This is a genomic window from Rhodoferax sp., assembly GCF_044236835.1.
In the GTDB taxonomy this organism is placed as follows: domain Bacteria; phylum Pseudomonadota; class Gammaproteobacteria; order Burkholderiales; family Burkholderiaceae_C; genus Allorhodoferax.
On sequence record NZ_JBIIGC010000014.1, the window covers coordinates 57,462 to 105,481 of the forward strand.

46 protein-coding genes and 1 tRNA gene (1 of these 47 only partly in view) are annotated in these 48,020 nt (G+C 60.2%); 17 read left to right on the top strand and 30 right to left on the bottom strand.

Features of this window, described 5'->3' with window-relative positions; translation table 11 throughout:
* The 19 genes from carB to rpsB all read right to left on the bottom strand — a co-directional run.
* Positions 1 to 1,468 carry the beginning of a carbamoyl-phosphate synthase large subunit gene (carB, locus tag ACILRC_RS10960; RefSeq protein WP_395669409.1) on the bottom strand. Its footprint begins 1,808 nt before the window's first position, so only the first 1,468 of its 3,276 coding nucleotides appear in the window; it begins with the start codon at positions 1,466 to 1,468; its stop codon lies beyond the left edge, outside the window.
* An 8-nt stretch (positions 1,469 to 1,476) separates the two neighbouring features.
* The gene (leuE, locus tag ACILRC_RS10965; protein WP_395669410.1) at positions 1,477 to 2,133 is read right to left on the bottom strand and encodes a leucine efflux protein LeuE; all 657 of its coding nucleotides are present in this window, start codon (positions 2,131 to 2,133) and stop codon (positions 1,477 to 1,479) included.
* The gene (gene carA, locus ACILRC_RS10970) at positions 2,130 to 3,296 is read right to left on the bottom strand and encodes a glutamine-hydrolyzing carbamoyl-phosphate synthase small subunit (RefSeq protein WP_395669411.1); all 1,167 of its coding nucleotides are present in this window, start codon (positions 3,294 to 3,296) and stop codon (positions 2,130 to 2,132) included. Before carA ends, leuE begins: the two co-directional genes overlap by 4 nt.
* 161 nt (positions 3,297 to 3,457) lie before the next feature.
* Positions 3,458 to 4,240, bottom strand: coding sequence for a TrmH family RNA methyltransferase (locus ACILRC_RS10975; protein ID WP_395669412.1), 783 nt, complete (start codon positions 4,238 to 4,240; stop codon positions 3,458 to 3,460).
* Positions 4,241 to 4,243: 3 nt separating this feature from the next.
* Positions 4,244 to 4,876: a ribonuclease HII gene (rnhB, locus tag ACILRC_RS10980; protein ID WP_395669413.1), complete on the bottom strand. Its 633-nt coding sequence runs from the start codon at positions 4,874 to 4,876 to the stop codon at positions 4,244 to 4,246.
* Entirely contained in the window at positions 4,848 to 5,981 is a 1,134-nt protein-coding gene (gene lpxB, locus ACILRC_RS10985) for a lipid-A-disaccharide synthase (RefSeq protein WP_395669455.1), read from the bottom strand. Before lpxB ends, rnhB begins: the two co-directional genes overlap by 29 nt.
* 47 nt (positions 5,982 to 6,028) lie before the next feature.
* The gene (lpxA, locus tag ACILRC_RS10990; RefSeq protein WP_395669414.1) at positions 6,029 to 6,823 is read right to left on the bottom strand and encodes an acyl-ACP--UDP-N-acetylglucosamine O-acyltransferase; all 795 of its coding nucleotides are present in this window, start codon (positions 6,821 to 6,823) and stop codon (positions 6,029 to 6,031) included.
* Between the two features lie 9 nt (positions 6,824 to 6,832).
* Positions 6,833 to 7,273, bottom strand: a complete 441-nt coding sequence (fabZ, locus tag ACILRC_RS10995; RefSeq protein WP_395669415.1) for a 3-hydroxyacyl-ACP dehydratase FabZ — start codon at positions 7,271 to 7,273, stop codon at positions 6,833 to 6,835.
* On the bottom strand, positions 7,270 to 8,244 hold the full coding sequence (lpxD, locus tag ACILRC_RS11000; protein ID WP_395669416.1) for a UDP-3-O-(3-hydroxymyristoyl)glucosamine N-acyltransferase: 975 nt from the start codon (positions 8,242 to 8,244) through the stop codon (positions 7,270 to 7,272). The genes fabZ and lpxD overlap by 4 nt, the downstream gene beginning before the upstream one ends.
* A gap of 23 nt (positions 8,245 to 8,267) precedes the next feature.
* Positions 8,268 to 8,777, bottom strand: a complete 510-nt coding sequence (locus ACILRC_RS11005) for an OmpH family outer membrane protein (protein WP_395669417.1) — start codon at positions 8,775 to 8,777, stop codon at positions 8,268 to 8,270.
* Positions 8,777 to 11,074, bottom strand: coding sequence for an outer membrane protein assembly factor BamA (bamA, locus tag ACILRC_RS11010; protein WP_395669418.1), 2,298 nt, complete (start codon positions 11,072 to 11,074; stop codon positions 8,777 to 8,779). Before bamA ends, ACILRC_RS11005 begins: the two co-directional genes overlap by 1 nt.
* 44 nt (positions 11,075 to 11,118) lie before the next feature.
* Entirely contained in the window at positions 11,119 to 12,480 is a 1,362-nt protein-coding gene (gene rseP / locus ACILRC_RS11015) for an RIP metalloprotease RseP (RefSeq protein ID WP_395669419.1), read from the bottom strand.
* 24 nt (positions 12,481 to 12,504) lie between these two features.
* Positions 12,505 to 13,692: a 1-deoxy-D-xylulose-5-phosphate reductoisomerase gene (gene dxr / locus ACILRC_RS11020; RefSeq protein ID WP_395669420.1), complete on the bottom strand. Its 1,188-nt coding sequence runs from the start codon at positions 13,690 to 13,692 to the stop codon at positions 12,505 to 12,507.
* Complete coding sequence (locus ACILRC_RS11025; RefSeq protein WP_395669421.1) at positions 13,689 to 14,543, bottom strand: phosphatidate cytidylyltransferase; 855 nt, start codon at positions 14,541 to 14,543, stop codon at positions 13,689 to 13,691. Before ACILRC_RS11025 ends, dxr begins: the two co-directional genes overlap by 4 nt.
* Positions 14,544 to 14,554: 11 nt before the next feature.
* Entirely contained in the window at positions 14,555 to 15,295 is a 741-nt protein-coding gene (uppS, locus tag ACILRC_RS11030; protein ID WP_395669422.1) for a polyprenyl diphosphate synthase, read from the bottom strand.
* 16 nt (positions 15,296 to 15,311) lie between these two features.
* Positions 15,312 to 15,872: a ribosome recycling factor gene (frr, locus tag ACILRC_RS11035; RefSeq protein WP_395669423.1), complete on the bottom strand. Its 561-nt coding sequence runs from the start codon at positions 15,870 to 15,872 to the stop codon at positions 15,312 to 15,314.
* A 50-nt stretch (positions 15,873 to 15,922) separates the two neighbouring features.
* Positions 15,923 to 16,645 (bottom strand): UMP kinase, encoded by a 723-nt coding sequence (pyrH, locus tag ACILRC_RS11040; protein ID WP_395669424.1) that lies wholly within the window; start codon positions 16,643 to 16,645, stop codon positions 15,923 to 15,925.
* 61 nt (positions 16,646 to 16,706) lie between these two features.
* Positions 16,707 to 17,630, bottom strand: coding sequence for a translation elongation factor Ts (tsf, locus tag ACILRC_RS11045; RefSeq protein WP_395669425.1), 924 nt, complete (start codon positions 17,628 to 17,630; stop codon positions 16,707 to 16,709).
* Between the two features lie 77 nt (positions 17,631 to 17,707).
* Positions 17,708 to 18,460, bottom strand: coding sequence for a 30S ribosomal protein S2 (gene rpsB, locus ACILRC_RS11050; protein WP_395669426.1), 753 nt, complete (start codon positions 18,458 to 18,460; stop codon positions 17,708 to 17,710).
* Positions 18,461 to 18,733: 273 nt separating this feature from the next.
* Between rpsB and ACILRC_RS11055 the strand changes: the two genes are divergently transcribed.
* The gene (locus ACILRC_RS11055) at positions 18,734 to 19,993 is read left to right on the top strand and encodes an NAD(P)/FAD-dependent oxidoreductase (RefSeq protein ID WP_395669427.1); all 1,260 of its coding nucleotides are present in this window, start codon (positions 18,734 to 18,736) and stop codon (positions 19,991 to 19,993) included.
* Between the two features lie 156 nt (positions 19,994 to 20,149).
* Here ACILRC_RS11055 and rnr read toward each other — a convergent pair whose 3' ends face one another.
* A complete protein-coding gene (rnr, locus tag ACILRC_RS11060) occupies positions 20,150 to 22,405 on the bottom strand; it encodes a ribonuclease R (RefSeq protein ID WP_395669428.1) in 2,256 nt (751 codons plus the stop codon).
* Between the two features lie 32 nt (positions 22,406 to 22,437).
* On the opposite strand from rnr, the gene ACILRC_RS11065 reads away from it, so the two are divergent.
* A tRNA-Leu gene (locus tag ACILRC_RS11065) sits at positions 22,438 to 22,522 on the top strand.
* Positions 22,523 to 22,611: 89 nt separating this feature from the next.
* On the opposite strand, the gene rimO is transcribed toward ACILRC_RS11065, so the two are convergent.
* The 4 genes from rimO to ACILRC_RS11085 all read right to left on the bottom strand — a co-directional run bounded on the left by rimO (position 22,612) and on the right by ACILRC_RS11085 (position 26,304).
* Positions 22,612 to 24,015: a 30S ribosomal protein S12 methylthiotransferase RimO gene (gene rimO / locus ACILRC_RS11070; protein ID WP_395669429.1), complete on the bottom strand. Its 1,404-nt coding sequence runs from the start codon at positions 24,013 to 24,015 to the stop codon at positions 22,612 to 22,614.
* A 42-nt stretch (positions 24,016 to 24,057) separates the two neighbouring features.
* Complete coding sequence (gene phaR, locus ACILRC_RS11075; RefSeq protein ID WP_395669430.1) at positions 24,058 to 24,507, bottom strand: polyhydroxyalkanoate synthesis repressor PhaR; 450 nt, start codon at positions 24,505 to 24,507, stop codon at positions 24,058 to 24,060.
* Positions 24,508 to 24,598: 91 nt separating this feature from the next.
* Positions 24,599 to 25,177 carry an HD domain-containing protein gene (locus ACILRC_RS11080; protein WP_395669431.1) on the bottom strand — a complete coding sequence of 193 codons (579 nt, stop codon included), beginning with the start codon at positions 25,175 to 25,177 and terminating at the stop codon, positions 24,599 to 24,601.
* Between the two features lie 23 nt (positions 25,178 to 25,200).
* Entirely contained in the window at positions 25,201 to 26,304 is a 1,104-nt protein-coding gene (locus ACILRC_RS11085; protein ID WP_395669432.1) for a TauD/TfdA family dioxygenase, read from the bottom strand.
* 127 nt (positions 26,305 to 26,431) lie between these two features.
* Here ACILRC_RS11085 and ACILRC_RS11090 point away from each other — a divergent pair, with 127 nt between their 5' ends.
* Positions 26,432 to 27,337, top strand: a complete 906-nt coding sequence (locus ACILRC_RS11090; RefSeq protein ID WP_395669433.1) for a LysR substrate-binding domain-containing protein — start codon at positions 26,432 to 26,434, stop codon at positions 27,335 to 27,337.
* On the top strand, positions 27,338 to 27,751 hold the full coding sequence (locus tag ACILRC_RS11095) for a GFA family protein (RefSeq protein WP_395669434.1): 414 nt from the start codon (positions 27,338 to 27,340) through the stop codon (positions 27,749 to 27,751). It abuts the gene before it with no gap.
* A 401-nt stretch (positions 27,752 to 28,152) separates the two neighbouring features.
* On the opposite strand, the gene ACILRC_RS11100 is transcribed toward ACILRC_RS11095, so the two are convergent.
* Positions 28,153 to 28,692: a hypothetical protein gene (locus tag ACILRC_RS11100; RefSeq protein WP_395669435.1), complete on the bottom strand. Its 540-nt coding sequence runs from the start codon at positions 28,690 to 28,692 to the stop codon at positions 28,153 to 28,155.
* Between the two features lie 633 nt (positions 28,693 to 29,325).
* Between ACILRC_RS11100 and ACILRC_RS11105 the strand changes: the two genes are divergently transcribed.
* A complete protein-coding gene (locus tag ACILRC_RS11105) occupies positions 29,326 to 30,303 on the top strand; it encodes a glycerophosphodiester phosphodiesterase (RefSeq protein WP_395669436.1) in 978 nt (325 codons plus the stop codon).
* A 13-nt stretch (positions 30,304 to 30,316) separates the two neighbouring features.
* On the opposite strand, the gene ACILRC_RS11110 is transcribed toward ACILRC_RS11105, so the two are convergent.
* From ACILRC_RS11110 to ACILRC_RS11120, 3 genes are read right to left on the bottom strand one after another with little or no spacing between them, the layout of a single operon-like run.
* The gene (locus ACILRC_RS11110; protein ID WP_395669437.1) at positions 30,317 to 30,793 is read right to left on the bottom strand and encodes a DUF6152 family protein; all 477 of its coding nucleotides are present in this window, start codon (positions 30,791 to 30,793) and stop codon (positions 30,317 to 30,319) included.
* Between the two features lie 53 nt (positions 30,794 to 30,846).
* Entirely contained in the window at positions 30,847 to 31,293 is a 447-nt protein-coding gene (locus ACILRC_RS11115; protein WP_395669438.1) for a hypothetical protein, read from the bottom strand.
* A 20-nt stretch (positions 31,294 to 31,313) separates the two neighbouring features.
* Entirely contained in the window at positions 31,314 to 31,886 is a 573-nt protein-coding gene (locus tag ACILRC_RS11120) for an SOUL family heme-binding protein (protein WP_395669439.1), read from the bottom strand.
* 201 nt (positions 31,887 to 32,087) lie between these two features.
* Between ACILRC_RS11120 and ACILRC_RS11125 the strand changes: the two genes are divergently transcribed.
* On the top strand, positions 32,088 to 32,618 hold the full coding sequence (locus ACILRC_RS11125; protein ID WP_395669440.1) for a uracil-DNA glycosylase: 531 nt from the start codon (positions 32,088 to 32,090) through the stop codon (positions 32,616 to 32,618).
* A gap of 51 nt (positions 32,619 to 32,669) precedes the next feature.
* On the opposite strand, the gene ACILRC_RS11130 is transcribed toward ACILRC_RS11125, so the two are convergent.
* Together ACILRC_RS11130 and ACILRC_RS11135 are read right to left on the bottom strand one after the other, a co-directional pair.
* The gene (locus ACILRC_RS11130) at positions 32,670 to 33,164 is read right to left on the bottom strand and encodes a low molecular weight protein-tyrosine-phosphatase (protein WP_395669441.1); all 495 of its coding nucleotides are present in this window, start codon (positions 33,162 to 33,164) and stop codon (positions 32,670 to 32,672) included.
* Positions 33,161 to 33,832 (bottom strand): SOS response-associated peptidase, encoded by a 672-nt coding sequence (locus tag ACILRC_RS11135; RefSeq protein ID WP_395669442.1) that lies wholly within the window; start codon positions 33,830 to 33,832, stop codon positions 33,161 to 33,163. The genes ACILRC_RS11130 and ACILRC_RS11135 overlap by 4 nt, the downstream gene beginning before the upstream one ends.
* A 66-nt stretch (positions 33,833 to 33,898) precedes the next feature.
* On the opposite strand from ACILRC_RS11135, the gene ACILRC_RS11140 reads away from it, so the two are divergent.
* The 11 genes from ACILRC_RS11140 to ACILRC_RS11190 all read left to right on the top strand — a co-directional run bounded on the left by ACILRC_RS11140 (position 33,899) and on the right by ACILRC_RS11190 (position 47,917).
* Entirely contained in the window at positions 33,899 to 34,339 is a 441-nt protein-coding gene (locus tag ACILRC_RS11140; protein ID WP_395669443.1) for a LexA family protein, read from the top strand.
* Positions 34,340 to 34,351: 12 nt separating this feature from the next.
* Positions 34,352 to 35,662 carry a Y-family DNA polymerase gene (locus ACILRC_RS11145; protein WP_395669444.1) on the top strand — a complete coding sequence of 437 codons (1,311 nt, stop codon included), beginning with the start codon at positions 34,352 to 34,354 and terminating at the stop codon, positions 35,660 to 35,662.
* A gap of 38 nt (positions 35,663 to 35,700) precedes the next feature.
* Complete coding sequence (locus ACILRC_RS11150; protein ID WP_395669445.1) at positions 35,701 to 36,423, top strand: hypothetical protein; 723 nt, start codon at positions 35,701 to 35,703, stop codon at positions 36,421 to 36,423.
* Between the two features lie 342 nt (positions 36,424 to 36,765).
* Positions 36,766 to 37,437, top strand: a complete 672-nt coding sequence (locus tag ACILRC_RS11155) for a hypothetical protein (protein ID WP_395669446.1) — start codon at positions 36,766 to 36,768, stop codon at positions 37,435 to 37,437.
* A complete protein-coding gene (locus ACILRC_RS11160; RefSeq protein ID WP_395669447.1) occupies positions 37,434 to 38,024 on the top strand; it encodes a hypothetical protein in 591 nt (196 codons plus the stop codon). The genes ACILRC_RS11155 and ACILRC_RS11160 overlap by 4 nt, the downstream gene beginning before the upstream one ends.
* On the top strand, positions 38,021 to 39,562 hold the full coding sequence (locus ACILRC_RS11165; protein ID WP_395669448.1) for a hypothetical protein: 1,542 nt from the start codon (positions 38,021 to 38,023) through the stop codon (positions 39,560 to 39,562). Before ACILRC_RS11160 ends, ACILRC_RS11165 begins: the two co-directional genes overlap by 4 nt.
* A gap of 840 nt (positions 39,563 to 40,402) precedes the next feature.
* On the top strand, positions 40,403 to 42,847 hold the full coding sequence (locus ACILRC_RS11170) for an N-6 DNA methylase (protein ID WP_395669449.1): 2,445 nt from the start codon (positions 40,403 to 40,405) through the stop codon (positions 42,845 to 42,847).
* Entirely contained in the window at positions 42,838 to 44,103 is a 1,266-nt protein-coding gene (locus ACILRC_RS11175) for a restriction endonuclease subunit S (protein ID WP_395669450.1), read from the top strand. The genes ACILRC_RS11170 and ACILRC_RS11175 overlap by 10 nt, the downstream gene beginning before the upstream one ends.
* On the top strand, positions 44,100 to 44,459 hold the full coding sequence (locus ACILRC_RS11180) for a DUF262 domain-containing protein (RefSeq protein ID WP_395669451.1): 360 nt from the start codon (positions 44,100 to 44,102) through the stop codon (positions 44,457 to 44,459). Before ACILRC_RS11175 ends, ACILRC_RS11180 begins: the two co-directional genes overlap by 4 nt.
* A 33-nt stretch (positions 44,460 to 44,492) precedes the next feature.
* Positions 44,493 to 45,905: a hypothetical protein gene (locus ACILRC_RS11185; protein WP_395669452.1), complete on the top strand. Its 1,413-nt coding sequence runs from the start codon at positions 44,493 to 44,495 to the stop codon at positions 45,903 to 45,905.
* 146 nt (positions 45,906 to 46,051) lie between these two features.
* Positions 46,052 to 47,917 carry a type I restriction endonuclease subunit R gene (locus tag ACILRC_RS11190; protein WP_395669453.1) on the top strand — a complete coding sequence of 622 codons (1,866 nt, stop codon included), beginning with the start codon at positions 46,052 to 46,054 and terminating at the stop codon, positions 47,915 to 47,917.
* Positions 47,918 to 48,020 lie beyond the last annotated feature (103 nt).

Sequence of the window (48,020 nt, forward strand, 5' to 3'; positions counted from 1 at the left end):
GTGCGCTGCCACTGGCAGGTTGGGGCAGGCGCTCAATCTCCAATTCGATCTTGACGATCTGCTCGATCTGCACCAAAAACCAACGATCGATTTTGGTTAGCGCAAACACCTCGTCCACGCCCATGCCTTGGGCAAAAGCGTCGCCCACGTACCAGATGCGCTCGGGGCCAGGTTCGCCCAGCTCCTTTTCGAGGACCTCGCGGTCCTGGGTTTTTTCGTTCATGCCGTCCACACCCACTTCCAGTCCGCGCAAGGCTTTCTGGAACGACTCCTGGAAGGTGCGGCCCATGGCCATGACCTCGCCCACGGACTTCATCTGGGTGGTCAGGCGGCTGTCGGCGGTGGGAAACTTCTCGAAGGCGAAGCGCGGAATCTTGGTCACCACGTAGTCGATGCTGGGTTCAAACGAGGCCGGTGTGGCACCACCCGTGATGTCGTTACGCAACTCGTCGAGTGTGAAGCCCACGGCCAGCTTCGCCGCCACTTTGGCAATCGGGAAACCCGTGGCCTTGGACGCCAACGCCGACGAGCGAGAAACGCGGGGGTTCATCTCGATCACGACCATGCGTCCATCGGCCGGGTTGATTGCAAACTGCACATTGGAGCCGCCGGTGTCCACCCCAATTTCGCGCAGCACCGCAAGCGATGCGTTGCGCAAGATTTGGTACTCCTTGTCGGTCAGCGTCTGCGCCGGAGCTACGGTGATCGAGTCGCCGGTGTGCACCCCCATGGGGTCCAGGTTTTCGATGGAACAGACGATGATGCAGTTGTCCGCCTTGTCGCGCACCACCTCCATCTCGTATTCCTTCCACCCCAAAAGCGACTCTTCGATCAGCAGCTCATTGGTGGGCGAGGCCTCCAGACCGCGTTTGCAGATGGTCTCGAATTCCTCGGCGTTGTAGGCGATGCCGCCGCCGGTGCCACCCAAGGTGAAACTGGGACGAATGACCGTGGGAAAACCCACCGTTTTTTGCACGCTCCACGCCTCGTCCATACTGTGGGCGATGCCTGAGCGCGCTGAACCCAAACCGATGTGGGTCATCGCGTCTTTGAACTTCAAGCGGTCCTCTGCCTTGTCAATGGCCTGTGGAGTCGCGCCGATAAGTTCAACAGCTTTGCCGGTGGCTTGGCCGGTGTATTTATCCAGCACACCGTGGCGCCACAAATCAAGCGCGCAGTTCAGTGCGGTTTGTCCACCCATCGTGGGAAGAATTGCATCCGGGCGTTCCCTGGCAATGATTTTTTCTACCGTTTGCCACGTGATGGGTTCGATGTAGGTTACGTCCGCAGTGGCCGGGTCGGTCATGATCGTTGCGGGGTTGCTGTTGATCAGAATGACCTTGTAACCCTCTTCGCGCAAGGCCTTGCAGGCCTGCACGCCCGAGTAGTCGAACTCGCAAGCTTGGCCGATGATGATGGGGCCAGCGCCGATGATGAGAATGCTTTGGATGTCAGTGCGTTTGGGCATGTTTCTACCTAGTTCAGACTTGCAGTGGCGAGGCGCGCTCCAAACCAAAGGAAGAGCGCGCCCACTGCGCTTGAAAGACCCGCCGTGAGGCGTCTGCGGGCGCGAAAGGCATCGGCCAATCGTGCACCCAAAAAAATCAACGCTGAAAGGTACAGCGCGCTAAAGACCATGATGATGGCGCTCAAAATCAAAAACGGAACCGCTGGCGTGGCGTAGCTGGGATCGATGAACTGCACAAAAAACGACAGCAGAAACAATATCGCCTTCGGGTTGAGCAGACTGATCACCAAGGCGCGCTGGAACGGTCGTTGCAAGTTGGCAGGCGTTTGCGCAACATCAGGCTCACTGCTCTGGGGTTTACGCCACTGGCGGGCCGCAGCCCACACCAGGTTAAGCCCAACCCACGACAGGTAGGCTGCCCCTGCGTACTTCACCACCCAAAAAAGTGCCGGGTTTGAGCGCAGCAGACTGGCCGCACCGAGTGCAGTAAAGGCCAGTAACACGGTGTCGCCGACAAACACGCCGCATGCGCCTTGGTAACCCGCACGTACACCGCGCGCCGTGGCCACCGAGAGCACGTAAAGCGAGTTGGGGCCGGGCAGCAAGATGATGCCGATGGCCCCGATCACATAGGTCCAGATGTCCGTGACGCCGTAAAAGCTCATGCACGCTGCGCCATGGACGCGACAAAGCGGTCAAACAGGTAGCCAATGTCCTGCGGCCCAGGGGAGGCTTCCGGGTGACCCTGGAAACAGAACGCTGGCCGGTCGGTGCGCTCCAAGCCCTGCAAGGTGTTATCAAACAGACTGACATGGGTTGCCCGCAGCGTGGAGGGCAATGAGCCCGCATCCACCGCAAAGCCGTGGTTTTGGCTGGTGATGGAGACCCGGCCCGTGGCCAAGTCTTTGACGGGGTGGTTGGCACCGTGGTGGCCGAACTTCATCTTGAAGGTTTTGGCACCCGAAGCCAGCGCCATGATCTGGTGGCCCAGGCAAATGCCAAAGGTGGGGATGCCTGCATCGATGAGCGTGCGCGCGGCATCGATCGCATAGTCGCAGGGCTCGGGGTCGCCCGGACCGTTACTCAGAAAAATGCCGTCGGCACCGTAGGACATTGCCTGCGCAGCCGAGGTCTGCGCTGGCACCACCGTGACTTTGCATCCACGCTGCGCCAACATGCGCAAGATGTTCTTCTTGATGCCAAAGTCGTACGCCAGCACATGCCAGCGCGGTGCGGTTTGCTGACCGTAACCCTGGCCCAGCACCCACTCCGACTCGCTCCACACATAAGGTGCACGCGCAGAGACCACCTGGGCCAAGTCCAGGCCGGCCATGGCAGGCGCGGCCTTGGCGGCCGCTACCGCTTTGTCGAGCACCGCACTGGTGATCGACTCGCCACTGGAGAGCGCCACGATGCAGCCGTTCTGGGCACCGTGGGTGCGAAGCTGTCGGGTCAACTGGCGGGTGTCAATGTTGGCAATCGCTACAGTTTTTTGGTCCACCAGATAGGAATGCAGCGCTTGGCTGGAACGAAAGTTGGAGGCGACCAAGGGTAGGTCTTTGATGATCAGTCCGGCGGCCTGCACCTTGTCGGACTCCACGTCTTCGATGTTGGTGCCGTAACTGCCGATGTGGGGGTAAGTGAGCGTGACGATTTGCTGGCAGTAGCTGGGGTCTGTGAGAATTTCCTGGTAGCCGGTCATGGAGGTGTTGAACACCACCTCACCGACGGTGGAGCCGGCAGCCCCGATGGAATTTCCGATGTAGACCGTGCCGTCTGCAAGCGCCAAAACGGCGGGAGGGTAGGCTCCCTTGAGAGACAAAAGCACTGGGTTCTCCGAATGGGTTACGGTTCGCCCAATCGCGCTCTGGACTGGCTCCAGGTGCTTTGCTTTTGAGGGGGAAAGGTCAGAGCTGCGCTTGGGACGGCTGATTTCTGGAAAGCCCCGCAGTATAGCCGAGGGCCAGCTGCCAACTGGCTTAGGCAGGCTCAGCGCGAGCGCAGTCGCAGGCTGCTGGCGTGCAGACAAATCGCCGCCGCCGCAGCCACATTGAGCGACTCTTCTCCACCGGGCTGACCGATGCGCACCTGCACCGAAGCGCGTGCAGCCAAAGCGGGCGCAACGCCCTGCCCTTCGTGCCCCAGCACCCACGCGCAAGGTTGGGCAAGGGCTACATCTTGGATCAAATCACCCTGGTGCACCGTGGTAACCAACAAGGGCACGCGCAGTGCGTCCAAGTCGCTTAGGGACAGGCCCTCGTGCAATTCCAAGCCAAAGTGGGCACCCATCCCGGCGCGCAACACCTTGGGGCTCCACAGCGCAGCGGTGCCTTGGAGCGCCAGCACCTGGCGAAAACCAAATGCGCTGGCGCTGCGCAAAATGGAGCCCACATTGCCGGCATCCTGCACGCGGTCAAGGATGATGGTGGCCACGTCTGGCGCAATGGCGCCGGGCTGCGGTAGCCCAACCAAGAAGCCGCACTGCGCTGGCGACTCCAAAACACTGATCTCTCGAAACAAGGCATCCGGGAGTACCACGGTGCGCTCGGCGGCGCGCGCCCAAGCCAGGGGTGCGGCAGGCCAATACGACTCAGAGAACACAGCGCACTGCGGCTGCACGCCACGGGCCAGGGCGGCAGTGCAAAGGTGCTCGCCCTCCAACCACACGCGCGCGGACTTGCGGTACGCCGTGTTGTCTTGCGCGAGTTTTCGCAAGTCCTTGAGAAACGCGTTGTCGCGCGAGCGAATGACCGTCGGCTCCAAAGCAGTCATGGCTTACCCAAGAACCTGCGCGACCGGGCTGAACGAGCGCCGATGCTCGGGGCAGGCGCCGTGCTTGCGCAGCGCATCCAGGTGTTCGGCTGTGCCATAGCCCTTGTGGGCGGCAAAGCCGTACTGGGGAAAGCGCTGGTCCAAGTCCGCACACCAACGGTCGCGGGTGACCTTGGCCACGATGGAGGCCGCTGAAATCGCCGGCACCGTTGCATCGCCTCGCACAACCGCCTCTGCAAGCACGCCCAAGACAGGCAATCGGTTACCGTCCACCAACACTTTGGCCGGTAACAGGCGCAGACCTTCCACCGCGCGGCGCATGGCCAGAAGCGTGGCCTGCAAGATGTTCAACCGATCAATCTCTTCGACGCTGGCCTGGGCCACCGAGCAGCACAGCGCTTTGGAGCGTATCTCGTCGTACAAAGCGTCGCGCCGCAAGGGTGAGAGCTTTTTGGAATCGTTGAGTCCGCTGATGGGGTGCAGGTCGTCCAAAATGACGGCGGCGGCTACCACCGGCCCCGCCAGCGGGCCACGGCCAGCCTCATCGACACCGGCAAGCAGGCCAGGAACGTGCCAGACAAAGCTGGCTTGGCGGACCACGGACGGCTCAAGCTTGGAGTACTTTCTGGATGGCATCGGTGGCTATTGTCGCGGTGTCGCGCTGCAGGGATTGGTGCAGCTGCGTGAAACGGGTTTGCAGATTGACCAGACGCTGCGGTGCGCGCGCAGGCGCATCCAGCCACTGCAGCACGGCATCGGCCAGCGCGTGCGGCGACGCTGCGTCTTGCAACAGCTCGGGCACCACAAATTCACGACACAAAATGTTGGGCAAGCCCACCCAAGGTTGCAGACGCTTGCGGCGCATCAACTGCCACGACAGGCTGCCCATGTGGTAAGCGATGACCATGGGGCGCTTGTACAGGGCTGCCTCCAGCGTGGCGGTGCCGCTGGCAATCAAGGTCACGTCACAGGCCGCCAGTACCGTGTGGGATTGCCCGGCCACGATCTGCAGCCGCTGCACGCCCCCAATGTCGGAAGCGATCGACTGAATCCGCTCCAACAAACCCGGCGCAGCGGGCACCACAAAGCGGACTAGCGGCCGCACCTTGGCAATACGGCGTGCCGCTTCAAAAAAGCGCGGCGCCAAATGCGTGATCTCCGAGACCCGGCTGCCGGGCAAGAGGGCGACGACTTCGTCCTGCAAGTCCAGCCCCAGCGCGCGACGCGCCTGTGCACGGTCAGGCTGCATCGGGATGACGTTGGCCAGTGGGTGACCCACATAGGTGGATGCAATACCGTGGGCTGCGAGTAACTCGGGCTCGAACGGAAAAATGCACAGCACATGGTCCACACAGCGGCGAATCTTTAGCAAACGCTCGGCACGCCAGGCCCACACCGAGGGGCAGACAAAGTGCACGGTCTTGACGCCTTGGGCCTTAAGCCCAGCCTCCAGATCGAGGTTGAAATCGGGCGCGTCGATACCGATAAACAGGTCGGGCCGCTGTGCCAACAGGCGCTGCTGAAGTTGCTTGCGAATGCCCACGATTTCGCGGTAGCGCAACAACACATCCCAGCCGAAACCATGTACCGAGAGCTTGTGGTGCGGCCACCAAGCGGTAAAGCCGTGCGCCTGCATCTGCGGCCCGCCAATGCCGTGCGCACGAAGTTGTGGCCAGCGCGCCTGGAGCCCAGCCAACAGCAAACCGGCCAACAGATCACCCGAGGCCTCACCGGCCACCATCGCGATCGTGGGTGGCGCAGAGCGAGTGTCCAACGCCATGCAGCGGCTCAGCGAACAATGCCGCGCTGCGGCGATGTCTGGTCGAGGAAGGACCGCATCAACTCCGCGTCAGCCGCAAGCTCTGGCTCGCTGCTGCCCAGCTCGGCGATGCGCCCTTTGGCAGCTTCCAGCGTCAGGTCGTCGCGGTACAACAGCTTGTGCATCGCCTTCACTGCGCTGATGCGCGTCGGCGAAAAGCCACGCCGACGCAAACCCTCGTAATTCATGGACCGCGCCTGCGCCGGTTGGCCTTGGCACATCACGAAAGGGGGCACATCGGCAAACAGCAGCGAGCACATGGCCGTCATGCTGTGCGCACCGATCCGCACAAACTGGTGCACTACGGTGAAGCCACCCAGAATCACCCAATCGCCCACATGCACATGGCCCGCGAGCTGTGAGTTATTGGCAAAAATGGTGTGGTCGCCGACTATGCAGTCGTGCGCCAAGTGGACATAGGCCATCAACCAGTTGTCGTTGCCCACCCGGGTTACGCCGGTGTCGCCGGGAGAGCCGATGTTGAAGGTGCAAAACTCGCGGATGGTGTTGCGGTCACCGATGACCAGCTCACACGGCTCACCGGCGTACTTCTTGTCTTGCGGAATCGCCCCCAGAGAGCTGAACTGGAAGATACGGTTGTCTCGCCCGATGGTGGTGTGGCCTTCGATTACACAGTGGGGTCCCACCGTGGTGCCTGCGCCGATGCGCACATGCGGACCGATCACGGTGTAGGGTCCTACCGTCACTGAACTGTCAATTTGGGCGGCGGCGTCAACCACCGCAGTGGGGTGAATGGCCGTCACATTGCCCCCTTAGGCAATCGCGCGCATGGCGCAGGTCAGCTCCGCCTCGACCGCCAGATCTTCGCCCACCAGCGCGGCCGCTTTGAACTTGAAAATCCCGGCCTTCATGCGCAGCAGCTCCACCTGCAGCACCAACTGGTCGCCGGGCTCAACCGGGCGCTTGAAACGCGCGCCTTCGATGCCGGCGAAGTAATACACCATTTGGTCGTTGGGCGTAGCGTCGAGCGCATCGAACGCAAGCAGTGCCGCGGCCTGGGCCAAGGCTTCCAGCATCAAGACACCCGGCATCACCGGGCGGTGGGGAAAGTGACCGACGAAAAATGGCTCGTTGATGGTGACATTCTTGAGCGCAGTGATGCGCTTGCCCTTCTCCAACGCTGTGACCCGGTCCACCAGCAAAAACGGGAACCGGTGCGGCAGTTGCTTGAGAATTTTGTGGATGTCCATCATCGCTTTGCTTCTTTCTCCAGGGTCTTGATTCGGTCACGCAAGCGGTGCAATTGCTTGAGCGTGGCGGCATTGCGCTCCCAGGCGCTGTTTTCTTCCATGGGAAAGACGCCAGTGTAGTGGCCAGGTTGCAGCACCGACTTGGTGACAACCGTGGACGCAGATATGTGCACGCCAGGTGCCAAGGTCAAGTGGCCCAACACCACGGCGCCACCGCCCACGGTGCAATTCGCACCAATGGTGGCGCTGCCAGCCACCCCCACACAACCCGCCAGTGCAGTGTTACGTCCGATCCGCACGTTGTGGCCAATTTGGATCAGGTTGTCGAGCTTGACGCCATCTTCGATCACGGTGTCCTGCAAAGCGCCACGGTCTATGCAGGTGTTAGCGCCAATCTCTACGTCGTTACCGATCCGCACGCTACCCAGTTGCTCAATTTTTTCCCAGCGCTCGCCGTCGGGCGCAAAGCCAAATCCGTCCGCGCCAATGACGACGCCCGGATGCACCAAGCAGCGCTGACCAATGACACAGTTTTCGCCCACCGTGACGCGGGACTTCAGTACGGTGTCCGCGCCTATCTGCGCACCCGCCTCGACCACACACAAGGCGCCGATGGCCGCGCTCGCGTGAACCTGCGCGCGCGGATCGATCACCGCACTCGCATGCACCAATGGCGCTTCAAAACGTGGTAAGTGCTTGCGCCACAACTGGGTTACGCGCGCAAAGTAGAGGTAGGGATTGGTCGTGACGATGCAGGCGCCACGCTCTTGGGCAAGCTCTCTGTCTTGTGGCCCCACGATGACGCACGATGCGGCACTGGATGCCAACTGTGCGCGGTACCTTGGATGGCTTAAAAAACTCAACGCACCGAATCCAGCGTGCTCCAAGGGGGACAGTTTTGTGATGACCATCCCCGGTTCGCCATGCAACTCACCGCCCAATGCGCCAACGATATGTGCCAGCTCCATTTGCATGGCCGGTTCCAAAGCGTGCCGACTTACTTGGACGCGCCGTTGAGGACTTTCAGCACCTTGTCGGTGATGTCATGCTTCCCGTTGCTGTAAACCACTTCCTGGATGACCAAGTCGTATTTCTCTGCGTCCGCCACTTGCTTGACCGCCTTGTCGATCGTGCCCAGCACGTTTTGCAGTTCCTCGTTGCGCCGCGCGGCAAAATCCTCTTGGAACTCTCGCTGTTTGCGCTGGAACTCGCGGCTTTGGTCGGCGAACTCGCGCTGGCGCGCAACTCGCTGGCTCTCGTTGAGCGTGGGGCCTTCGCGATCGAGCCGCTCACCGAGTCCCTTCAGCGCCAACTGCATGTCGCCAAGGTCCTTTTGGCGCTTGGAGAACTCTTGTCCCAGCTTCGCTGTCGCCGCCTTTGCGGGCACAGACTCGGAGGTCATGCGCTGAACATTGACAATGGCAATTCTGGACTCTTGCGCGAACACAGCGCCTGCCAGCAGCGCCACTGCTAGACCCAAGCCCCAACGCAGGTGAAGTTTCTTCATCAGAAGGACGTTCCAATTTGAAATTGCAAAGACTGTAGTTTATCGCCTTGGAACTGGGTAATGGGTCGGGCCACCGCCAAGCGCAAGGGTCCGACAGGTGAAACCCAACTCAAGCCCACGCCGTAAGAAGTGCGCATTGCACCAAACTGAATTGGCTCGCCTGGGCCGAACACGCTGCCCGCGTCGATGAAGCCATACCAGCGCAACGTGCGGTCATTGCCAGCGCCAGGTATGGGGGACAACACCTCCGCATTGAAGGTGAATTTCTTTGAGCCGCCGGTGGCGGTCAGGCCAGCCTGGCGCTGCGCCTCGGTGGTCAAAGACCCTTGCTCGAACCCGCGCACCGAACCCAAGCCGCCCGAGTAATAGTTCTTGAACACCGGATAGGTCAAGCCGTTGGTACCCTTGCCCACCGACAACTCGCTGTTAAGGGCCAGCGTAGTACGTTTGGACAGCGGAAAGTACTGCTGAAACTGGGCGGTGCCGCGCACGTAGCGCAAATCACCTCCCACGCTCCATTCGCCGTTGCCGCGAAGCACCCGACCGCTGCTGGGCACGAGCGCACTGTCGCGGGTGTCACGCGCCCACCCCAAAGACAGGGGCACCGCGTCAGTCACACTGCCAAAATCATTGGCAAAATCTTGGAACACTTGAGGCAAAAACGTGCCGGTCACTACCTCTGTGCGGTCGACGCCAACCCCAAAAAACACCGTATCAATGTCGGTGAACGGTACGCCGTAGCGCAAGCCGGCACCAGTGGTAACAATCGAGTAGCTGTCGATGTCGGCACGCGATCTGGAAGTGCGCTGGTACAGGTCGATGGTGCGAGAAATGCCGTCTTCGGTGATGTAAGGGTTGGTGGTGTTTAAGACCAGCGTTCTGTTGTACTTGGTGGTGTCGACTTCAACGCCCAGAGAGCTACCGGAACCAAAAGCATTGTCTTGCCGAAAACCGAAGGTCACACCCAAACCGTCGCCACTTGAAAAGCCCGCTCCCAAAGTCAAACTGCCAGTGGGCTTCTCGGCCACGGTGATGGTGATATCCACCTGATCGGGAGATCCTGGGACCTCTTGGGTGTCCAGCGAGACCTCCTTGAAGTAGCCAAGGCGGTCGACCCGATTGCGGGATTGTCGGATCTTGTCGCCGTCGTACCACGCCGCCTCAAGTTGGCGGAACTCCCGGCGAATGACTTCGTCACGGGTTCGGTCGTTGCCAGCGACGTTGATGCGCCGCACATAAGCACGCCGCGAGGGGTCACCCACCAGCGTGATTTCTACCCGGTTGGTGGTGCGGTCAATTTCGGTGCGGGCGTCCACGCGGGCGAATGCAAAGCCAAAATTTCCGTAATAGTCGGTAAAGGCCTTGGTGGTCTGGGCCACCTGGTCAACGTTGTAGGCTTCCCCGGCCTTGATGGCGATAAGCGACTGAAATTCCGCCTCTTTGTCCAAGTAGTTCCCGTCCAGCTTGATCTTTGACACCACGAAGCGTTCACCCTCAGTCACATTGATGGTGATGCCAATGCTTTGCTTGTCGGCTGCGATGGCCACCTGGGTCGACTCGACCTTGAATTCGAGGTAACCACGGGTCAGGTAATAGGAGCGCAGTGTCTCGATGTCTGCGTTCAACTTAGGCCTTGAATAGCGGTTGGACTTGGTATACCAACTCAGCCAGCTTCCGGTGTTGAGGTCAAACAGACCCAACAAGGTCGACTCTGGGAACGCCTTGGCCCCCACAATACGAATGTCGGTGATGGTCGCAGGCTCACCCTCGCTCACCGCAAAGCTCAAATTGACTCGATTGCGCTCAACCGGCGTGACCGTGGTAACTACCTCAGCTGCATACATGCTGCGGTTGATGTACTGGCGTTTGACCTCCTGCTCGGCACGGTCCACCAACGCTTTATCGTACGGGCGGCCATCGGCCAATCCGATGTCCTTCAGGGCTTTGATCAAAACGTCCTTGTCGAACTCTCGGGTTCCAGAGAACTCCACATCAGCCACAACCGGACGCTCATCTACAACCACAATCAAAGCACCGTCCTTGACATCAATGCGCACATCCTTGAACAAGCCCAATGCAAACAGCGAGCGGATCGAGGCGGCAGCCTTGTCGTCACTGTAGGTGTCACCGATGCGCACCGGAATGGACGCGAAGATGGTGCCAGCCTCGACGCGCTGCAGGCCTTCCACTCGGATATCGCGCACCACAAATGGTTCCAAAGCAAGCGCGAGCTGACTGAAGAAAACCGCCACGAGGGCGACCAAGATATGGCGTTGCTTAGAGAGGGTATGGAACATATTGGGTGTGCAGGTGGTGGGCAACTCGCTGGCAACCGGGGTCGCTAGAACATCAAACGGTGAATGTCGTTGAACAAGGCCACTGACATCATCACCATCAATACGGCCAGGCCCAGACGTTGTAAACGAGACAGCCAAGCCTCGGATACCTCTCGGCCAGTCAGGCCCTCCCAAAGATAATACATCAGGTGTCCGCCATCTAACATGGGGAGCGGGAGCAGGTTCAACACCCCCAAGCTGACACTGATCAAGGCCAAAAACACCAGGTACTGGGTCAGGCCCAGTGCAGCCGAGCGGCCCGCGTAATCTGCGATGGTGATTGGACCACTGAGGTTCTTGATGGACGCCTCGCCAACGAGCATTTTCCCCATCATTCCAAGCGTCAGGGCCGATACCTCCCACGTTTTTTCGATCGCCTTGACCATGCCGTCCAGCGGGCCCGAACGCACCACCACAGTGGCCGGACGATCACCCACGATAGCCCCAATGCGGCCGATGTTCTCGCCCTCATCGGAGTCGCGCCGTGGGGTGACCACAATCAGGAGCTCTTGGCTGTCGCGCCACACAATCCAAGACTGCGCAGACGGCGCAGCCAACCGGCCCGACTCACGAATCAGCGCCCGCAACTGGGCTGCATCCACGATGGGTCGACGGTCTACCTGGAGCACCAAGTCACCCTCGATCAGGCCCGCCTCCTCTGCGGCACTGCCGGATCGGACATTGCCGACCCGTGCCGGCGAATACGGGCCCGTGATGCCAATGGCTTTGAACATGCTGGCGTCGGCCTGCGTGGCTTGGAAATCACCCAAGGGCAGCACCGTCTCACCGACCGTTTGCCGGTCCGAACGGGAGTACCGCAAGTACAGGTCCTGCGAACCTAGAGCTGCGCGGGTGAGCCACCAGCGGAAATCATCAAACGACGCCACGTCGACCAACTCATCGGGCGCAAAACCTACGGCGGTCACCAGCTCCCCGCCGCGTAGACCGGCTTGCGCGGCAATGGAATCCGGCACGGGCTGGGCCAACCTGGCCTCAGGTTCGACCATGCCTATCCAATGGACTGCGGCGTACAGCACCACGGCCAGAACCAGATTCGCTAGCGGCCCGGCCGCCACAATAGCAACGCGCTTGCGCAGCGGCTGCGTGCTAAAGGCCTGCGATAACTCCTCAGAAGCTACCGGAGCCTCGCGAGCATCGAGCATCTTCACGTAGCCACCCAGGGGAACCGCAGCGAGCACAAACTGGGTTCCGAACTTAGGCGACGTCCATTGCCATAGTGTCGGACCAAACCCGACAGAGAAACGAAGCACTTTTACGCCGCAAAGCCGCGCCATCTGAAAGTGGCCCCACTCGTGGATCGCGACCAGCAGGGCAATCGCAACCAGAAACGCGATGAGGGTGATCATGGCGTTGATTAGCGGCTCAAAGGATCAGGGAGCAATGCGCTTGACCACAGCGCCCGCCAAGGCGCGCGCCTCTTGGTCGAGCGCGACGAGATCGACCACCGAGGAAGGGCCGGCAAACACGGCTCGCTCGACGGTCTCCAGGTTGACGTGGTGAATCTGGTCGAACCGAATGCGGCCATCCAAGAAGGCTGCTACACCCACCTCGTTGGACGCATTGAGCACTGCGGGCGTGCCAGGCGCAGCGGTCAGCGACTGCCAGGCCAAGGCCAGACCAGGGTAGCGCGCACGGTGGTCGGCGGTTTGGTAGCTCTCGAAGGTAAGCGCTGAGAGTGCAGAAAAATCGATGGCCGCCGCACCAGATCGGACCCGTTCTGGCCAAGCCAAGCCGTACGCGATGGGGCCTTTCATATCGGGAGTGCCCAGTTGTGCGACCACCGAATGGTCCACGTACTGCACCATGGAGTGCACCACGCTCTGTGGATGGATGACGACATCGATTTTTTCTGGCGGCATACCAAAAAGATAGTGCGCCTCAATCACCTCCAAGGCCTTGTTCATCATGGTGGCCGAGTCCACCGAAATCTTGCGCCCCATGGTCCAGTTGGGATGCGCGCACGCTTCCTGCGGAGTGACCGTTCCCAGCGTCGAAGGATCACGACGGCGAAAGGGGCCACCAGATGCGGTGAGAATGAGCTTGTCTACCAGATTGGGCCAGCGCTGCCGGTCCTGCGGTAAAGACTGAAAAATAGCAGAGTGCTCGCTATCGATAGGCAGCAAAGTGGCGCCACCTTGGGCGACCGCATCCATGAACAACTGCCCGCCCACCACCAGTGCCTCTTTGTTGGCCAGCAACAAGCGCTTGCCCGCCAGCGCCGCAGCCATGCAGGGCTCCAAGCCCGCAGCGCCCACGATCGCTGCCATCACAATATCCACGCGAGAATCACACGCCATATCGCGAATCGCCGCCGCACCGCCTAGCACCTGAGTGCGCAAACCCAAGGACTTCACACGTGCGGCCAGCTCGCGGCTGTGCTCCAAGCTGTCCATGACCGCAAACTGCGGCTGGTACTTGGCGCACTGCGCCAACATACGCTCCACATGGGTGGCCGCTGTTAAGGCGAACACCGCAAACCGGTCCGGGTGCAGATCGACCACCTCTAGAGTGCTCACGCCAATTGAACCAGTGGAGCCCAGAATGAGTAAGTTTTTCAAACAGCCCCCAAGGTCACAATCATCATCGCCAAGGGCAGTGTAGGGACCAAGGCATCGAGCCGGTCCAACACGCCGCCGTGCCCCGGCAGCAAGGCGCTGCTGTCCTTGACCCCGGCAAGTCGCTTGAACAAGGATTCAACCAAGTCACCCACGACGCTCATTGCGCAAAGAAACAACACGCCCAAAACAAAAAAGCCCGACCCTACGCCAGCAAGCCGGGTGAACAGGCTGGCGGAATCGACCGCCAAGTATGGCTCCAGCGCGGTCCAAGCAACAGCCACCAGCATCACACATGCCGCACCGCCGATGGCGCCTTCCCAAGTTTTTCCAGGGCTGATGCCCGGCGCCAAACGGCGGGAAAACCACCGCCCACCCCAACGTCTGCCAAAAAAGTAGGCGCCGATGTCGGCAATCCATACCAACCCCAACACCGAGAACAAGAAATTGATGCCAATGCCGCGCGCTTGCATCATCGCAGCCCACGCCAGGAGCAAGGCCAACAGACCACCTGACAAACGAAGCACCAGCGCAACCTCCGCCCAACGCGCCTGGCCGTAGCGCAACAACCAGGCACCCGCTAGCACCCAGAGCGAACCAGCCACCACCCACACACCTACAAGCGAGCCCTCCAGCGATCCGGAGAACCAAACCAGCAGACCCAGCGCCCCAAACAGCACGCCTTGCGAAACGGCAAACACGGGTTGACATCCGTTGAGCCTGGCCCACTCCCATGCGCCACAGGAGATCAAAAGCAGCGTCATCAGCCCCAGCGGTGTCTGCGATTGAGATAGGACCGCTGGCAACAGCAAAGCCAACAGCAACACTGCGGTGATGACCCTGAGTTTGAGCATGCTGGCAACGCTCAGCTGGGTCGTTCGGCGGCGTCGGACACTTGGTCGGACGTCAAACCAAAACGCCGTTCACGCGCAAGGTAGGCACCGATGGCGTCATCCAGCAGTTGAGCGTCAAAGTCTGGCCACAAGGCGTCAGAAAAAACCAGCTCGCTGTAGGCCGCCTGCCAGAGCAAAAAATTGCTCAAGCGCATCTCTCCACCGGTGCGGATGATCAAGTCCGGATCCCCGCAATGGGCTGTCGACAAGGTCTGTGCCAAGCTCTCTTCGGTGATCGGCTCACGCGCCGCCGCAAGCTTGGCCGCTGCCTGTGCAATGTCCCAGCGGCCACCGTAGTTGAAACATACGTTGAGCAAGAGCGCGGTGTTGGAGCGGGTATGGGATTCCGCGTCCAACAGCGCAATTTGCACCCGCTCCGAAAGGTATTCCCGCGCACCCACAAACTGCAACCGCACGCCCTCTTTGTGCAACTTGGGCACCTCTTTGGCAAGCACCATGGCCAACAAGGTCATTAAGCCCGATACCTCATCGGCCGGACGCTTCCAGTTCTCGGAGGAAAACGCAAACACGGTGAGTACCTTCACCTGCCGCGATACGCAGGCTGTAACCACCCGCCGCAAGGCCTCTACACCCTGGTGGTGACCCGCGGTGCGCGGCAGCATGCGCTTGGACGCCCAGCGGCCATTGCCATCCATGACGATGGCGATATGGCGCGGGCCAGCAGAGCTTAGGGCCTCAGAGGCGGCAGTCAATGCACATGCCTCTGCGTCAAACCGCCATGATGTCTTGCTCTTTGGCAGCAACCAGCCGGTCGACCTCTGCAATGAAGCGGTCGGTGATCTTCTGGATATCGGCCTCGGAGCGCTTTTGCTCATCCTCAGACGCGAGCTTGTCTTTGACCAGCTTCTTGACGGCATCATTGGCATCGCGCCGCACGTTGCGGATTGCCACTTTGGCACTTTCACCCTCGTTGCGCACGACCTTGGTCAGCTCGCGTCGGCGCTCCTCGGACATGGCCGGCATGGGCACACGAATCAGATCGCCCATGCTAGACGGGTTCAGGCCAAGGTCGCTGTCGCGGATGGCCTTTTCAATCTTCGCACCCATACCCTTTTCCCAGGGCTGGATGCCAATCGTGCGTGCGTCCAACAGCGAAAGATTGGCCACTTGACTGATCGGGAGCATTGAGCCGTAGTAGTCCACGTGGACAGTATCGAGCAACGACGGGTTGGCCCGGCCGGTGCGTACCTTCGTCAAGTTGCTGGCAAAGGATGCAATCGACTGCTCCATCTTCGTCTCCAGCGTTGCCAACACAGCGTTGATAGCCATAGTCATGCCTCCGTTCGATACGATCAGCGGTTCACAAAAAAACCAATTGGTTACACATGGACCAAGGTTCCCTCATCGTCCCCGAACACGACGCGCTTGAGGGCGCCGGGCTTGAAGATGGAGAACACCTTGATAGGCAGCTTTTGGTCCCGGCACAGCGCAAACGCCGCTGCGTCCATGATGCCTAGGTTGCTCGACATCGCTTCATCAAAGCTCAGGCTGCTGTAGCGCTTGGCGTTCGGGTCTTTTTTGGGGTCGGCGCTGTACACACCATCGACCTTGGTGGCCTTCAAAACGATCTCCGCTCCAATTTCGGCGCCGCGCAACGCAGCAGCAGTGTCTGTAGTGAAAAACGGGTTGCCAGTGCCCGCTGCAAAGATAACGACTTTGCCTTCTTCAAGGTACTGCAGCGCCTTTGGGCGCACGTAGGGTTCCACCACTTGCTCGATGCCGATGGCGGACATGACGCGGGCAGTGAGGCCAGCCTTGTTCATGGTGTCGCCCAATGCGAGCGCGTTCATTACCGTGGCCAACATTCCCATGTAGTCCGCAGTGGCCCGGTCCATACCCACGGAGCCACCGGCCACGCCGCGAAAGATGTTGCCGCCACCGATCACCACTGCTACCTCCACGCCGGAGCGGGTGACTTCTGCAACCTCGTCCACCATGCGTACGATCGTGTCGCGATTGATGCCGAACTGGTCGTTGCCCATCAAAGCCTCCCCCGAGAGCTTGAGCAAAATGCGCTTGTAGACAGGCTTGTCGTTTTGCATGGGAATTTCCTCCGAGGGCCAATAATCACAGGGGTCGGCCAGGCCGAGCCCCGACGCCAACCTAAGCCGACTGCTTGGCGGCAGCGACTTGCGCGGCCACTTCAGCTGCGAAATCGTCCGTCTTCTTCTCAATACCTTCGCCGACAACATAGAGCGTAAAGCCCTTGACGGTGGTGTTACAGGCCTTAAGCATCTGTTCGACCGTCTGCTTGTCGTTCTTGACGAAAGGTTGGTTGAACAGCGACACCTCCTTAAGGAACTTCTGCACGCCACCCTCTATACGCTTGGCAACGATTTCCGGAGATTGCACCGGCTTTCCCGCAGCGGTTGCCACCGCAGCGTCTTCGGCCGCCTTGGCCGCCGCGACCGAGCGCTCCCGCTCTACCAAATCTTGGGGAACGTCGCTGCTTTGCAGCGCCACTGGCTTCATCGCAGCCACGTGCATGGCTACATCTTTGGCGGCCACATCGTCCCCCTCAAACTCCACCACCACACCGATGCGAGTTCCGTGCAAGTAGGATGCGAGCTTGGCGCCGCTGGCAAAGCGCTTGAAGCGGCGCAGCGTCATGTTTTCGCCGATCTTTCCGATCAAGCCTTTGCGCACATCTTCGACGGTGGGACCGAAACCATCTTGACTGTAAGACAGCGTACCGAGGGCAGCCACATCGGCGGGGTTATGCTGAGCAACCAGGCGCACCGCTGCATTGGCCATAGCGACAAAGCTATCGTTCTTGGTGACGAAGTCAGTTTCACAGTTCACTTCGAGCAAAGCGCCAACACCGTTTTCGATGCAGGCGACAACCACGCCCTCTGCCGTCACCCGGGCGGCAGCTTTGCCGGCCTTGCTGCCCAGCTTGACTCGCAACAGCTCTTCGGCCTTGGCCATGTCGCCATCGGCCTCGGTCAGCGCCTTTTTGCACTCCATCATCGGTGCATCGGTTTTGCCGCGCAGCTCCGCGACCATACTTGCAGTGATTGCAGCCATTTCTCTCTCCGTATTCAATCGTTACGCGTTACCTAAAAAAAAGGGGCGATGCGCCCCTTTTTTGAGCTGCCAAGCTGTCAAGCGGCAGCTTCGCTCACTTCCACAAACTCGTCGTCCGTTTCGGCAGCGACCGCCTTGACCATGTCATCGACCGCGTTGGCGCGACCATCGATGATCGCATCGGCGATACCGCGGGCGTACAAGGTGACGGCTTTAGAAGAATCGTCGTTGCCGGGGATCACATAGTCAATGCCTTCGGGCGAGTGGTTGGAGTCCACCACGCCAATGAGCGGGATGCCCAGCTTGCGGGCTTCTGCAATTGCGATCTTGTGGTAACCCACATCGATCACAAAAATGGCATCGGGCAAACTGGTCATGTCTTGGATACCGCCGATGTCCTTTTCAAGCTTCTCGAGCTCGCGAGCAAACATGAGTTGCTCTTTCTTGCTCATGGCGTCAAGACCGGCCTCTTGTTGGACCTTCATGTCTTTGAGGCGCTTGATGGAGGTCTTGACCGTTTTGAAGTTGGTCAGCATGCCGCCTAGCCAACGCTGGTCCACGTATGGCACACCGGCGCGCTGCGCCTCAGTTGCCACGATCTCGCGGGCCTGGCGCTTGGTGCCCACCATCAAAATCGTGCCGCGTCGCGCTGCAAGCTGGCGCACGAACTTGGCCGCGTCCTGGAACATCGGAAGCGACTTCTCTAGATTAATGATGTGAATCTTGTTACGGTGACCGAAAATGAACGGGGCCATCTTCGGATTCCAGAAGCGGGTCTGGTGTCCAAAGTGGACGCCTGCTTCCAGCATCTCACGCATCGTTACTGCCATGTTTAACTCCAAAGGTTAGGTCTTAAATCCGGTCTGCAAATCGTTGCCCCCGCGCACTAAAATTCAGGGGCTTCGACACCTTGGCTTGACCGGTTTGCGATTTACTGTGGACAGCGCACTACGCGCCGTCAGCACAGCCCGCGAGTTTAACATGGTTACCAACCGAGTCCCCGCGTTCTCCCCGGTGTACGACCCCCACGCACACAACACCCTGCGCTACGGACTTGGAGCCCAACATCGGCTTACGAACTTACTTGGTTTGATGGACTTTGAATGAATATTGCAGTCATCGGTGCTGGCATCGTGGGCATATGTACCGCCTACGAGTTAGCAATGGACGGACACCGAGTGACGGTGTACGAAAAAAGCGCATCTATCGCGGAGGGCGCGAGCTTTGCCAATGGTGGTTTGCTTGCACCCAGCCTCGGGGCTGTGATTTCGCACCCTCAGTGGCCCAGCGGCGCACTGACGTCGTGGCGAAGGCTGCTGCAGACCGCGCGCGTTGGCGGCGGGACCAGATTGGAGGATCTGCGCTGGTTAATCACTTGGAGTAGGCGCCGCTCGGAGCAGGACTTTTTGGCCGCACTCGCCGCCAACCACGCCCTGCTGGAAGCCAGCATGGTGCAACTGCATGACATCGTGCGACGTACCGGCCTTTCCTTTGACCGCAGCGAAGGGCAACTTGCGCTGTTTGCCACAGCGCGCGAATCTGAGCGGTTTGCACCCAAGTTGAAAGCATTGAAGCAACTGGGCGTCGCATTCAAGAACTTATCCGCCCAGGAGGCGCGCAAACTCGAACCCGGGCTGGGTGCTGCCCTGCCTGTGCACAGCGCGGTCCAGTTTCCGCAGGATGCGGTTGGTAACTGCAGGCACTTCGCGCAGCTTCTCAAGGAAGCCGCCCAAGCACAGGGAGTGGTGTTTTGTCTTGGCACCAATGTGCAAACCATTGCACCCGCTGCCCAACCGGGCATCATCTTGGAAACCGGCGCAACACCGTTGGCGTTCGACCGGATAGTGGTGTGTTGCGGCAGCGATCCCTCGCGCTTCATGCGCATGGCGGCTCCCCATTGCCGCCGTGCGGTGGTGCACAGCCAGTCGCTCAGCCTGCACTTGCGTGAGCCTCTGAACGGGCCACGCAGCGCAGTGGTGGACACCGCCAGCCAAGTGGCGATCGTCCGCCTGGGCAACCGGATCCGGGTCAGCGGGGGCGCCTCGCTAGGCCGCCCCATGACCACCAGCGATGAGCAAAGTTTTCGGCCCCTGTACCGCGCGCTCAACACCCACTTCCCCGGAGCAGCCAACCTGCGCGAAGGCGTCCAAGCATGGACGGGCTCGAGCCTGTTCATCGGTGACGGGCTGCCGCTGATCGGCCAAACGCCCCTGCCAGGCGTGCTTCTCAACACAGGGCACGGCCACAACGGGTGGGGCATGGCTTGCGGGAGCGCACGCCTGTTGGCAGACCTGATCGGAAACAAGCCCACGCGCCTGGACCCGGCCGCGTTCAATCCGCTGCGCTTTACGCGCACTGCCTAATAATCAGCAAGTTCAATCGCCATCTGAGCATTGTCCTGGGACAAGCAGCTCAGACAGCCAGGGTTAGGAACCTGCGAATCACCTTTCAGGCGCGGATGGTCAAACCAATCGTTGGGGCCAGGGCTCAACGCAATTGCACGCCACATTGGGCTGCGGTCACTTGCGCTTGCGGGCCACCTTCTTCGATGTGGCGATCGCGCGCTCCGCGCCCTTCCGGGGGCGGGCGGCATTTCTGGCCGACGGGCTACCTGATCCAGCGTCAACGTCAAAGCGCTCGGGCGCTGCTTTGCGCATCTTGGGTTCGCGGACCGTGTCCCTATCAGATGGGTTACGGCCCAGCAATCCGTCGCCTTCGTGCACCAAGCGAAAGTCAATCTTGCGTCCGTCCAGGTCGACCCGACTGACCTGGATCCGAACCCTGGTCCCAATCGCGTAGCGGGTTCCGGTGCGCTCACCGCGCAACTCTTGGCGCGCTTCGTCAAACCGGAAGTACTCGCCACCCAGCTCGGTAATGTGCACCAGGCCTTCGACGTACATCGCGTCCAAGGTTACAAACAAGCCAAAACTCGTGGCCGAAGTCACCACGCCAGCGTACTCCTCGCCCAAATGCTCGCGCATGTATTTGCATTTCAACCATGCTTCGACATCGCGGCTGGCCTCGTCGGCGCGGCGCTCGTTGGCGCTGCAATGCAGACCGGCTGCCTGCCAAGCCACACCTTCAGCCGTAGGTTTGCGCGCCTTGGAAGATACCGGTTCACCCTTGGCGGCCAAGCCTTTTTCCAGTCGGCGTGACAACTTGGCATGTGCCTCACCCGGCGTTGGCAAAGTCGGGAGTAGGTACCGCTTTTTGTCGAGCACAGCCTTGATCACCCGGTGCACCAATAAATCAGGATAACGGCGGATAGGGCTGGTGAAATGGGTGTAGGCCTCAAATGCCAACCCGAAGTGCCCACTGTTGATGGGCGTATAGATCGCCTGCTGCATGGAACGCAACAACATCGAGTGGATTTGCTGCGCATCAGGTCGGTCTCTGGTAGCGACAGCGATCGCTTGGAACTCGCCAGGTGTGGGTTCGTCGCTGATGGTCATGCCCAGACCAATGGCACGCAGATAGTTACGCAGAATCTCCTTCTTCTCAGGTGTCGGTCCTTCGTGCACGCGAAAAAGACCCGGGTGCTTGCTCTGAGCAATATAGTCAGCGCTGCAAACATTAGCCGCCAGCATGGCTTCCTCAATCACCCGGTGGGCCACGTTGCGCACCCGCGGCATGATTTTTTCTATGCGACCGTTCTCGTCGCACACGATTTGGGTCTCGGTGGTCTCAAAGTCGACCGCACCGCGCTGCTGGCGAGACTTAAGCAACGACTGGAAGACCCCGTGCAGGTTGAGTAAATCAGCCACGCGCTCCTTGCGCTTGGCCGCTTCGGGCCCGCGGGTGTTGCCCAAAATGGCGGCTACTTCGGTGTAGGTGAAGCGCGCATGGCTCCACATCACGGCAGGGTAGAACTGGTACGCCTCTACGACGCCTGCATCAGTCACAAACATGTCGCACACCATGCACAGGCGCTCGACCTCTGGGTTAAGCGAGCACAGGCCGTTGGAAAGCTTCTCGGGCAACATCGGAATCACGCGGCGCGGAAAGTACACGCTTGTGGCACGGTCGTAGGCATCGACATCGATGGCCGACCCAGTTTCCACATAGTGGCTCACATCGGCAATGGCAACGAGCAAACGCCAACCTTTCACTGCGGCGCGGCCCCGCCCGCGAGTGGCAGGTTCGCAGTACACCGCATCGTCGAAATCTCGGGCGTCTTCCCCGTCGATGGTGACCAAGGGCACATCGGTCAGGTCAACCCGCCCTTGCTTGTCCTGGGGCCGCACCTTGTCAGGCAGGCTGCGCGATAGAGCCACACAGGCCTGGGAGAACTCGTGTGGCACGCTGTACTTGCGCACTGCAATCTCAATCTCCATCCCCGGGTCGTCCACCTCGCCTAGCACCTCTTTGATACGCCCCACCGGTTGGCCAAACAAGGCTGGCGGCTCGACCAACTCCACCACCACCACCTGCCCCGGCTTGGCAACGCTGGTGGCGCCCTTCGGAATCAAGACATCCTGTCCGTAGCGCTTGTCTTCGGGTGCCACCAGCCAGACACCACTCTCGTGCAACAGGCGGCCGATGATCGGTTGCTTGGAGCGTTCGATGATCTCCACCACGCGCCCTTCGGGCCGACCCTTGCGGTCACTGCGCACGATACGCACCTTGACGCGGTCCTTGTGGAGCACGGCGCGCATCTCATTGGGCGGCAGGTAAATGTCGGGCGCGCCGTCGTCGCGGGCCACAAAGCCATGCCCATCGCGATGCCCTTGCACCGTTCCTTCAAGTTCATCCAGCAAGCCGCTGGTTTGGCTCATATTTTTGATACACTCACCCTCTTTCCTGAGATGCCCAGATGGCGGAATTGGTAGACGCACTAGTTTCAGGTACTAGCGAGTAACATCGTGGAGGTTCGAGTCCTCTTCTGGGCACCAACAAGTTCAATGGTGTTGACAAAAAAGCCGCGGTTTTTCCAGCGGCTTTTTTTGTGCCCCCGTGGGACGTTGGCGTGCTGTGCATGCAATTAGAACGGCAAAGCGACCAAGTCGTGGCCCTGCGCGCTGACAATGCGGGCCTTGGTGAACTCGCCCACCTTCAAGGTCTTGCTGATCTTCTCGGGTGGCAACAAGTGCACCACGCCGTCGATCTCGGGCGCGTCGGCATAGCTGCGGCCCACGCCACCCTTCTTTCCCATGCCGGGCGCCGAGTCCACCAAGACTTGCATCGTGGCCCCCAACCGCTTTTGCAGGCGCGCGGCAGACACCTCTTCGGCGACCGCCATAAAGCGCGCCCGCCGCTCCTCGCGCAAGGCCTCGGGCAGCATGCCGGGCAAGGCGTTGGCGGCAGCGCCATTCACAGCGCTGTAGGCAAAGCAACCAGCGCGGTCGATCTCGGCCTCGCGGACAAAGTCCAGCAAGTGCGCGAACTCTTCTTCGGTCTCGCCGGGGAAGCCGGCGATGAAGGTGCTACGAATCACCAACTCCGGGCAAGCTGCGCGCCACTGCCGAATGCGTTCCAGGTTCTTCTCACCGCTAGCGGGACGCTTCATGCGCCGCAGTACCTCCGGGTGGCTGTGCTGCAAGGGCACATCCAAGTAAGGCAGCACGCGCCCGGAGGCCATGAGCGGCAGCAGCTCGTCCACGCTGGGATAGGGGTAGACATAGTGCAAGCGAACCCAGGCCCCATAAGGCTCAGCGATGTCACCCAGCGCCTGCACCAAATCGAACATGCGGGTCTTGGTGGGTTTACCGTCCCAAAAGCCGGTGCGGTACTTCACGTCGACACCGTAGGCCGAGGTATCCTGGCTGATCACCAGCAACTCCTTGACGCCCCCGGCAAACAGCGCCTGCGCCTCAGACAGCACATCACCCACGGGGCGCGACACCAAGTCGCCGCGCATCGAGGGGATGATGCAAAAGGTGCAGCGGTGGTTGCAACCCTCGCTGATCTTCAGGTACGCGTAATGGCGCGGTGTTAGCTTGATGCCAGCCACACCAAAGGTGTTCGGCACCAAATCGGTGAACGGGTCGTGCGGCTTGGGCAGGTTCAGATGCACCGCGTCCATCACCTCCTGGGTCGCATGCGGGCCGGTCACAGCCAAGACCTTGGGGTGCATTTTTCGCACCATGTTTTCGCCATTTGCTTCGGTCTTGGCGCCCAGGCAGCCGGTGACGATCACCCGGCCATTCTCAGACAGCGCTTCGCCAATGGTGTCTAGGCTCTCCTTCACCGCGTCGTCAATGAAGCCACAGGTGTTGACAATGACCAGGTCCGCGCCCTGGAAGGACTTGCTGGTTTGGTAACCCTCGGCGCTGAGCTGCGTGAGAATGAGTTCGGAATCGGTCAGCGCCTTGGGGCAACCCAAGCTGACAAAACCAACCTTGGGCGCACTAACTGGCTCGGAAGGGGAAGAAGATGTCTGGAGCATGCCCGGATTGTCCCCGCAATTGCCGCCCGGGAAGCAACGGGCTTAGCGCTTGATGCCAAAAGTGCCCAAAAACTGCTCGGTCTGCTTTTGGATCTGGTCCTGCATCTGCTGGAACACCTGGTTGCCCATGACGCCTTGGACCATGGGCATTTGCATGTCCATCAGTGCCTGCATGTTCTTCTCGAGGTAGCCGCCCATGAAGCCCTGCATGGTGTGGCCGTAAAACCGAATCACATTGGCGAGCACCGGAGCGGTGAACATCGGGGAGCCGTTGGCCTCCTCCTCCAAAATGATCTGCAACAGAATGCTGCGCGTCAGGTCTTCGCCGGTTTTGGCATCGCGCACGCTGAACACCTCGTGGTCCATCACCAAGCGCTTGATCTCGGCCAAGGTGATGTAACTGGAACTGTCGGTGTCGTACAGCCTGCGGTTGGGGTACTTTTTGATGACCCGCTCGGCAGGTTGGGCGTCATTCGGAGTGGCTTTTGGCATGGGGGCAATGTCCTGGCAATGCGACAGCCGGGAGGCGTGGCGAACGAAGTGATTCTAGAGTTGCGCTGACGACTCGCCCATCAGAGTTACCCTATGACAGTGGCTGCTGGATCACCGCCGGATCAAAGGGCTTTCTGGAAAACACCTCGCGCAACATCGGTTCAAAGTGGGCCAAAGGCCGCGTGGGGTAGCTGGGGTCGAACGCGGCTTGGTCGTAGCGTTCGCAAAAGCGTTGGCAGCTGTCGAACCACGGGTGATCTCGGTAGGCCAGGTGGCCAGCAGCGTCTTTGCCGTAGTGGTTCGCGTAGAACTGCATCTGGAACAGCCCGTGCATCTCCACAACCCAGGTCACTTCGGCGCGAACATAGGGTCGCAAAATGGCGGCTGCCATCTGTGAGTGGTTTTCAGGCGCGAGCTCGTCACCGATATCGTGCACCAGGGCAGCCACCACCATCTCAATGTCGGCACCATCGTCTTCTGCACGGGTAGCGCTTTGCAAGGAGTGCTCCAGGCGGCTTACCTGGTAGCCCTGCAAGGAACCGTCCAAGCGCTGCAAGCCCTGCAGCAGGCGGTCAGGCAATTGCCGAATGTAGTCGTGCTCCAAGGCCTGCAGGAAGACGTATTCCTCGCGGGTACCGTCCTTCATTTGGGTGAATTGAACCTGATTCATGGTGTCACTTTCGTTTGCTGTGCTTAGGCCAACTTGCGCTTCAAAACACGGTACAGGCTGCGCGGGCCATCCCGGTCAATATAGCAACCTTGGAGTTGGCGGTGGCCTTCGGCCGGGTTGAACGCGGTGCGGCCGTGCAGCACGCGGTTGTTGTCAAACATCATCATCTCGCCGGGGTTGAGCCGAAAGCGCAGTTCGTAGCGCGGGTCCTCAAACAATTGCCCCAAGCGCTTGCGGGCGGCATGGTAGCGCCGGGTATCGGCCTCGGACATGAGCGGAATGTCGTCCAAGCGCGGGCTGTAGTGCACGCCCGTCATCTCGCCACGCCCATCGAGTTCAATCATCGGTTTGACCGCCACCAACTGGGTCGTCGCGTCGCGGTACTCAAAGCGCACGGGGATGCGGCTGAGCAACTCGAAGCCTTGCGGGTCTTCAACGCGCACTTGCTCGGCCACGGCCAAGCTGTCCACCAAGGTAGAAAAACCCCCAGAAGTTTCGTTCTGCAGGCACTGCAGTATCTGGATGCCTGGCACCGGCGTACGGTAGGGGTTGTCGGTGTGCGGGCCCAAGGCCACCGGGCGGTAGGCCAGGTCATTCGAATCTGGGCGCGAATACACCTCGAAAAATGCACCGAAGTTGGTGGTGCGCACAAACCCGAAGCGCTGTGCAACGCTGAGGATGGAGTCAGCCTGAGTTGGCGTGTGGTTGACCAACAGGAAGCCCAGCTCAATGAAGTCTTTGAGCGCGGCAAAAAGCACGTCGTCGCGCTCCAAGTCGGGCCAGTTGTAAATGGGCTTGACGGCCATGTCGGCCCGCCATGCGCGGGCCTCTGGGCACTCCTCACTCAAGACAGAACCTGCAATGAGCTCTGCCGGGTCGTAGTGGCCAGCAAAGCCGTCGCTGAATGCAATGTGCAACATGGCGCCGTCTTGGCGCGCGCCGGTGACCGTCAAATCGTCTGGCAGCAGATGGGGGTTCATCAGGCGCTGTCCGGTGACGGCATCGCGCTGGCTGGGGTCGGGGCTGCGTGCGCGCAGCCACAGGGCGGGCAGCACGCGCTCACCGCTGGCGTCGCGCAAAAGCACTTGGGGTGTGGTTTGACCCGTGCGTACAAGAATTTCAGACATGGTGTGGATCTCCTGCGTTCGGCACCCAGCGTGGCTTTGTACCGGTGGCGCGAGTTTGCTTGAATGGCTTCCAAGCAGCAAACGAATAAATTTTCGTTGTAGGATTAGTTTGACTAATGCCTCACTTATGCAAACTGCATCCCGCCTCCCACCGCTGAACTGGTTGCGCGCGTTCGAAGCCTCGGCGCGGTCCTTGAGCTTCACCGCAGCGGCCCAGGAACTGAGCATGACCCAGTCGGCAGTGAGCCAGCAAATCAAGAGCCTGGAAGGGGCGCTGGGACGCACCCTGTTTCTGCGGCGTGTGCGCGGGCTCGAACTGACCGACGAAGGCCGCGGTTACCTGCCCACGGTACAAGCCGCATTCGCCATGCTGGAAGAAGGCACCAAGGTGCTGACCGGGCGCAACGGCCCGGACGTGCTGGAGCTGCACGTCAACCTGTCGTTTGCGCTCTTTTGGCTAAGCCCGCGCCTAGGCGCATTTCTGCACAAACACCCTTGGGTGCAGCTGCACCTGTCCACCGCCGTCTGGAGCGAGGAGCGGCCCAACGTCTCGGCCTCGGTCCAAATCGTGTTTGGCCAAAACAAACGCGAGGGCCGCGTAGGCCGGCGACTGACCAAAGAAACCATGTTCCCGGTATGTTCGCCGCAGTTGGCCCGGCGCATCAAATCCATGGACCAGCTGTTAGCGCAGCGTCTGTTTGACCTGCCGGGCACCGCACAAAGCTGGGGTTCCTGGCTGGACGCCCACGCAGGCCACACCACGGTCACGCGGCCACCCATTCACCGTGCCAGCACCTGGGCCTTGAGCCTGGACTGGGCCCAGCGCGGCCTGGGCGTGTGCCTGGCGCACGACACCATCGCCAAGGACCTGGTCGCGCAGGGTCGGCTGGTGCGGCCTTTTGAGGAGTCGGTGCCGATGCGCGAGGCCTATTACCTGGTCGCGCCCGAAGGCTCGCACACCCATGCGGCGTCCAAAGCGTTCAAGGATTGGATCACCACCGAAATGGCGCAATTTCAAACTACAGGAGACTGAATGCACCCCACCATTACCGGCGGCTGCCTGTGCGGCGGCGTTCGCTACCAAGTCGACGGGCCCTTGCGCCCCATCATTGCCTGCCACTGCGAACAGTGCCGCCGCAGCAGCGGCCACTTCGTAGCGGCCACCGCCTGCCGCCGTGCGCACTTCAGGCTGACCGAAGACGCCACCTTGGCGTGGTTCAGTGCCGTGGCCGACCACCGCAGGGGCTTTTGCAAGCGCTGCGGATCGAGCCTGTTCTTTGAAGCCACGGGCGGTGAGCGGGTGTCGATCGCCGCTGGCAGTTTGGATGCGCCACAAGGGCTACACATTGCAGCCCATATTTTTGTGGCGGAGGCGGGGGATTACTACAGCATCGACCCCGGCGTGCCTGCCTCTGCGGACGGGACACACAACGTAGCGCTGCCCTAGTGGGCCGAAACGATGACCTGGTCTGCAGGTGGTGGGTAACAAAAAAAGCCCGAACCTTGTGGGGTACGTGCTCTGGTGCCGACTGTGAAGCGGGCTGAATTTGGTAGGCCCGAGGCAGCGAAGACTATGCCCCATCCAACCGCCAAGGCCAAAGATAACGGTGTCATCAACGATTCGGATACTCTCACCGTTGAGTTTCATTCCATCGAAGATTTACTGTGGGGTCAGTAGTGGCTTTTTGTCGGCACAGTCCTTAGTGGTTTTTGCCGCTATAGAGAATCGTCACACGGCCTGAGGCGTCGACATTCACTTGTTTTGCAAGGTCGTACAGTTGCTGCACGCTTTGTATTGACCTGATTCCGTGCTTAACAAGTCCATGGCTTCTTGTAGCGTCAATGTGCTCATGCTGTCACCTCCGCATAACGAGCGACCTTGATAATGGCATAGCGGGGTTCAGCAGTTTGCTCTTTCGTCAAACTGGCAAAAACTCCCCCCTCTCCGTAAGCCAAGGCACATTCTAGATCGCTGAGCACTTGTTGACGGTCTGTACTCAATGCGCTCTGCGCATCCTTTTTTGGTCTGCCCATTTCACCGATATGACGAAGATAGAAGTGCAAAACTCGGGCACCCTCCTTACGAAAGTTGTCGCTTTGAAATATTTCGCCCGGAAAGGATTGAAGTTCCTGGACATCCAATCGCCTTGTGGATACCAGATAGTCGTAACCCATCCTGTGGAAATGAAAATCTTTCTCATATCGTGCATCTGGATCTCCAGGTTCTGATCCTCTAGCTGCAGGATTTAGAACCCGCAAAAAGATATCTCGCTCCCTGTCAATCGCCCAATCTAGGCTTGGATTGATCCGAAAGAACCTCTTCTCAAACGCCTCAAGCTTATAGCGTTCACGATCTTTTGATGAGATGTATTCATTGACAAAAGTCATGGTCATTTCCAAATAAATATATGTTGCATTGAAGTTGTCTAGTTATGCAAAAAAAGTAGCTTCGATAGGCTAGCAAAGTTGCGATTGCGATTGACCTCAGAGGTTCTATCGTCCTTAAGTTAATTGATCTGCTTTGCAAGGCCTAGAGTGTTTGAACACCAAGCCAGCGTGCGGTCGAGTGCGTGAAGTGTCGCAAAGTTCAGAAGCGAGGGGTCTATCAGACCGCCTCGCGAATTCTTGGCTACTGAAGGAATGTTCTTCAGTACGCGGTGATCGTTGGACGCTGCTCCAGTGACCCAACACGGGGATTGGAAAAGGCCTTGAGGGCTCGCTTACCCGTCAACAAACACATTAAACCTAGAACAACGTCGATCGATGCTGCAGAATTGGGCAAAGAATCTGGACGACTTGAAAGCTGCGGCAAAAACACAAGTACGTCCCCAACAACCGTACAAGTCACCACATGCGATGCCGCCAGATGCGGCTCCGCCATTACGACACATCGAGAATCGGTGAAGACAACATCTGCCGGCTACCCCGTCTGAAGTTTGATCAAATTGGCTGCATGCGGTCAGCCCGCTTGAGGCCAAGCAACTGGGGTGTGGATCGGCCCTGTTAATGCAAGGAGTTTTCATGAAAGCATGGATAGCGGCTGCGTGCTGCGGTTTGAGCCTCCAAACCGCTGCGTTTGATCTGCAAGGCCACCGGGGGGCACGGGCTCTTGCGCCTGAGAACACCTTGCCAGGATTTGCAGTGGCGCTGAGCATAGGAGTCACGACCTTGGAAACCGATTTGGCGGTGAGCCAAGACGGTGTGTTGGTCATTTCACACGACCCGGCTTTGAATCCCGACATCACACGCGGGCCAGACGGCCAGTTCCTCGGGCAGACCGGGCCGGTGATCTGGCGGACAAATTACACCGACTTGCGCCAGTACGATGTGGGGCGCCTAAAGGCCGGCAGTCGCTATGCAGCGCAGTATCCAGAGCAGGTGGCTCACGATGGAGCCCGGATACCACGGCTGCAAGACTTGTTTGACCTAGTGCAAAGGTCTGGCAACCGAGACGTGCGGCTTGCGCTCGAAATCAAGACCCGCCCAGACGCGCCAAACGAAACCCCGGCACCCGGCCCCTTTGCGGCCAAGGTGGTTGACGCGGTGCGGGCCGCAGGGCTGGCTGAGCGAACCACAATTTTGTCTTTCGACTGGCGCGCATTGCAGGCGGTTCAGCGGGCAGCACCGGACATTGGCACCGTGTACCTGTCCATTCAGCAGCGCAACTTCGACAACATCGGTGCGGGCCGCGCCACCGGCTCAGCGTGGACCGCCGGGTTCGCGCATGCCGATCACCTGTCAGTTCCAAAAATGGTTCACGCTGCGGGTGGGCGCATCTGGTCTGCCTTTCATCTGGATCTCAATGCTGCAGTAATCAAGGAAGCCAAGGCCTTGGGCCTCACCGTGCTTGCCTGGACGGTCAACGAGCCGGCGCGAATGGCCGAAGTCATGGACATGGGTGTTGATGGCATCGTGACCGACAGGCCCGACTTGCTGCGCATTGAAATGCAACGCAGAGGTTTGCCGCTGCCCTTGCCAACGCCAGTTCGAGCGAACTGAGGGTAGCGCAGCCTTATGCCGGGGATGACCTCAAAGCATAAGTCTTGCCATTGAGCCACAGGTATTCCACCCGCACAATCGCGCCACCTTTTTCATCCTTGAAGGTGAATCCCAGCAGGGCCAGCGTCTGGCCAGGTTTGATTTCAGGCACTTTCCAGGCTTCCATGCGCGACAGCGGCGCCAATTCAACCTCCCAAACCGGGTCCGCACGTTGGGGCAACACCGCCTTTTTCAGCAGGCTGGGCCCATCGACGCTGGCGGTTTGCGCTGGCAGGCTGCGCCGGGCTAAGTCAGCCGGCAGCGCAAGCGGCGCCGCAAGCTCCAGCAGCAGCTCAGTGTGCGGGTTGTGCCATTTCACGCGGGTGGCCTTGCCCTCTAAGTACAGCGGGCGGTCCAAATCGAAACTGCTCCAGCCATGGTGCGCCTTCACATCCAAGCTGAGCGGCAAAGAGGTGGCAGCCAGCCATTGCAGCGCGGTTCTTCTGTCCATGGAAAACTCCTTTGGGCGTGGTGGGTAGGTTGGTTATGTTGAGCAGGTGACAGTCAAATGTATGCAATCCAACGGCCACACGTGATCACCGCCAGCCAGATCAGCGTGGACAACACCACTTGGAAACGGGCCACGCCATCGAGTTTCACCAGCGAGCCACGTCCGTGAAACCAGGCCGCATTGCATGCCGCCAGGGTGAGCAATCCCATCTTGCTGACAAAGGCGCGGTTGGATATCAACTCATTGGCCTGGCTCACAAACATCAGCAAGCCAGACAAGGCAGCCAGGCTAAACCCGGCCGCCACTAGCAACAAAGTCAGTCGGGCCAAGCCGGGTACAGGCAAGCTTGCCCCGGCTCCCCACACCCGCAGCTCCAGCAAAACTAGGTTGCCCAGCAGCAGCGCGATGCCCACGATGTGAACGACCTCCAGCGCCGGGTAGGCAAAAGGATGTGTCCGCAAGGGAGAAAAAGCCGCTGCCAGCGCATCAATGGGTTGCATCACGTGCCCAGCGGTTTGCGCTACTGACCATCCGCCACAGGCAACCAGATCTCGTTGCGCCGCATGAACCACGGCGTTGCAGGACCGTTGTACCTCGACAAAATCGGCTCGCCAGCCCAGGCGATGCCAGCTGCCTTCATGGCAGTTTGCAGCTTGGTCAGGTGCTCGGTGTAGTTGGACTCGGACCAAAATCCGGAGTAACGGATCACAGCAAATCGGCTAACAGGCACTTCGCGCAACATAACCCGTGCATCGGTGGGCTCTGGCGCATTGGCCACGGTAACGCCCCGGGGCAACACGAACTGCACCAGGTAGCCGCCCGGCGCGGCAGCCTGGGTCACAGGCGCTGTCATTTCGAGCTTCACCGGCATGGCGGCCTGGGTGACCGGTGCAGTCATGGCCAGCTTACGCTCGCCCTTGTTCTTGCCAAAAATGTAGCCCGCAAGAATCGGGAATGCGCGGCGGCCTGCCTCGTTTGCTTCGCCGGAAACAACCACCTCAGCCACGGTGTAGGGCTGATATTCGCGGATAGCGATGCCGTCGAGCTGCCGCACCACGGTGTAGCTCGGTTCTTCGATGGCGTGGCTGGTCATAGTGGTTAGTGCAAGCAGCAAGCCGGCGATTCGGGATGGAAGATTCATGGATAGAGTGCCTCGCAGGACTTTGGGCCGTCAACGCCCCGTTAGCAAGCTGCAAAAAGGATTCAAAGAGAACTTCAGTGGGCATGGTGCCACTTTGTTGAATCCGGCAAACTTGGACGGGTTAAAAGAATCACGAAAAAAAGTGTCCCTGTTATGACGTTCAAAAATCTGGTCGCGCGCATACAAGAAGCTCGTGGTCCCGAGGCAAAGGTGCCTGGATTCGATCCCGCCAACGGCAACGAGAGTGCTCGATTTCTCTTTCTTCTTGAGTCCCCGGGCCCTCGGGCCGTCGATAGCGCTATGGTTTCCATCAGCAATAGTGACCCTACTGCAACCAACTTGGGAAGCCAACTTGAGGTTGCTGAATTCGTTCCGGCCGACTACGCCATCTGGAACGTAGTGCCATGGTTCCTTGGGTCAGGGGATGATGCTAGGAAACCGAGGGCTGCCGACCTTAAGGACGCTGAGCCCCATTTGGAGACCCTCGTCACGGCAATGGAAAAGAACAATCTCAAGTGCATTGTTCTGGTTGGGACCACCGCGAGAAAAGTTTTGTTGCCCCTGTCGAAGTACACAAAAGTGCGCATCGCGTCGATCCATCATCCGTTGGCGCAGTCCATGGCTCGAGAAGGGGCACGCTTAGAAAATGAAAAAATCCTTAAGCACCTAAAGCGGTCCGTTTAAGGTATCGCACCGACCAATTGGTTAAACATGCAAGTTAGTAATACGCCCCAATCACTTTAGCCTTCCCCCCTTGATCTGTCCCAGCAACCCATCGCAAGCATCCTCCACCAAGTCCAACACCTCCTCAAACCCATTCGCGCCACCGTAGTACGGGTCCGGAACGACGGGCTTGTCTTGGACCAAACAGAACTCGGTAAGCCTGCGCACCTTGCGCCGGTGCTGTGGCGGGCACAGGGCTTCGGTCAGCGCCAGGTTGTCCCAGTCCATCACCAAGATCAGGTCGTGCCGCTCGAAATCAGCGTCCTCAATTTGGCGCGCGCGCAGGTTTGACAGGTCGTAGCCGCGCATGCGGGCATGGGCTTGTGAGCGCGCATCTGGTGGGCTGCCAGGGTGGTAGTTGTGGGTGCCAGCCGAGTCCACGACCAAGGTGTCTTGCAACCCTAGCGCTTGGGCCTTGTGCCGCAGCACCCCGTGCGCGGTTGGGCTGCGACAGATGTTGCCCATGCAGACCATCAGTACCGAATACGGCACCGAATACGGCTTCATGCAAACAACCCCTTGCTGCTTGTTGGTTGCTCGATCACCTGCATGGCGTCCGCCGGGTACGGCAGCATGAACTCTAGGATGGGTGCCGTGGCGTCCAGCCAATCACGGTAACTCTGCGGCGGCAAGATCGCCACCATGCGCTTCTCATCGGTGGGTTTGTGGAAGTGGTTCATCAGTGGGTGCTGGTCTGCATTGAGGGTGAGCATGGTGTAGCTATGCACCCAGCCGTTCTTGGGGTCCTTCCAGCTCGACCACAGCCCAGCGATCCCAAAAGGCGATCCGTCTGCCGATTCGATGCGGGTGGCCACCGCCTTGCCGCTGCGCCAGTCAGGCTCGTAGAAGGCGTCCGCTGGGATGATGCAGCGCTGGTTGCGTTGGAAGGCGTCTCTGAAGCTCGGCTTCTCAGCAGCTGTCTCGCTGCGGCACTTGTAGGTGTGGCGGGTGATCTTGGTGTCGGTGGCCCAGTGGGGCACTAGGCCGAAGAGGCCGGTGAGGGCTTCTAGCGCCGGTACCGCCTCGTCACCCACATCGGCATGTGGGTGCTTGCGGATGAAGGGACCGAGGTAGCCGGGCCAGAGGTCGAGCTTGGCATCCTCGGACGGCGCCAGCACACTGAAGTGGCGCCGGTACTTCTCTCGCTCTTTGACGGCTTGGTAGTGGCTGTACATGCTGCTTTGTTCTCCCTGCTTCCCGTTTTGCCTGATTGCGGCTCTCAGCTTTACTATACTGGATGAATGTACAGTCATGAGCAATTCACCCATCCCCTGCCGGTCTCTGCCACCCCACTGGACGTGCTGCTGGTGCGCGGTCGGGTGCAGGCCGGGTTCCCCTCGCCTGCAGAAGACCTGGGTGCCCAGCGGATCGATCTTGCCCAGCTTCTGATCAAGCATTCTCAGGCCACCTATTTCGTGCGCGCAAGTGGGCACTCCATGGTGGACGCAGGCATCTTCGATGGCGACATCCTGGTGGTCGACAGAGCTATCAAGCCGCGCAACACCCACATCGTGGTGGCCGTGGTGGACGGTGAGTTCACGGTTAAGGTGCTGTACCAGCGCGCAGGACGCATGAAGCTCAAGGCTGCCAGTCCCACCTACCCTGACATCACCCCCAAGGAGGGCCAAACCATTGAGGTCTGGGGCGTGGTGACCAGCGCCATCAAGCGGTTCAACGTTTGACCTAACTCTGCCATGTACGCCTTGGTCGACGGCAACAACTTTTACGTGTCGTGTGAGCGCATCTTCCGCCCCAGCCTCAGGGGCGTGCCAGCGGTGGTGCTCAGCAACAACGACGGTTGTTGTGTTGCCCGCTCCAACGAGGCCAAGGCGCTGGGGATCAAGATGGGCGCTCCGTGGTTCCAGGTCAAACACTTCGAAGACTCAGCAGGCCTGGTGGCGCTGTCCGCCAACTTCGCCCTGTATGGCGATATCAGCGACCGGATGATGAGTCTGGCAGCGGGCCTGGGCCCCACCCAAGAGATCTACTCCATTGACGAGTCCTTTATCGGCCTGGACGGTGTACCGGGTGACCTGGTGGAGCGCAGCCACAAGATCCGCTCGCGCATCCTGCAATGGGTGGGCGTGCCCTGCTGTGTGGGAATTGGCACGACCAAGACCCTGGCCAAGTTGGCCAACCACGTTGCCAAGACGGCTGAACGCAAGCCCGGCCTCTATCCTGCCCACTTGGCACAGGTGTGCAACCTGGCCATCCTGTCTCACGCAGAGCGGCAAGCGGTGTTTGAAGCCACCGAGGTGGGCGAGGTCTGGGGCATTGGCAGGCGTATTGGTAAACAGCTCATGGACAGCGGCATCCAGACGGTGCAGGACCTGGTACGCATGGATGTGGCCACTGTGCGGCGCGGCTGGTCGGTGGTGCTGGAGCGAACGGTACGGGAGCTGCAGGGCACGCCTTGCATCGGTCTGGATGACGCACCGGCGCCCAAACAGGAGATCGCTTGCACCCGCTCCTTTGGCCATGCAGTGACTGCCCTGTCGGCGTTGACCGAGGCGGTCAGTGAGTTTTCCAGCCGGGCAGCCGAGAAGCTGCGCAAGCAAAGCAGCCTCGCCGCCCAGGTGATGGTGTTCATACGCACGAGCCCCTTTAGGAGGGATGAGCAGTACAGCCGCAGCATCAGCGTGCCCCTGCGTCGCCCCACGGCCGATACCGGTGCCATCGTGCAGGCCGCAGTATTGGGGCTGCAGGCCATCTACCGACCAGGGTTCAACTACGCCAAGGCGGGGGTGATGTTGATGGACTTGCAAAGTGACAGCATCCGCCAAGGAGAACTGGAACTCGGCGACGAAGCATCCCTGGAAGACATGGCAGAGAACTCGCGGCTGATGTCGGCGCTTGATGCAATCAACCAGCGCTATGGCAAGGGGACGATGAAGATAGCGAGTTCCGGACTGGACGGAGACCGCCGGGTGTGGTCTATGCGCCAGGAGCGCAGAACGCCGGGGTACACCACCGATTGGGCGGGGATTCCGGTGGCGAGGGCTTGAGTGCTGGCAGGTCAGTGAGCAGCAAAGATCAACGTGATATGAACCTCAGCACCTTCCCGAACCTTAAGCGCGTACATGCAAAGCGGCTGCGCGAGCTGTACCGGTCAGCAGGTTGGCCCTACCAGGATGTGATCGAGATTGAGCTGCTGGCAGCGGGACTGCTGCAGCGGGTTCCTGATGCTGCTGGGGTGGAATGCATGCGGGTGACCGATGCGGGGCTCAAGTACCTGGCAGCGGCAGCACAGGCGAACCGGGAGGCCCTGTCTGCGCACAACACCATGGTTGACAAGATCGCCAGCATGATGGTGGAGGATGGGCGCATAGCCTGGAAGGGTTTGCAGCTGATGGCACCACTGCCACCGTCTGAAGAACGGGAGCGGCGCTGGCGGACCTGCATCCCCGACGTGTTCTCCATTCGCAACTCCACGGTGCAAAGTTACCTTGAACCCATCGTGCACGAGATCAAGGTCAGCAGAGCGGACCTGTTGGGGGACCTGAAGAACAAGGACAAGCGCAATGCGTACCTGGGCATTGGCGGGCAGTGCTGGTACGTGCTGGGGTGCAACGCCAGGGGGGAGCCAATCGCTTCGCCCGAAGAGATTCCAGCTGAATGCGGGGTGATGGTTTACGCAGAGGGGCGGCTAGAGGTGTTGCGGGGGGCGCCCAAGCGGGCGGTGGCGCAACTGCCGTTTCATGTGTGGATGGCGTTGGCGAAGGCTGTGCCGGTGAGGTTGGGGAAGGAGGGGGATGATCGGCTTTAGATGTTGGGATTGCAGCGGAAGCTGCCGGTTAGCCGCGATTCGCCATCCGTCTGCTTTGGGCCACAACCGGACGTAGACGAGAGGCCACTTTCGGCAGTAGAAAGCTCACGTCCGAACCGGGCGTAATAGAACGTGGGGCACCACCATCTCGAAGGATGGACATACGCACGGGGGCCCTCGAAGCCAAGAGCGAGCGGCCGGCCGGCCCTCACGCGCAGCGCCGATAACGATTGTGCGCTGCAGTTCAGCTGTGACATCATCGCAATTTGTTTCGGACGGGCCTTGCCCCTTCATAAGCCGTTCACAGTCAAGAACCGATCGCTTCGCTGAAAGTTGAGCACAATGACATTCGCCAATTTAATCTCGTGCATCGTCCTTTCCACGGCCGCGTCGATGCCAGCGGTCTCCTTTGCAAATACTGAAGAAAATGCCTTTGAGGCCCTGCTACCAGGCCTGATGATCGCGCTTCAGAAAACCGCGAATTCAGATACTTCGACGCATGCAAATCTCAAGGACTTTGCCAAGTCCATCACCAAACTTTCAACCGCTGCTGCAGGCGGAAAAATTGTCGTGTCCGATGACTTGCAGGCGATCACCTCGCAGTACAAGGAGGCGATTGATGAAATCGGCGTCCGCGGGGACAACGAGGCAGCAGAAGCGGTGGCCCTCAGTCTCAAACGTGATGCGGCGCTGAAGGCGACGTTTCTCGACGATGGGGGCTCGGGCCTGACTGACTATGTTCGACGGATGGCGATCAGGATCCAAGTCGTCGTCAAGAGAGACTGCCGATCGAATGCAACTGAGCAGCGGTTTGACGTTGTGGCCGTCGCAGAGCTGCTGAAACCCAAGGGGGTTTGGAAGCGATTCAGCGGCCCGACGGACCCCGCGTTCGTGGAACTCAACCCGGGGCTATGGATCTTCAAGGCGTCGCGCGACGGTCAGTCCATCGAGCGCGGTCCATACAGTATCGGCGTCGCGGGAGCGCCATCCACTCTCGATATATGCCTACAGTGAAAGTGAACGCGATGCAGAGATTCTGGCTCCCAGCTTTCGCGTTCAGCGCTTGGCTGTCTTCGAACGTACTCGCCTTCTTCGTATTTGACATTAGGCTCGACGTCAACTCGTCCGATAGCGCCTATGTCGCAGGCTGGTGCGGCGTTGGATCCGCAACTCTATACGCGCTGATACTCATGGCACCTAAACTGTATCAGCGTCTCACCAAACCAAGATTTTGGTTCTTAACGGCAATTATTCAGCTAATCGTGTTGTTACTGATGTCGCAGGCTTACTTTGACCTGAGAAAGGAATGGACCTGCGAGTACTACAACACGGGGCTGATGATTGTCGTGGGGATTCACAACCAAGAGACTTGCGGGCATCTTGTGGAACGCATTGCAGGTGATTTCGCAGCGTATTTCAGTGATCAGCGCGAACTCACAAGAGAAAGATTCCGTCTGCTCGCGGCAGCATACACCGCAATCTGGCTGCTGTTCAGCGCCATGCTGTTGGCTGTGTTTCATGCGTCCAAGTTCGCCAGAATGCCTGCGCGCGCTGCCAGGCGCGCCACCAGTCGTTCGTCCTCCTCTGAAGTCGCCAAATGAGCTTGGCGAGTCGCTACCTCGCCGGCGCTTGTCTCGCCATTTTTGCCCGCCTAGCCTCGGCTGAGGAGTCCGTTCCACTGCCCGACCAGTCATTTGCATCGGATGCTGCAAAGGTTTACGCCAGTCAGCCAGGACGGGGCCCGGCGATGCGAGTGCCGATCGAGATTGACGATGGCGGCGACGCCTTCGCCAAAGACGGCATCGTCAAAATTGGCAGGCGATTCCTGCGGCGGCTCGCGGATGGTCGCGATCAGACCACACAAGCAACGATTCTAAGATTTGTCTTGCTGCATGAGTTTTGGCACGTGAGCATGCCAACGGATAGACCGCAAGTTTCGGAATGCCGCGCAGATGTAATGGCCGCCTATGCCTATGTTCGTCACCTCATGGTCGGTGAGTTTTCGACCCAGCCTTCCGTCCAGAAGTTCATCAACGACGTGGATTCGCTGGAGCGGGACGTTCCCGCATTTCTCGAAGCGTCGGGCAGGCTTGCGCCCGACACCGGTTACTACCTCGATCCGCAGGGCCGGTATTTGTCCATTCGGTTGGGGATCGCCCGTGCCCTATCGTCTCAGGGAAAAGACACGGCGGACAGTCCGCTCTTGGCGTTTAGCAACAGATACTTGAACCGGACTGACATCGGCCAAGCTGGCATGTTGATGCCACCCGAAGAGTATTCAGAGGCGGTCTGCCTGCAGTTGACCAAAAGCACTGATACGACACGGCTGGAGGCCTCGAACCTTACGAAGGCGTGGGATCCCTACTTTCGATCCAGCGATATCTCCATCTCAAATCTCTCAGAACGGCCGGCCAGATTTGCCGGCATCGCCTTCGCAGGGCGAAGAAGCAAAGAGGGCACTCGATCCCTGGTCGGCTTTTCAGTAGATTCCCTACGCATGTTTGAAGCGGAGATGGACGCTGGCGAAAGGTCCCGAGTCGTCGAAGTGACACTTCGCGCCGCGCCCCCCGGTATCGACGAGAAGAGTGAGAGCTTCTTTAGCTTTCCGACTACGCTCGACTCCTATGGTTACTTCGCAAAGCTTAAACCCAAGCCAAAGCGCGTCTGCGCGCCGACATCAGGCGAAGCGTTTGAAAGCTTCATCGCCCGACTAACTCTTGATGCCGAAGACAACTTCGATAACATTCTTGGCAGGCGCATTTCAGGGGACGGCTTAGGGTCGGAGCACAGACTGAAGATTCCCGTGCCGAGTGTTTTCTTCAAGGCCACAATCTCTCAGGGTCCTGGGAACTACAGGACCGTGAATCTCTACAGCGCTCTATTTGGGGATCTTTCCGATGCGAAGACTCGCTTCAAGGCCTCGCTGAGATCGGTTGCTACCGCTTGCAAGCTCGTCGATGAATTCCGAATCGGCCCCGCAGAGAAGTCTGAAGGTGTTGAAGAAGAGGCTCTCCTGGAAGTTGAGCATTCCTCTATCAGCGATTTTGCTTCACTGACCGCCGCTTTGGTGGAAATTCGCTCTTCTTCTGGCTTGACGCAAGGCTACGCCTTGCGCTGGAGCATCTGGACAAATCGCTAGTGGTGTCCTGCAAGACCTCCAGCCATCAGTTTCGGCCCTTGGCGAGCGCTGCGTTGAGCAGAATAAGCGCTTGCGCTAGCCTGGACGCTGAAGCAGGAGCGACTGTCTCATTTGCGGCTACCTTGCGCCATGGTCGCGCTGCCGCCGGTTGATCCGACGGCAGCTTTGGGGCATCGAGATCGGGATAGCGCATGTCGCTTCCGGGTCGGGTCCTGTCTAGCTTGAGGTAAGCACATGCTGACTTGAGCCGAAGGATAAGGGGTGAACACCAGCCGACTGGTCAGTGGTTCCCGGAATAGGTGGCCAAGTAAACCGGAATACGCAATCCTTGAGGACTTTTATATCCATCAGCCATGGAAAGAAATCCCGTCGTTTTCTGGTCACCAACCATCTGAGCGACGTATCAATCCAAACGGAGTACGCCAATCCCGGACTCCATGGGTGTGCAGTTGAAGACATTGCCGGCCTTGAACTGTGGACCGGTTGCGCAACGTTGCGCCCAACAATTCGGCAAACCGCACGTGCCTCCAAAAAGAAGGCCACGCAACAAGCGCCAGCTTGTCAGGGGCCGTCACGCGTAGTTTGCGCAGCAAACGTCGCCGCTGAGAGTGATGCTGGCTCCTTACTTGACCTCCCAGACTGTTACGATCCAGCACACTCGGGGAGAAAAAATGACTCAAGCTGCTGCCTATTCGCATAGAAGAGCGCCACGCTATTGGGATATGTCCGCCTGCAGACTTCCCCTGTCTGTTCGATTCTTCACGTCGGGCTTCCAGCCATGACGGACTTTTTCGACCGCAACAGCCCTGTATCGACGTAACGCGTACCAAACTTCCATCAATGGCGATCAAGAAGTCCGACCTCTACTCGTCCCTTTGGGCCAGTTGCGACGAATTGCGCGGCGGCATGGATGCCAGCCAGTACAAGGACTATGTCCTGTTCATGCTGTTCATCAAGTACATCAGCGACAAGTACGGCACCAGCGAAGACTTCGCGCCGCCGGTGGTCATCCCCAAGGGCGCGAGCTTCAAGGACATGGTTGCGCTGAAGGGCAAGGCCGACATCGGCGACAAGATCAACACTCAGGTCATCCAACCGCTGATCGACGCCAACAGCCGCTTGGCGCGCAGCGACTTTCCTGACTTCAACGACCCCAACAAGCTGGGCGAGGGCTCTGCGATGGTCGAGCGGCTGAGCAACCTAGTCGGCATCTTCCAGAAGCCCGAGCTCGACTTCTCGGACAACCGCGCCGAGAACGACGACATCCTGGGCGACGCCTACGAGTACCTGATGCGCCACTTCGCCACCGAAAGTGGCAAGAGCAAGGGCCAGTTCTACACACCGTCGGAGGTCAGCCGCGTCATCGCCAAGGTGCTGGGCGTCGGGCCGCACAACGCCAAGGCCTCGACCACGGCCTACGACCCCACCTGCGGCTCGGGCTCGCTGCTGCTGAAGGTGGCGGCCCAGGCCGGCACGCACATCACCCTGGAAGGCCAGGAGATGGACGTGACCACCGCCGGCCTGGCGCGCATGAACATGATCCTGCACGACTTCCCGACGGCCAGCATCCTGACGGGCAACACGCTGGCCGACCCGAAGTTCAGGGACGGCCAGCAACTGCGCACCTACGACTACGTGGTGGCCAATCCGCCGTTCTCGGTGAAGACCTGGAGCACCGGCCTGACCCCGGCCGCCGACACCTGGCAGCGCTTCGCGTGGGGCGAGCCGCCGGCCAAGCAGGGCGACTACGCCTTCCTCCTGCACATCATCCGGTCGATGAAGGGCACGGCCCAGGGCGCCTGCATCCTGCCGCACGGCGTGCTGTTCCGCGGCAACGCCGAAGCCACCATCCGCCGGCAGCTGGTGCGCTCGGGCATCCTGAAGGGCATCGTCGGCCTGCCAGCCAACCTGTTCTACGGCACCGGCATTCCCGCCTGCATCCTGGTGCTCGACAAAGCCGGCGCCGCGGCGCGCGCGGCCGCGGGCACTGGCATCTACATGGTCGACGCCAGCAAGGGCTACATCAAGGACGGCAACAAGAACCGCCTGCGCGAGCAGGACATCCACCGCATCGTCGACACCTTCCAGCGCCAGGCCGACGTGCCGCGTTATGCCCGCCTGGTGCCGCTGGCCGAGATCGCCGATCCGAAGAATGACTTCAACCTCAACCTGCCGCGCTACATCGACAGCAGCGAGCCGGAGGACCTACACGACATCACCGCCCACCTGCGCGGCGGTATCCCGGTGCGCGACCTGGATGACCCGACCAGCCCGCTGGCGCCCTACTGGCAGGTGCTGCGCGGCGTGCGCCAGGGCTTCTTCGAATCCGCGGGCCACGTCGGCTACGTTCAGTTGAGGCTACCGCTGCCCGAGCTGAAGGCGGCCATCCTGGGCCATGCCGAGTTCCGGGCCTTCAACAGCCAGGCCACGCAGCGCTTTGCCGACTGGCGCACCGCCGCCACGACGCGCCTGCAAGCCTTCGACGCCGGCGGCCACCCCAAGACGCTGATCGAGACGTTGGCCGAAGAGCTGCTGGCTGCCTTTGCCGACGTGCCGCTGATCGACGCCTACGACGTCTACCAGCACCTGATGGACTACTGGGCCGCCACGATGCAGGACGACGCCTACCTCATCGCCGCCGACGGCTGGGTGGCCAAAACCAGCCGCATCCTGGAGACGGACAAGAAGGGCAAGACCAAGGACCGCGGCTGGACCTGCGAGCTGATCCCCAAGCCCTTGATCGTGGACCGTTACTTCGCCAAGGAGCAGGCCGCCCTCGACGCTCTGGAGGCCGAGCTGGACGCGGCAGTGGCCAGCCAGACCGAGCTGGAGGAAGAGCAAGGCGGTGACGAGGGCATCTTCGCGGGCTACGACAGCATCACGGCCGTGGCGGTGAAGGAGCGCATCCGCGAGATCGGCGGCGCCCGCGACAGCGCCGATGAATTGAAGCTGCTCAAGCAGTGGCTGGATCTGGCCAACCGCATCGCCACGCTCAAGAAGCAGATCCGCGAGGGCGAGGCGGCGCTGGACACGATGGCATACGAGAAGTACCCGGCGTTGACTCAGGCCGACATCCAGTTGCTGGTTATCGAAGGCAAGTGGATGGCGACGCTGGCGGGCGCCGTGCAGGGCGAACTCGATCGCGTCTCGCAGACCCTGACCGGTCGCATTCGCGAACTGGCAGAGCGCTACGCGACGCCGCTGCCGAAACTCACCGACGAAGTGGCGGCGCTGACGACCAAGGTTGAAGCGCACCTAGCAGCGATGGGGGCGACATGGAAGTGAAGCCGGGCTACCAGCACACTGGGGTTGGCGTCATTCCGATCGATTGGCAAGCAGTCGCGGCGGCCGAGTTTGTCGATCCGAGTGCGCCGATTTGCTACGGCGTTGTTCAAGTCGGTCGGAACGTAGACAGTGGTGTCCCCATCGTCGCAATCAAATTCGTCAAGGAGATCAGTCGGGCACCTCTTCACCGGACGTCAATGGAATCTGAGCGACCCTACGCGAGAAGTCGCGTGAAGTCGGGTGACGTTTTAGTTTCTATCAAGGGAACGATCGGCCGCGTTGGACTAGTTCCTATCGGCTTCACCGGCAACATCAGCCGGGAGCTAGCTAGGTTGAGACCCCGCCAAGACTATTGCGGTGAGTACATTGCCCACCAGTTGGAGAGCGTTAGCACCCAGGCGCGCATCTCACGAGCCGTAGTGGGCACAACCCGACTAGAGTTCTCGATCGCCACCGTGCGACTGTTTGAGATACCAGTTCCGGCGACACTCTTGGAACAACGCGCTATTGCGACAGCGCTGAGCGACACAGATGAGCTGCTGGCTGGGCTAGACCGCCTCATCGCCAAGAAGCACGACCTCAAGCAGGCCGCCATGCAGCAACTCCTCACCGGCCAGACACGGCTTCCGGGCTTTCAGGGCAAGTGGGAGGTGAAGACCCTTGAAGACCTCATCACGAGCGATCGTTTCGCCATCGTGGACGGCCCGTTCGGAAGTCAGTTGAAGGTGGATGAATACGTCGAATCGGGCGTGCCTTTGATCGAGATGGAGCACCTATGCGACGAGTACATCACCGAGCGAATTCAGCGCTACATCACACCCCGGAAGTTCGAAGATCTGAAGCGCAGCGCTGTGTACCCGGGTGACATCATCATTTCGAAGACTGGGAGCCTCGGGAAGTTGGGCCTAGTCCCCGAATCCGTCGATCGCGGACTTATCACTAGTCGCCTTGCAAAGATCACAGTCGACCCAGCAAAGGCTGACCAAGGGTTTGTCTTCCAGTGCTTGCTCAAGCTGCGATCGGACGGCTACTGGGAGAAAGTCTCTCAAGGAGGAACGATGCAGATACTTGGGATTGGGATGCTCAAGAGCGCGCCACTTCCAAGCATCAGCGTTGCTGAACAGGCCGCGATCGCCGCCGTCCTGTCCGACATGGACGCCGAACTGACCGCTCTCCAAGCCCGCCGCGACAAGACCCGCGCGCTCAAGCAAGGGATGATGCAGGAACTCCTGACTGGAAGCACCCGCCTGGTATGAGCGCCATCACCCCGCACTACCGCAATGTGCAGCAGCTGCTGCAGAGCCAGTCGTTCTCCATCGACGAGTACCAGCGCGAGTACAAGTGGGAGAAGGAGAACATCGACGAATTGCTGTCCGACCTGCAGGCCAAGTTCTTCAGCCATTACAAGCCCGCCGACGAGACGCCCGCGGTCAGTGGCTACGGCGAGTATTTCCTCGACTCCATCATCGTCAGCAAGCGCAACGGCAAGAACTACCTGATCGACGGCCAGCAGCGCGTGACCTCGCTGAGCGCGCTGCTGATCTGCCGGTACCGGGCCACCAAGGCAGAGGGCGCGGGTGCCTTGCCCGAAGGCCCGCGCGCCCCCTACTGACAGATCGGCACGCCCAACTCCAAGGCCCACGGAATGCACTTGCACCTCACCCACAAGCGCCTACAGCACGGCATCGGTCAGGGCGGCTTCCACTCCGCCAAGGTCAGGGTTCAGGTCCGCAACGAGTCGGCCGCCGACCTGGACTATCGCTTTGACTATGTTTACGACTGCGGCGCTGTGTCGTTCGGCAAGAAGTCGTTGTTGATGAACAGCATCGTGACGCTGCCTCTCGTTTCTCGCGCTGACAGCGCTGGAAGGAAGGTGCTCGACGCGTTGGTGCTGTCGCACTACGACCAGGATCACATGGTCGGTGCCAAGCATCTGACCTCACTGTACGACGTGCGTCGCATCTACCTGCCTTATCTCTCGCCCACGGAACTGCCGCTGGTCTTGGCCAGCCAGGCTGAGCGCTGGCGGCCGATGCAGATCCGCGCGCTGCACCGCCTGGCTACGGGCGGCGGGCAGTTGTTCGGTGTCAACGTGAGCATGGTTGGGCCGACGTCCGGCCAGGAAGGCCCCGTCGATCTGCCTCCCGACGAACCCTTTCCGGGCGGCAACGACCGTGTGCAGGCATCCGCCGATCAGATTGGGGGCACCCAACCGCTCATGAGCATGGCAGCCATCGCCGGCGTAGGCCAAGTGGGCCCCGAACGAGTGCTGCCTGCTAGTGCGGAAGTGACCTTGGGCACGCCTGGCCGGCCCCTTAGCGAGGCGGTCTGGACGCTGCGCTTCTGGAACCGCGGGGTCAAGCAGGACCTGTTGGATCAGTTATCAAAGAACCTGACGAAGTGCGGCTTTCCGATGGCAGCTCTGGATGATCCCAGGGGCGCCAGCAAGATCGTGGACTGGCTGGACGACCCTTACCGCAAGACGAAGGCCGTGGCGGCCTATCGCCAGGCGATCAACGCCACGCGTCCGAAGAAGTCGCGGGCGATTTGGGCAAGCCGCGTTGCCAACCACATTTCTCTGGGCATGTATTCCGGGCCGGCCAAGACCCCTCGGTTGGGGCATGCGGACTACCGCCTGAGATGCTGGGACGACACAGGCAGCGGTGAGAGCTTCTGGGCGTATCCAAACTGGCGACCATGCCGCATGAACGCGCAAAGCGGCCGCCGTACTGGCTGGCTTGGCACGGGTGACGCACCATTGGGAGAAGCTGATGTCTGGACCGACTTCTCTCAGCGTTACCGCCAGCAGCTGGATGAAGTGCTCACCATTCAGGTGCCGCACCATGGCGCGGCGCCCAAGGGCGGCCCTGCGTTTTTCCATTCCGGCCTGCTGCCAATTCGTGGTCTGAATGCGGTCGTTTCCGCTGGCGTGACGAACGCCTATGAACACCCCGCTGCGTCGGTACAGCACACCATCAAGATGGCTGGCGGCCTGCTGCATCTCGCGAATGAATTGAAGCAGCCTGGCTTCGAAGAGCGTCTTGAACTTTGGTTCTGATATGTCGCCACTTTTTTTTGGACGCATCAAGAGAACGAGAAGAGGAACGTCATGATCGGTAGCAATCACGACCCCCTCTGGACCGAGGAGGTGGCCGCGCTCATTGAGAGGGTGTGGTCACCGCAACGACTGCAGGAAGCCGCCGCATGACCCAACCGCTCCGCCCCGAACGGGTAACGCAGAACCGCGTCGTCCAACGCCTCGCGGCACCTGGTTCGGATGGCGGGCTGGGTTACCGCGTCCTGGGCGACTGGCACCAGCGCGAGAAGAACCGGGGCATCGAAACGGCCCTGCTGCGCGACAACCTCACCGCGCGCGGCTACACGCCGGCGCAGATCGGCGCGGCGCTGCAGAAGCTGGAGACGGCGGCGGACTCCACCGGCATCACGCTATACGCCGCCAACCTGCGCACCTATCAACTGCTGCGCTACGGCGTACCGGTGCAGACCGGGGCCGGCCAGGCGCACGAGACGGTGCACCTGGTCGACTGGGCGAATCCGGAAGCCAACGACTTCGCGCTGGCCGAGGAGGTGACGCTGAAGGGCGGCTACCAGCGCCGGCCCGACATCGTGCTGTACCTGAACGGCCTGGCCATCGCGGTGGTTGAGCTCAAGCGCAGCTCGGTGGAGCTGGCCGACGGCGTGCGCCAGCTCATCACGAACCAGGAAGAGATCTTCAACAAGAGCTTCTTCAGCACCGTGCAGCTGGTGCTGGCGGGCAGCGATTCGCAGGGGCTGCGCTACGGCACCACGGGCACGCCGGAACAGTTCTTCGTGGAGTGGAAGGACGAAGACCCGAAGGCTGCCGACGGGTCGCCCGGCGTGCTGCTGGACCGGCCGCTGGTGCAGCTATGCAACAAGGCGCGGCTGCTGGACCTAATCCGCAACTTCATCATCTTCGACGCCGGCCAGAAGAAGGTACCGCGCCAGCACCAGTTCTTCGGTGTCAAGGCCGCGCAGGAGCGCATGGCGCGCCGCGAGGGCGGCGTGATCTGGCACACCCAGGGCAGCGGCAAGAGCATCCTGATGGTGCTGATCGCCAAGTGGCTGCTGGAGCACGACCCGGATGCGCGCATTCTCGTCATCACCGACCGCGACGAACTGGACAAGCAGATCGAGGGGGTGATGCGCAACGCCGGCGTTATCGGCACCGACTCGGCTTCGCCACGCATCACCTCACGCGCCGAGTTCGCGCAGAAGCTGGCTGCCGCCACGCCGCGCCTGCTGTGCGCGCTGATCCACAAGTTCGAGCCCGACCTAACAGGGGCGGCGCCCAAGGTGCAAGGCCGCTTCTACGTCTTCGTCGACGAGTGCCACCGCACCCAGGGCGGCGACATGAACAAGCAGATGAAGCGCTGGCTGGAGGGCGCGGTGTTCATCGGCTTCACCGGCACCCCGCTGCTGCGGCGCGACAAACAGATGACGCGCGACGTGTTCGGCACCTACATCCACACCTACAAGTTCCACCAGGCGGTGGCCGACAAGGTCGTATTGGACCTGAAGTACGAGGCGCGAGACGTACCGCAGCAACTGCTGACCCCGGAGAAGATCGACGCCTGGTTCGAACAGAAGACGAAGAACCTGAACCGCTACCAGAAGTCAGTACTTCGCGGCCGCTGGGCGACGCTGGAAAAGCTGATGAGCGCCGGCGAACGCAAACAGCGCATCATCGCCAACATCATCGAGGACTTCAGCTTGAAGCCTCGACTGGATAACCACCGCGGTACGGCCATCTTGGTGGCGGCTTCGATCTACGACGCCTGCCATTACTTCCGCCTTTTCCAGAACACGAGCTTTGGACCCTACTGTGGCGTCATCACCTCATACGAGCCGAACCACAACGCTATCTCGCGTGAGCCGCCCAACAGCGATGAGCGCTACAAGTTCGACACCTATACGCTGCATGTGCTGAAGGACGGGCAGACGACCAAGCAGTACGAGGACGAGACCAAACGCCGCTTCAAGGACGAGCCAGCGAACTTGAAGCTACTTGGACGTCACCCGCTTTCGTAGACATAAATCAACTTCCAGTTTGAAGTTGCTCGAACGCAAGCGGGCTCATTTGGTCAAGATGACTGTGCCTGCGGACTCGATTGTAAAAACCTTCAATGTAATC

Bases quoted from the DNA above. Each gene is read 5' to 3' on its own strand.
- leuE (WP_395669410.1), bottom strand. From the start codon at position 2,133: ATGAGCTTTTACGGCGTCACGGACATCTGGACCTATGTGATCGGGGCC.
- ACILRC_RS10975 (WP_395669412.1), bottom strand. From the start codon at position 4,240: ATGACTGCTTTGGAGCCGACGGTCATTCGCTCGCGCGACAACGCGTTT.
- rnhB (WP_395669413.1), bottom strand. From the start codon at position 4,876: ATGCCATCCAGAAAGTACTCCAAGCTTGAGCCGTCCGTGGTCCGCCAA.
- lpxB (WP_395669455.1), bottom strand. From the start codon at position 5,981: ATGGTGGCCGGTGAGGCCTCGGGTGATCTGTTGGCCGGTTTGCTGTTG.
- fabZ (WP_395669415.1), bottom strand. From the start codon at position 7,273: ATGATGGACATCCACAAAATTCTCAAGCAACTGCCGCACCGGTTCCCG.
- lpxD (WP_395669416.1), bottom strand. From the start codon at position 8,244: ATGCAAATGGAGCTGGCACATATCGTTGGCGCATTGGGCGGTGAGTTG.
- ACILRC_RS11005 (WP_395669417.1), bottom strand. From the start codon at position 8,777: ATGAAGAAACTTCACCTGCGTTGGGGCTTGGGTCTAGCAGTGGCGCTG.
- bamA (WP_395669418.1), bottom strand. From the start codon at position 11,074: ATGTTCCATACCCTCTCTAAGCAACGCCATATCTTGGTCGCCCTCGTG.
- rseP (WP_395669419.1), bottom strand. From the start codon at position 12,480: ATGATCACCCTCATCGCGTTTCTGGTTGCGATTGCCCTGCTGGTCGCG.
- ACILRC_RS11025 (WP_395669421.1), bottom strand. From the start codon at position 14,543: ATGCTCAAACTCAGGGTCATCACCGCAGTGTTGCTGTTGGCTTTGCTG.
- frr (WP_395669423.1), bottom strand. From the start codon at position 15,872: ATGGCTATCAACGCTGTGTTGGCAACGCTGGAGACGAAGATGGAGCAG.
- pyrH (WP_395669424.1), bottom strand. From the start codon at position 16,645: ATGCAAAACGACAAGCCTGTCTACAAGCGCATTTTGCTCAAGCTCTCG.
- tsf (WP_395669425.1), bottom strand. From the start codon at position 17,630: ATGGCTGCAATCACTGCAAGTATGGTCGCGGAGCTGCGCGGCAAAACC.
- rpsB (WP_395669426.1), bottom strand. From the start codon at position 18,460: ATGGCAGTAACGATGCGTGAGATGCTGGAAGCAGGCGTCCACTTTGGA.
- ACILRC_RS11055 (WP_395669427.1), top strand. From the start codon at position 18,734: ATGAATATTGCAGTCATCGGTGCTGGCATCGTGGGCATATGTACCGCC.
- rnr (WP_395669428.1), bottom strand. From the start codon at position 22,405: ATGAGCCAAACCAGCGGCTTGCTGGATGAACTTGAAGGAACGGTGCAA.
- rimO (WP_395669429.1), bottom strand. From the start codon at position 24,015: ATGCTCCAGACATCTTCTTCCCCTTCCGAGCCAGTTAGTGCGCCCAAG.
- phaR (WP_395669430.1), bottom strand. From the start codon at position 24,507: ATGCCAAAAGCCACTCCGAATGACGCCCAACCTGCCGAGCGGGTCATC.
- ACILRC_RS11080 (WP_395669431.1), bottom strand. From the start codon at position 25,177: ATGAATCAGGTTCAATTCACCCAAATGAAGGACGGTACCCGCGAGGAA.
- ACILRC_RS11085 (WP_395669432.1), bottom strand. From the start codon at position 26,304: ATGTCTGAAATTCTTGTACGCACGGGTCAAACCACACCCCAAGTGCTT.
- ACILRC_RS11090 (WP_395669433.1), top strand. From the start codon at position 26,432: ATGCAAACTGCATCCCGCCTCCCACCGCTGAACTGGTTGCGCGCGTTC.
- ACILRC_RS11095 (WP_395669434.1), top strand. From the start codon at position 27,338: ATGCACCCCACCATTACCGGCGGCTGCCTGTGCGGCGGCGTTCGCTAC.
- ACILRC_RS11100 (WP_395669435.1), bottom strand. From the start codon at position 28,692: ATGACTTTTGTCAATGAATACATCTCATCAAAAGATCGTGAACGCTAT.
- ACILRC_RS11105 (WP_395669436.1), top strand. From the start codon at position 29,326: ATGAAAGCATGGATAGCGGCTGCGTGCTGCGGTTTGAGCCTCCAAACC.
- ACILRC_RS11110 (WP_395669437.1), bottom strand. From the start codon at position 30,793: ATGGACAGAAGAACCGCGCTGCAATGGCTGGCTGCCACCTCTTTGCCG.
- ACILRC_RS11115 (WP_395669438.1), bottom strand. From the start codon at position 31,293: ATGCAACCCATTGATGCGCTGGCAGCGGCTTTTTCTCCCTTGCGGACA.
- ACILRC_RS11120 (WP_395669439.1), bottom strand. From the start codon at position 31,886: ATGACCAGCCACGCCATCGAAGAACCGAGCTACACCGTGGTGCGGCAG.
- ACILRC_RS11125 (WP_395669440.1), top strand. From the start codon at position 32,088: ATGACGTTCAAAAATCTGGTCGCGCGCATACAAGAAGCTCGTGGTCCC.
- ACILRC_RS11130 (WP_395669441.1), bottom strand. From the start codon at position 33,164: ATGAAGCCGTATTCGGTGCCGTATTCGGTACTGATGGTCTGCATGGGC.
- ACILRC_RS11135 (WP_395669442.1), bottom strand. From the start codon at position 33,832: ATGTACAGCCACTACCAAGCCGTCAAAGAGCGAGAGAAGTACCGGCGC.
- ACILRC_RS11140 (WP_395669443.1), top strand. From the start codon at position 33,899: ATGTACAGTCATGAGCAATTCACCCATCCCCTGCCGGTCTCTGCCACC.
- ACILRC_RS11145 (WP_395669444.1), top strand. From the start codon at position 34,352: ATGTACGCCTTGGTCGACGGCAACAACTTTTACGTGTCGTGTGAGCGC.
- ACILRC_RS11150 (WP_395669445.1), top strand. From the start codon at position 35,701: ATGAACCTCAGCACCTTCCCGAACCTTAAGCGCGTACATGCAAAGCGG.
- ACILRC_RS11155 (WP_395669446.1), top strand. From the start codon at position 36,766: ATGACATTCGCCAATTTAATCTCGTGCATCGTCCTTTCCACGGCCGCG.
- ACILRC_RS11165 (WP_395669448.1), top strand. From the start codon at position 38,021: ATGAGCTTGGCGAGTCGCTACCTCGCCGGCGCTTGTCTCGCCATTTTT.
- ACILRC_RS11170 (WP_395669449.1), top strand. From the start codon at position 40,403: ATGGCGATCAAGAAGTCCGACCTCTACTCGTCCCTTTGGGCCAGTTGC.
- ACILRC_RS11175 (WP_395669450.1), top strand. From the start codon at position 42,838: ATGGAAGTGAAGCCGGGCTACCAGCACACTGGGGTTGGCGTCATTCCG.
- ACILRC_RS11180 (WP_395669451.1), top strand. From the start codon at position 44,100: ATGAGCGCCATCACCCCGCACTACCGCAATGTGCAGCAGCTGCTGCAG.
- ACILRC_RS11185 (WP_395669452.1), top strand. From the start codon at position 44,493: ATGCACTTGCACCTCACCCACAAGCGCCTACAGCACGGCATCGGTCAG.
- ACILRC_RS11190 (WP_395669453.1), top strand. From the start codon at position 46,052: ATGACCCAACCGCTCCGCCCCGAACGGGTAACGCAGAACCGCGTCGTC.